Annotated in this window: 55 protein-coding genes and 1 tRNA gene (1 of these 56 running past the window's edge); 39 read left to right on the forward strand and 17 right to left on the reverse strand. The window is 67.2% G+C overall.

Translation table 11 applies throughout. The features are described from left to right. The 12 genes from tuf to CVM50_RS04340 form a co-directional block, all read left to right on the forward strand. Positions 1-1,176: elongation factor Tu (gene tuf / locus CVM50_RS04285; RefSeq protein ID WP_100148433.1), on the forward strand; the 1,176-nt coding region annotated here is incomplete at its 5' end. A gap of 148 nt (positions 1,177-1,324) precedes the next feature. Continuing rightward, complete coding sequence (locus tag CVM50_RS04290) at positions 1,325-2,296, forward strand: zinc transporter ZntB (RefSeq protein WP_085887985.1); 972 nt, start codon at positions 1,325-1,327, stop codon at positions 2,294-2,296. Positions 2,297-2,450: 154 nt separating this feature from the next. After that, positions 2,451-3,545 carry a GSCFA domain-containing protein gene (locus CVM50_RS04295; RefSeq protein WP_085887895.1) on the forward strand — a complete coding sequence of 365 codons (1,095 nt, stop codon included), beginning with the start codon at positions 2,451-2,453 and terminating at the stop codon, positions 3,543-3,545. Then, complete coding sequence (locus CVM50_RS04300) at positions 3,529-4,299, forward strand: hypothetical protein (RefSeq protein WP_085887893.1); 771 nt, start codon at positions 3,529-3,531, stop codon at positions 4,297-4,299. The genes CVM50_RS04295 and CVM50_RS04300 overlap by 17 nt, the downstream gene beginning before the upstream one ends. A gap of 205 nt (positions 4,300-4,504) precedes the next feature. Then, positions 4,505-4,580: transfer RNA gene (locus tag CVM50_RS04305), tRNA-Trp, on the forward strand. Between the two features lie 194 nt (positions 4,581-4,774). Beyond that, positions 4,775-4,966 (forward strand): preprotein translocase subunit SecE, encoded by a 192-nt coding sequence (gene secE / locus CVM50_RS04310; protein ID WP_085887891.1) that lies wholly within the window; start codon positions 4,775-4,777, stop codon positions 4,964-4,966. A 261-nt stretch (positions 4,967-5,227) separates the two neighbouring features. Next, positions 5,228-5,761: a transcription termination/antitermination protein NusG gene (nusG, locus tag CVM50_RS04315; protein WP_085887890.1), complete on the forward strand. Its 534-nt coding sequence runs from the start codon at positions 5,228-5,230 to the stop codon at positions 5,759-5,761. A gap of 181 nt (positions 5,762-5,942) precedes the next feature. Then, entirely contained in the window at positions 5,943-6,368 is a 426-nt protein-coding gene (gene rplK / locus CVM50_RS04320) for a 50S ribosomal protein L11 (RefSeq protein ID WP_085887888.1), read from the forward strand. Next, entirely contained in the window at positions 6,368-7,069 is a 702-nt protein-coding gene (gene rplA / locus CVM50_RS04325) for a 50S ribosomal protein L1 (protein ID WP_085887886.1), read from the forward strand. Before rplK ends, rplA begins: the two co-directional genes overlap by 1 nt. Positions 7,070-7,280: 211 nt before the next feature. Further along, a complete protein-coding gene (gene hisC / locus CVM50_RS04330; RefSeq protein ID WP_085887885.1) occupies positions 7,281-8,372 on the forward strand; it encodes a histidinol-phosphate transaminase in 1,092 nt (363 codons plus the stop codon). Continuing rightward, positions 8,369-9,283: a prephenate/arogenate dehydrogenase family protein gene (locus CVM50_RS04335; RefSeq protein ID WP_085887883.1), complete on the forward strand. Its 915-nt coding sequence runs from the start codon at positions 8,369-8,371 to the stop codon at positions 9,281-9,283. Before hisC ends, CVM50_RS04335 begins: the two co-directional genes overlap by 4 nt. Then, positions 9,280-10,152 carry an extensin-like domain-containing protein gene (locus CVM50_RS04340; protein WP_085887882.1) on the forward strand — a complete coding sequence of 291 codons (873 nt, stop codon included), beginning with the start codon at positions 9,280-9,282 and terminating at the stop codon, positions 10,150-10,152. The genes CVM50_RS04335 and CVM50_RS04340 overlap by 4 nt, the downstream gene beginning before the upstream one ends. Positions 10,153-10,236: 84 nt before the next feature. Here CVM50_RS04340 and CVM50_RS04345 read toward each other — a convergent pair whose 3' ends face one another. Continuing rightward, on the reverse strand, positions 10,237-11,229 hold the full coding sequence (locus CVM50_RS04345) for a DUF2125 domain-containing protein (RefSeq protein ID WP_085887881.1): 993 nt from the start codon (positions 11,227-11,229) through the stop codon (positions 10,237-10,239). A 62-nt stretch (positions 11,230-11,291) separates the two neighbouring features. Here CVM50_RS04345 and CVM50_RS04350 point away from each other — a divergent pair, with 62 nt between their 5' ends. The 3 genes from CVM50_RS04350 (at position 11,292) to CVM50_RS04360 (ending at position 15,034) form a co-directional block, all read left to right on the forward strand. Next, positions 11,292-11,822, forward strand: a complete 531-nt coding sequence (locus tag CVM50_RS04350) for a gamma-glutamylcyclotransferase (protein ID WP_085887879.1) — start codon at positions 11,292-11,294, stop codon at positions 11,820-11,822. A 68-nt stretch (positions 11,823-11,890) separates the two neighbouring features. Continuing rightward, positions 11,891-13,090: a biopolymer transporter ExbB gene (locus tag CVM50_RS04355; protein ID WP_085887877.1), complete on the forward strand. Its 1,200-nt coding sequence runs from the start codon at positions 11,891-11,893 to the stop codon at positions 13,088-13,090. Positions 13,091-13,093: 3 nt separating this feature from the next. Continuing rightward, a complete protein-coding gene (locus tag CVM50_RS04360) occupies positions 13,094-15,034 on the forward strand; it encodes a peptidoglycan -binding protein (protein WP_085887875.1) in 1,941 nt (646 codons plus the stop codon). A gap of 164 nt (positions 15,035-15,198) precedes the next feature. Here CVM50_RS04360 and CVM50_RS21930 read toward each other — a convergent pair whose 3' ends face one another. The 3 genes from CVM50_RS21930 to gloB form a co-directional block, all read right to left on the reverse strand. Continuing rightward, complete coding sequence (locus CVM50_RS21930) at positions 15,199-15,942, reverse strand: M23 family metallopeptidase (protein WP_232618153.1); 744 nt, start codon at positions 15,940-15,942, stop codon at positions 15,199-15,201. Positions 15,943-16,381: 439 nt separating this feature from the next. After that, positions 16,382-18,715 (reverse strand): ATP-dependent Clp protease ATP-binding subunit ClpA, encoded by a 2,334-nt coding sequence (gene clpA / locus CVM50_RS04370; RefSeq protein ID WP_085887873.1) that lies wholly within the window; start codon positions 18,713-18,715, stop codon positions 16,382-16,384. A 167-nt stretch (positions 18,716-18,882) separates the two neighbouring features. Beyond that, the gene (gene gloB / locus CVM50_RS04375) at positions 18,883-19,653 is read right to left on the reverse strand and encodes a hydroxyacylglutathione hydrolase (protein ID WP_085887983.1); all 771 of its coding nucleotides are present in this window, start codon (positions 19,651-19,653) and stop codon (positions 18,883-18,885) included. Between the two features lie 60 nt (positions 19,654-19,713). On the opposite strand from gloB, the gene CVM50_RS04380 reads away from it, so the two are divergent. After that, the gene (locus CVM50_RS04380) at positions 19,714-20,520 is read left to right on the forward strand and encodes a class I SAM-dependent methyltransferase (protein WP_085887871.1); all 807 of its coding nucleotides are present in this window, start codon (positions 19,714-19,716) and stop codon (positions 20,518-20,520) included. Between the two features lie 34 nt (positions 20,521-20,554). Here CVM50_RS04380 and CVM50_RS04385 read toward each other — a convergent pair whose 3' ends face one another. Next, positions 20,555-22,129: a hypothetical protein gene (locus CVM50_RS04385; protein WP_085887869.1), complete on the reverse strand. Its 1,575-nt coding sequence runs from the start codon at positions 22,127-22,129 to the stop codon at positions 20,555-20,557. A 645-nt stretch (positions 22,130-22,774) separates the two neighbouring features. On the opposite strand from CVM50_RS04385, the gene CVM50_RS04390 reads away from it, so the two are divergent. The 6 genes from CVM50_RS04390 (at position 22,775) to CVM50_RS04415 (ending at position 28,286) form a co-directional block, all read left to right on the forward strand. Beyond that, complete coding sequence (locus CVM50_RS04390; RefSeq protein ID WP_198431852.1) at positions 22,775-23,335, forward strand: F0F1 ATP synthase subunit delta; 561 nt, start codon at positions 22,775-22,777, stop codon at positions 23,333-23,335. After that, positions 23,336-24,874, forward strand: coding sequence for a F0F1 ATP synthase subunit alpha (gene atpA, locus CVM50_RS04395; protein ID WP_085887865.1), 1,539 nt, complete (start codon positions 23,336-23,338; stop codon positions 24,872-24,874). Between the two features lie 17 nt (positions 24,875-24,891). Then, the gene (locus CVM50_RS04400; RefSeq protein ID WP_085887863.1) at positions 24,892-25,761 is read left to right on the forward strand and encodes a F0F1 ATP synthase subunit gamma; all 870 of its coding nucleotides are present in this window, start codon (positions 24,892-24,894) and stop codon (positions 25,759-25,761) included. Between the two features lie 18 nt (positions 25,762-25,779). Next, positions 25,780-27,201, forward strand: coding sequence for a F0F1 ATP synthase subunit beta (atpD, locus tag CVM50_RS04405; protein WP_085887861.1), 1,422 nt, complete (start codon positions 25,780-25,782; stop codon positions 27,199-27,201). Positions 27,202-27,213: 12 nt separating this feature from the next. Continuing rightward, positions 27,214-27,642 carry a F0F1 ATP synthase subunit epsilon gene (locus CVM50_RS04410; RefSeq protein WP_085887860.1) on the forward strand — a complete coding sequence of 143 codons (429 nt, stop codon included), beginning with the start codon at positions 27,214-27,216 and terminating at the stop codon, positions 27,640-27,642. Between the two features lie 296 nt (positions 27,643-27,938). Continuing rightward, on the forward strand, positions 27,939-28,286 hold the full coding sequence (locus tag CVM50_RS04415) for an H-type lectin domain-containing protein (RefSeq protein ID WP_085887859.1): 348 nt from the start codon (positions 27,939-27,941) through the stop codon (positions 28,284-28,286). A 182-nt stretch (positions 28,287-28,468) separates the two neighbouring features. Here the strand turns inward: CVM50_RS04415 and CVM50_RS04420 are convergent, their stop codons facing one another. Beyond that, entirely contained in the window at positions 28,469-29,164 is a 696-nt protein-coding gene (locus CVM50_RS04420) for a metal-dependent hydrolase (protein WP_085887857.1), read from the reverse strand. Between the two features lie 95 nt (positions 29,165-29,259). Here CVM50_RS04420 and CVM50_RS04425 point away from each other — a divergent pair, with 95 nt between their 5' ends. The 7 genes from CVM50_RS04425 (at position 29,260) to CVM50_RS04455 (ending at position 36,450) form a co-directional block, all read left to right on the forward strand. After that, positions 29,260-29,904, forward strand: coding sequence for a ceramidase domain-containing protein (locus CVM50_RS04425; protein WP_085887855.1), 645 nt, complete (start codon positions 29,260-29,262; stop codon positions 29,902-29,904). A gap of 97 nt (positions 29,905-30,001) precedes the next feature. Then, entirely contained in the window at positions 30,002-30,289 is a 288-nt protein-coding gene (gatC, locus tag CVM50_RS04430; RefSeq protein WP_085887981.1) for an Asp-tRNA(Asn)/Glu-tRNA(Gln) amidotransferase subunit GatC, read from the forward strand. Positions 30,290-30,327: 38 nt separating this feature from the next. After that, a complete protein-coding gene (gatA, locus tag CVM50_RS04435) occupies positions 30,328-31,815 on the forward strand; it encodes an Asp-tRNA(Asn)/Glu-tRNA(Gln) amidotransferase subunit GatA (RefSeq protein ID WP_085887853.1) in 1,488 nt (495 codons plus the stop codon). 90 nt (positions 31,816-31,905) lie between these two features. After that, the gene (locus CVM50_RS04440; protein ID WP_085887851.1) at positions 31,906-32,703 is read left to right on the forward strand and encodes a hypothetical protein; all 798 of its coding nucleotides are present in this window, start codon (positions 31,906-31,908) and stop codon (positions 32,701-32,703) included. Between the two features lie 4 nt (positions 32,704-32,707). Then, positions 32,708-33,412, forward strand: coding sequence for an N-acetylmuramoyl-L-alanine amidase (locus CVM50_RS04445; RefSeq protein WP_100148434.1), 705 nt, complete (start codon positions 32,708-32,710; stop codon positions 33,410-33,412). Between the two features lie 288 nt (positions 33,413-33,700). Next, complete coding sequence (locus CVM50_RS04450; RefSeq protein ID WP_085887847.1) at positions 33,701-34,531, forward strand: TIGR00282 family metallophosphoesterase; 831 nt, start codon at positions 33,701-33,703, stop codon at positions 34,529-34,531. 134 nt (positions 34,532-34,665) lie between these two features. Then, positions 34,666-36,450: an SLC13 family permease gene (locus CVM50_RS04455; RefSeq protein WP_085887845.1), complete on the forward strand. Its 1,785-nt coding sequence runs from the start codon at positions 34,666-34,668 to the stop codon at positions 36,448-36,450. 141 nt (positions 36,451-36,591) lie between these two features. On the opposite strand, the gene CVM50_RS04460 is transcribed toward CVM50_RS04455, so the two are convergent. After that, on the reverse strand, positions 36,592-37,299 hold the full coding sequence (locus CVM50_RS04460) for a M48 family metallopeptidase (RefSeq protein ID WP_085887843.1): 708 nt from the start codon (positions 37,297-37,299) through the stop codon (positions 36,592-36,594). Positions 37,300-37,501: 202 nt separating this feature from the next. Here CVM50_RS04460 and CVM50_RS04465 point away from each other — a divergent pair, with 202 nt between their 5' ends. Further along, positions 37,502-37,753: a hypothetical protein gene (locus CVM50_RS04465; protein WP_085887841.1), complete on the forward strand. Its 252-nt coding sequence runs from the start codon at positions 37,502-37,504 to the stop codon at positions 37,751-37,753. A gap of 33 nt (positions 37,754-37,786) precedes the next feature. On the opposite strand, the gene CVM50_RS04470 is transcribed toward CVM50_RS04465, so the two are convergent. Then, positions 37,787-38,053, reverse strand: a complete 267-nt coding sequence (locus CVM50_RS04470) for a DUF167 domain-containing protein (RefSeq protein ID WP_085887840.1) — start codon at positions 38,051-38,053, stop codon at positions 37,787-37,789. Positions 38,054-38,182: 129 nt separating this feature from the next. Here CVM50_RS04470 and CVM50_RS04475 point away from each other — a divergent pair, with 129 nt between their 5' ends. The 3 genes from CVM50_RS04475 (at position 38,183) to CVM50_RS04485 (ending at position 40,670) form a co-directional block, all read left to right on the forward strand. After that, positions 38,183-39,304, forward strand: a complete 1,122-nt coding sequence (locus tag CVM50_RS04475; RefSeq protein WP_085887838.1) for a class II histone deacetylase — start codon at positions 38,183-38,185, stop codon at positions 39,302-39,304. 95 nt (positions 39,305-39,399) lie between these two features. Further along, positions 39,400-39,978, forward strand: a complete 579-nt coding sequence (locus CVM50_RS04480) for a nitroreductase family protein (RefSeq protein ID WP_085887836.1) — start codon at positions 39,400-39,402, stop codon at positions 39,976-39,978. After that, positions 39,963-40,670, forward strand: a complete 708-nt coding sequence (locus tag CVM50_RS04485; RefSeq protein ID WP_198431853.1) for an EI24 domain-containing protein — start codon at positions 39,963-39,965, stop codon at positions 40,668-40,670. The genes CVM50_RS04480 and CVM50_RS04485 overlap by 16 nt, the downstream gene beginning before the upstream one ends. A gap of 160 nt (positions 40,671-40,830) precedes the next feature. Here CVM50_RS04485 and CVM50_RS04490 read toward each other — a convergent pair whose 3' ends face one another. Together CVM50_RS04490 and mce are read right to left on the reverse strand one after the other, a co-directional pair. Then, positions 40,831-41,115 (reverse strand): DUF1467 family protein, encoded by a 285-nt coding sequence (locus CVM50_RS04490; protein ID WP_085887834.1) that lies wholly within the window; start codon positions 41,113-41,115, stop codon positions 40,831-40,833. Beyond that, on the reverse strand, positions 41,115-41,519 hold the full coding sequence (gene mce / locus CVM50_RS04495) for a methylmalonyl-CoA epimerase (RefSeq protein ID WP_085887832.1): 405 nt from the start codon (positions 41,517-41,519) through the stop codon (positions 41,115-41,117). The genes CVM50_RS04490 and mce overlap by 1 nt, the downstream gene beginning before the upstream one ends. Before the next feature lie 203 nt (positions 41,520-41,722). On the opposite strand from mce, the gene CVM50_RS04500 reads away from it, so the two are divergent. Continuing rightward, positions 41,723-42,430 (forward strand): response regulator, encoded by a 708-nt coding sequence (locus CVM50_RS04500; protein WP_085887830.1) that lies wholly within the window; start codon positions 41,723-41,725, stop codon positions 42,428-42,430. 398 nt (positions 42,431-42,828) lie between these two features. Here the strand turns inward: CVM50_RS04500 and wrbA are convergent, their stop codons facing one another. The 4 genes from wrbA to CVM50_RS04520 form a co-directional block, all read right to left on the reverse strand. After that, positions 42,829-43,440, reverse strand: coding sequence for an NAD(P)H:quinone oxidoreductase type IV (wrbA, locus tag CVM50_RS04505; protein ID WP_085887828.1), 612 nt, complete (start codon positions 43,438-43,440; stop codon positions 42,829-42,831). A 242-nt stretch (positions 43,441-43,682) separates the two neighbouring features. Continuing rightward, positions 43,683-44,234 carry a 2OG-Fe(II) oxygenase gene (locus CVM50_RS04510; RefSeq protein WP_085887826.1) on the reverse strand — a complete coding sequence of 184 codons (552 nt, stop codon included), beginning with the start codon at positions 44,232-44,234 and terminating at the stop codon, positions 43,683-43,685. 110 nt (positions 44,235-44,344) lie between these two features. Then, complete coding sequence (locus CVM50_RS04515) at positions 44,345-44,701, reverse strand: hypothetical protein (protein WP_143515603.1); 357 nt, start codon at positions 44,699-44,701, stop codon at positions 44,345-44,347. A gap of 141 nt (positions 44,702-44,842) precedes the next feature. Further along, positions 44,843-46,501, reverse strand: coding sequence for an NAD+ synthase (locus CVM50_RS04520; protein WP_085887822.1), 1,659 nt, complete (start codon positions 46,499-46,501; stop codon positions 44,843-44,845). A gap of 229 nt (positions 46,502-46,730) precedes the next feature. Between CVM50_RS04520 and CVM50_RS04525 the strand changes: the two genes are divergently transcribed. After that, a complete protein-coding gene (locus tag CVM50_RS04525) occupies positions 46,731-48,227 on the forward strand; it encodes an MORN repeat-containing protein (RefSeq protein WP_085887820.1) in 1,497 nt (498 codons plus the stop codon). 86 nt (positions 48,228-48,313) lie between these two features. Here the strand turns inward: CVM50_RS04525 and CVM50_RS04530 are convergent, their stop codons facing one another. Then, positions 48,314-48,571: a hypothetical protein gene (locus CVM50_RS04530; RefSeq protein WP_085887818.1), complete on the reverse strand. Its 258-nt coding sequence runs from the start codon at positions 48,569-48,571 to the stop codon at positions 48,314-48,316. 196 nt (positions 48,572-48,767) lie between these two features. After that, positions 48,768-49,508 (reverse strand): YebC/PmpR family DNA-binding transcriptional regulator, encoded by a 741-nt coding sequence (locus CVM50_RS04535; RefSeq protein WP_085887816.1) that lies wholly within the window; start codon positions 49,506-49,508, stop codon positions 48,768-48,770. A 290-nt stretch (positions 49,509-49,798) separates the two neighbouring features. Between CVM50_RS04535 and CVM50_RS04540 the strand changes: the two genes are divergently transcribed. The 4 genes from CVM50_RS04540 (at position 49,799) to CVM50_RS04555 (ending at position 54,121) form a co-directional block, all read left to right on the forward strand. Beyond that, positions 49,799-51,571: an SLC13 family permease gene (locus CVM50_RS04540; RefSeq protein ID WP_085887814.1), complete on the forward strand. Its 1,773-nt coding sequence runs from the start codon at positions 49,799-49,801 to the stop codon at positions 51,569-51,571. Positions 51,572-51,752: 181 nt separating this feature from the next. Further along, entirely contained in the window at positions 51,753-52,010 is a 258-nt protein-coding gene (locus CVM50_RS04545) for a DUF6455 family protein (RefSeq protein WP_085887812.1), read from the forward strand. 60 nt (positions 52,011-52,070) lie between these two features. Further along, complete coding sequence (locus tag CVM50_RS04550; protein WP_085887810.1) at positions 52,071-52,322, forward strand: DUF6455 family protein; 252 nt, start codon at positions 52,071-52,073, stop codon at positions 52,320-52,322. A gap of 248 nt (positions 52,323-52,570) precedes the next feature. Further along, positions 52,571-54,121 carry a cryptochrome/photolyase family protein gene (locus CVM50_RS04555; protein WP_085887808.1) on the forward strand — a complete coding sequence of 517 codons (1,551 nt, stop codon included), beginning with the start codon at positions 52,571-52,573 and terminating at the stop codon, positions 54,119-54,121. Positions 54,122-54,215: 94 nt separating this feature from the next. Here CVM50_RS04555 and rimO read toward each other — a convergent pair whose 3' ends face one another. Then, positions 54,216-55,337, reverse strand: the 3' portion of a protein-coding gene (rimO, locus tag CVM50_RS04560; protein WP_085887806.1) for a 30S ribosomal protein S12 methylthiotransferase RimO. It continues 273 nt past the right edge of the window; only the last 1,122 of its 1,395 coding nucleotides appear in the window; the start codon falls outside the window, past its right edge; it ends in the stop codon at positions 54,216-54,218.

A 55,337-nucleotide genomic window follows, 5' to 3' on the forward strand; every position in this document is an offset into this window, starting at 1 on the left:
ATGGCAAAGGAAAAGTTTGAGCGCGGCAAACCGCACTGCAACATCGGCACGATCGGTCACGTTGACCACGGCAAGACGACGCTGACGGCGGCGATCACGAAGTACTTCGGTGACTTCCGCGCCTACGACCAGATCGACGGCGCGCCGGAAGAGAAGGCCCGCGGGATCACCATTTCCACCGCGCACGTGGAATACGAGACCGAGAACCGTCACTACGCGCACGTCGACTGCCCCGGCCACGCCGACTACGTGAAGAACATGATCACCGGTGCCGCGCAGATGGACGGCGCGATCCTGGTGGTGAACGCGGCCGACGGCCCGATGCCCCAGACCCGCGAGCACATCCTGCTGGGCCGCCAGGTGGGTATCCCCGCCATGGTCGTGTTCCTGAACAAGGTCGACCAGGTCGACGACGAGGAGCTGCTGGAACTCGTCGAGATGGAAGTCCGCGAACTGCTGTCCGAGTACGACTTCCCGGGCGACGATATCCCGATCATCGCAGGCTCCGCCCTGGCCGCCATGGAAGGCCGTGACCCGGAAATCGGCGAGAACAAGATCCGCGAACTGATGGCCGCCGTGGACGAGTACATCCCGCAGCCCGAGCGCGCTGTCGACCAGCCGTTCCTGATGCCGATCGAAGACGTCTTCTCGATCTCCGGCCGTGGTACCGTTGTGACCGGCCGTGTGGAACGCGGTGTGGTGAACGTTGGCGACGAACTGGAAATCGTCGGCATCAAGGACACCAAGAAGACCACCTGCACCGGTGTCGAGATGTTCCGCAAGCTGCTGGACCGCGGTGAAGCCGGCGACAACATCGGCGCCCTGCTGCGCGGCATCGACCGTGAAGGCGTGGAACGTGGCCAGGTTCTCTGCAAGCCGGGTTCCGTGAAGCCGCACACCAAGTTCGAAGCCGAGGTCTACATTCTGACCAAGGACGAAGGCGGCCGTCACACTCCGTTCTTCGCGAACTACCGTCCGCAGTTCTACTTCCGTACGACGGACGTGACCGGCACCGTGACCCTGCCCGAGGGCACCGAGATGGTCATGCCCGGCGACAACCTGAAGTTCGGTGTCGAGCTGATCGCCCCGATCGCCATGGAAGACGGCCTGCGCTTCGCCATCCGCGAAGGCGGCCGCACCGTCGGCTCCGGCGTCGTCTCCAAGATCATCGAGTGATGATCGTACGGGGCGGGGTCTGCCGCCCTGTCGGACAGAACATCGAAACGGCGGTCCTTCGGGGCCGCCGTTTTGCGTTGGCGGGCACCGGGGCCGATGCGGCGCCTTGGCGCTGGACCTTTGGTCCGACCCGGCTATCTTCGCTTTCATGACAGCCCCCGTGACCTTCGCCTATGCCCTGACGGGCCCCCTGCGCGGCCAGAGCCTTGAGGGCGAGGCCGTCCCCGATACCCTGCGCGCCGAGACCCTCGGCTGGGCGCATCTGGACGCCGCCCACGCGGGCACCCGCGACTGGGTGGCGAAGCGTCTGGCCTATCTTGACGACACGGTGATCGAGGCGCTGACCCAGCCGGAGACCCGCCCGCGCGCCACCCGGGTCGGCAATGGCCTGCTGCTGAATTTCCGCGCTTTGAACATGAACCCGAACCGCGACCCGGAGGACATGGTGGCGGTGCGCATCTGGGCCGACGACCAGCGCATCATCACCCTGTCGCGGCAGCGCGTCCGCGCGCTGGAGGAGATCGCGCAGGAGGTCGAGAACGGCGAGGGGCCGGAGAGCGCCGGTGCCTTCCTCGCCGATCTGGCGGACCGGCTGACCGACCGCGTCGAACCTTTCGTGGCCGAGCTGGATGCCGAGGTGGACGGGCTGGAGCCCAAGGTGATCGCCGAGCCGGACCAGGACCTGCGCCGCCGTGTCGCCGCCCTGCGCCTGTCGGTCGTCGAGCTGCGCCGCCACCTGCCGCCGCAGCGCGATGCCCTGGCGCGGCTGGCCCGCAGCGAAAGCCCGCTCCTGGCTGAACATGACCTGCGCGAGGTGCAGGAGGCCGTCGACCGGCTGACCCGGATGACCGAGAACCTGGACGAGTTGCGCGACAACCTGGGCGTCCTGCGCGACGAGTTGTCTGGCGCCCTGTCGGAGCGGCTGAACCGGCACATGTACACCTTGTCGATCCTTTCGGCCGTCTTCCTGCCGCTGACCTTCTTCACCGGCCTTTTCGGCATCAACGTGGGCGGCATCCCCGGCGACGGGGCTCCCTATGCCTTCTGGGTGTTTTCGGGGATCATGGCGCTGATCTTCCTGGTGCAGGGAGTGATGCTACGCCGCATGCACTGGATGTAGACGCCGCGCATCGGCGGGCCGCGCGGCCGGTCGAGACTGGGCGTTTTTCGGAACATTTCCCCGGAAATGTCTGCTATTGGCCATGATCGGGGCGCTCACTGGTCACACCACCCCGGGGGCCACCGGCCCCTGACGCATCGCGAAAGGAGGGGCCATGGCGCACCCCTACGAAAACCTGCCCGCAACCGCCTACTGGAAAACGGGCGTGGCCGAGAAGAACCCCCTGCAGCTCTCGGGCCTGTGGACGCCGAAATACCAGGTGCCGATGGATGCGCCGATCGTCACCGCGGGCTCCTGTTTCGCGCAGCATATCGGCCGGGCCCTGGGCGCCCGCGGCTATCAGTGGTTCGATGCCGAACCCGCGCCCGCCTGGCTAGCGCCGGAGGATGCACAGGCCTACAACTACGGCATCTTCTCCTTCCGCACCGGCAATATCTACACGGCCCGCACCCTGTTGCAGTGGCTGCGCCTGGCCTTCGACGAGATGCAGGACCCGGGCGAGTGGTGGCACCACAAGGGCCGGGTCTACGACCCGCTGCGCCCGGCGATCGAACCCGAGGGATTCGAAAGCGAGGCGGAGGCACGGGCCTCGCGCGAGGCCACCTTGGCGGCGATCCGGCGCGCGGTCGAGCGCGCGGGCATCTTCGTCTTCACCCTCGGGCTGACCGAAAGCTGGCGCAATGCCGAGAGCGGGCTGGAATATGCCATGTGCCCCGGCACGCTGGCCGGCACCTTCGACCCGGAGGTCCACGTCTTCCACAATCACCGCCATTCTGACGTGTTGGCGGACATGGAAACCACCCTGGCCCTGCTGAAGGTGAAGGCGCCGGAACTGAAGGTGCTGCTGACCGTCAGCCCGGTGCCGTTGACGGCCACCGCCAGCGGCGACCATGTGCTGACCGCCACCAGCTATTCCAAGTCCGTCCTGCGCGGCGTGGCCGGCGAGCTGACGCAGGTGCATGACCACGTCGACTACTTCCCCAGCTACGAGATCATCACCCACCCGGTCTTCCGCGGCATGTTCTACGCCCCGAACCAGCGCAGCGTGGTGCCCGAGGGGGTGGAGGTTGTCATGTCGAAATTTTTCGCCGACCAGGAGGCGGCTTTCGGCCCGGCCAAGGGGCGGCGTGGCAAGGGCGCCAAGGGCGGCGGCAAGGCGGCGCGCAAGCTGCGCACCGCCTGGAAGGAGGCGAGGGGAGACGAAGACGTGAAATGCGAAGAGGAGATGCTGAATGCCTTCGCCCGCTGAGCGTGCCGCGCCCCTGCAGGGTGCGCCCGTGCCGCTGCCCTCGCTCTGCATTTTCGGGGACAGCCACATCGCCTCGGTCAAACACGCGCTGGATCGCGGATTGCTGCCTCATGTCACCGATCACCTGGAGTTCTGGGGCGCCTACGGGCCGGCCTTTCGCGCGCTGGAGTTCCGCGACAACACCATCCTGCCGGGTGACGCCGCCGCGCGCGAGATGGTGGCCCGGATCAATGGTGCGGGGCGCGAGGCCCTCGGGGGCGGCGATTTCGCCGGCTATCTCTTCTACGGGGCGCGGCTGCGCATGGCCGACTTCATGCCGCCGCTGCTGGAAACCCTCTGTACCGGCGGGCACCTCTCGGCCGCTGTCCAGCAGAAGGTCGCGCGGCGCTTCCTGCGTGGCACCAAGGCCTACCGGATCGCCTGTGCCTTCGCCCGTGCGACCCCCGGCCTGACCATCGCCTTTGCCCCGGCGCCCCTGCTGACCCGGGGCGTGGGCAGCCCCGGACGGCTCTACCCCGGAGCCGAGGGCGCCACCGCGGATCAGCGCGATGCGATTCGCGGCTGGCTGGACAGGGAAGCGGCCGAGGACGGGATTCGCCTGCTGCACCAGCCGGAGGAGACGATCACGGCCGGCTACTGGACCGACCCCGCCTGGGCCTCGGACGAGGCGGGGCAGGAGGACGACCCGGTCCACAAGAACGCCGCTTTCGCCGCCCGTATGGTGGAGGTGTTCCGCGACAGCCTGGCGGGCTGACGGGGCAGGGGCGCTCTGCGCGGGATCCGGCGCCCCGGCCATGTTCATACGATGGCTGGAAATACTCTCGGGGGGAGCGGCCTCCGGGCCGCGAGGGGGCCGACAGCCCCCGCCATCCCGCGGGTCGGGGCACCATTTTTCCCCGACTTCCCCGAGATCGCCCCTTGCACTCCGCGCCCGCCTGCCTTAATCGACGGCACGGATTAGGGGTATAGCTCAGCTGGTAGAGCGACGGTCTCCAAAACCGTAGGTCGCGGGTTCGAACCCTGCTGCCCCTGCCAATCCGACCCAGCCACCAGCCGCCGCGATCGACACGCCCCCGACGGGGCGGAACAGCGCGTGCTGCGGTCATGGGGCGCCCGGCGCGTCCAGCCCGCTTTGCACCTTGAAACACACCCCGCTTTTGCCCTATCTGGGCCAGATGACGCGCGGGGCCGGTCCCTGCGCCCGCACAGTTGATCCGAGGACACCGCCCATGGCGAACCCGCTGCAATTCATCCAGCAGACCCGCACTGAGATCGGCAAGGTCGCCTGGCCGACCCGCCGCGAAGTGCTGCTGACCACGGTCATGGTCTTCGTCATGGCCGCCATCACCGCGATCTTCTTCGCGCTGGTGGACCTGCTGATCCGCTCCGGCCTCACCGGCCTGCTCAGCCTCTTCGGCTGATCCCGGACGGCGCCTCCGGCGGGGGCGCTCCGGATGGACGGGGGCACGGCCGGGACGGGCCAAGCCTATCCCCTTCGCGGGCTTGCACTTTGGCCCGCTTCGCTGTAACTCACCGTCCACTCCCCCACGTGGCGCGCGGCGATTCGAGCCTCGCGCCGATTTTCTGTTGGGGACACAGTATGGTCAATTCGGCCCGCCGCGCCGGATCCTCCGGGATCTTCGGTGCAACTTCGGGGCCGACGATGGAAGGGTCGTTGCGACATGGCAAAGCGGTGGTACTCGGTCTCGGTCCTCTCGAACTTCGAGAAGAAGATCGCCGAGCAGATCCGGCAGAGCGTCGAGGAAAAAGGGCTTGAGGACCAGATCGACGAGGTCCTCGTCCCGACCGAAGAGGTCATCGAGGTGCGCCGCGGCAAGAAGGTCTCCACCGAGCGCCGCTTCATGCCCGGCTATGTGCTGGTTCACATGGAGATGTCCGACGAAGGCTATCACCTGATCAACTCGATCAACCGCGTCACCGGCTTCCTCGGTCCGCAAGGCCGCCCGATGCCGATGCGCGACGCAGAGGTCCAGGGCATCCTGGGCCGCGTCGAGGAAGGCCAGGAGGCCCCGCGCACCCTGATCAACTTCGAGATCGGCGAGAAGGTGAAGGTCAACGATGGCCCCTTCGAGGACTTCGACGGCATGATCGAAGAGGTCGACGAGGACAACCAGCGCCTCAAGGTGTCGGTCTCGATCTTCGGCCGGGAAACCCCGGTGGAACTGGAATTCACGCAGGTCTCCAAGCAAGGGTGATCCGCGCGAGGCGGGCCCGCGGGCCCGCAGCGGGGCGCAAGTCCCGTTCATACGTGGGAGGCGAGGCGGTCGCGACCGTCGGACCTGACCACGCGCAATCGTCCCCGAAGGCGCGCCGGAAGGGACAGGTGCAGGGCGGGAGTACTCCCGTCATCTGCGCGATGAACAAAGGAGAAGGCCAATGGCCAAGAAACTCGTCGGCAGCATGAAGCTGCAGGTGCCTGCCGGTCAGGCAAACCCGTCCCCGCCGGTTGGTCCGGCTCTGGGTCAGCGCGGCATCAACATCATGGAATTCTGCAAGGCGTTCAACGCCAAGACGCAGGACATGGAGCCCGGCGCACCGTGCCCCACCGTGATCACCTACTATCAGGACAAGTCCTTCACCATGGACATCAAGACGCCGCCTGCGTCTTACTACCTGAAGAAGGCCGCGAAGCTGAAGTCGGGCGCCACTGACCCGGGCAAGCAGACCGTGGGCACCGTCACCGTCGCTCAGGTGAAAGAGATCGCCGAAGCGAAGATGAAGGACCTGAACGCAAACGACATCGAAGCCGCGATGAAGATCATCCTCGGCTCGGCGTCCTCCATGGGCATCGAGGTGAAGTAATGGCTAAGCTCGGTAAACGCACCCGCGCCGCACGCGAAGCATTCGCTGGCAAGGAAGACCTGACCGTCGAGGAAGCCGTTGCGCTGATCAAGGGCAACGCTGGCGTCAAGTTCGACGAAACCGTCGAGATCGCCATGAACCTGGGCGTCGACCCCCGTCACGCGGACCAGATGGTCCGTGGCGTGGTCGGCCTGCCGAACGGCACCGGCAAGGACGTCCGCGTGGCCGTCTTCGCCCGTGGCCCGAAGGCCGAGGAAGCCCAGGCCGCCGGTGCCGACATCGTCGGCGCAGAGGACCTGATGGAAACCATCCAGGGCGGCACGATCGAGTTCGATCGCTGCATCGCGACCCCGGACATGATGCCGATCGTCGGTCGTCTGGGTAAGATCCTGGGCCCGCGCAACCTGATGCCGAACCCCAAGGTCGGCACCGTGACCATGGACGTGAAAGCGGCCGTGGAAGCAGCCAAGGGCGGCGAAGTGCAGTTCAAGGCCGAAAAGGCCGGTGTGGTGCACGCAGGCGTCGGCAAGGTCTCTTTCGACGAAGCCAAGCTGGTCGAGAACATCCGCGCCTTCGTGGACGCGGTGTCCAAGGCCAAGCCGGCCGGCGCCAAGGGCGCCTACATGAAGAAGGTCTCGCTGAGCTCCACCATGGGCCCGGGCGTCTCCGTCTCCATCGAAAGCGCCACCGGCAACGCGTAAGCGATCCCGGAACGGAATTGAAAAGGGCGGTCCTGCGGGGCCGCCCTTTTTCGCTTCCGCAGGCCTGTCGCGGGGGCAGGGGCGCGCTGCGCCCGTCCGCAGACGCGGTCATTCTGCCACGGATCACGCCCGGCGTCCGCCTGCGTAAAAACTTCACCTTTCCTTGCTTTGGCACGGCGGCTAGAAGCGGGATTGGTGCAGAGGTGAGACAATGACACAGAAGATTCAGCCGCAGCCCGGGATCATGGAGATCGCGCTCTATGTCGGTGGCGCCTCCAAGGTCGAGGGCGTGAGCGATGCGGTGAAGCTTTCGTCGAATGAAAATCCCTACGGGGCGGGCGATCCGGCGAAGGAGGCATTCCTGCGGGCCGTGCATGATCTGCACCGCTACCCGTCGACCGATCACGCCGACCTGCGTCAGGCGATTGCCTCGCATCACGGGCTGGATCCGGCGCGGGTGATCTGCGGGGTGGGTTCCGACGAGGTGCTGCAGTGGATCTGCCAGGCCTATGCCGGGCCGGGCGACGAGGTGCTGTTCACCGAACACGGTTTCGGCATGTACCGCATCTGCGCCCATGCCGCCGGCGCCACCCCGGTCGAGGTCGAGGAGACCGAGCGTACGACGGACGTGGACAAGCTGATCGCGGGTCTGAGCGAACGCACCAAGATCGTCTTCATCGCCAACCCCAACAACCCGACCGGCACGATGATCGGCGGCGCCCAGGTGGCGCGGCTGGCCGACGCCCTGCCCGAGGGCGCGCTGCTGGTGCTGGACGGTGCCTATGCCGAATACGTCCAGGGCTTCGACGGCGGCGCCGGGCTGGTCGATGCCCGCTCGAACGTGGTGATGACGCGCACCTTCTCCAAGATCTACGGTCTGGGGGGGCTGCGGATCGGCTGGGGCTACGGCCCGCAGGAAATCGTGGATGTGCTGAACCGCATCCGCCAGCCGTTCAACCTGTCCAACGCCCAGCTGGCTGCGGCCACGGCGGCGATGAACGACCAGGCCCATGTGATCAAGTCGCGGACCGATAATGCGCGGCTGCGCGACTGGCTGGCCAAGGCGCTGGCCGATCACGGCGTGCCGTCGGACCCGAGCCATGCGAATTTCATCCTCGCCCGGTTCGACAGCCGGGAGGAGGCGCAGGACTGTGACGCCTACCTGAAGTCGCGCGGCCTGATCGTGCGCCAGGTGGCAGGCTACAACCTGCCCAACTGCCTGCGGATCACCGTGGGCGACGAATCCGCCTGCCGCCGGGTTGCCCATGCCATCGGCCAGTTCAAGGCCGGAGAGCGGGCATGATCTACGGCACGGTGACCCTGGTGGGTCTGGGGCTGATCGCCTCCTCCATCATTCATGCGGCAAAACGCGGTGGCCTGGCCGGAGAGATCCGGGGCTATGACCTGTCGGACGAGGCCCGCGCCACGGCGCGCGAGATCGGGCTGGGCGACGTGATCTGTGACAGCCTGGCCGAGGCCGTCAGCGGTGCCGACCTGGTGATCCTGGCGGTGCCCGTGGGCGCCATGGGCCAGGTGGCCGAAGAAATCGCGCCCCACCTGAAACCGGGTGCGGTGCTGTCCGACACCGGCTCGGTCAAGGGCGCCGTGGTCAGGGCCGTGGAACCGCACCTGCCCGAGGGCGTGCATTTCATCCCCGCGCACCCGCTGGCGGGCACCGAACATTCCGGCCCCCGCGCCGGTTTCGCCGAGCTGTTCGACAACCGCTGGTGTCTTCTGGTGCCCGCGGGCGAGACCGACCCCCAGGCCCTTGCGGGCCTGCGCGCCTTCTGGGAAGGCATGGGCGCCCATGTGGAGGAAATGGACCCCGAGCACCACGACCTGGTGCTGGCGGTGACCAGCCACACGCCCCACCTCATTGCCTACACGATGGTGGGCGTCGCCGATGACCTGCGTCGGGTGACCGACAGCGAGGTCATCAAGTATTCCGCCGCCGGTTTCCGCGACTTTACCCGGATCGCGGCCAGTGATCCGACCATGTGGCGCGATGTCTTCCTGTCCAACAAGGAAGCGACCCTGACGATCCTGCAGCGCTTCACCGAAGAGCTGTTCCGGCTGCAACGCGCGATCCGCCGCGATGACGGCGACCTGCTGTTCGACTACTTCACCCGCACCCGGGCGATCCGGCGCGGGATCATCGAGGCCGGCCAGGACACCGACGCCCCGGACTTCGGCCGCGGGACCACCCGGAAATGATCCGCCGCGCCGCCCGCATCGCCGCCGCCTGCCTCGCCGGCACGCTGCTGGCGGGCGGGCCCGGCGCGGCAGAGCTGGCCCCCGATGCCTCGCTGCGCCCCGTCGCGCGGGGCCAGGTGGTGCGCGGCATGGTGCTGCCCGCCGAGATCTTCGTGCAACGCGACATTGCCCACCAGGTGGCGCTGCAGGCGCTGTCGGCGGCGCGGGACCCCGAACGGGCGGAGACGCTTGGCGTGACGCGACGACTGCCGGATCCCGACACCGCGCCGCGCGTCGCCCTGCGCCCGCATCTGCGGCCCGCCACGGTGGTGCAGCAGGGCCGCCGCGTGGCGGCGCTGCGCCAGCAGGGGGCGGTCTGCGGCGATCTTGCGCTGCAGGGGGTGGCCATCGGGCGCGTCCCCTCGGACACCTCGGGCTGTGGTGTCGATCAGGCGGTGCGGCTGCAATCGGTTTCGGGCGTGGCGCTGTCGACCCATGCGGTGATGGACTGCGGCACGGCGCAGGCGCTGAAATCCTGGGTCGAACGCGGGCTGCGCCCGGCGGTGAAACGCTATGGCGGCGGCGTGCGCGAGTTGCGCGTGGTGGCCCACTACGCTTGCCGACCGCGCAACAACCGCAAGGGCGCGCGGATCTCCGAACACGGCAAGGGCCGCGCCGTGGACATCGCCGCGATCGAGCTCAACGACGGCAAGGAGCTGGTGGTGCTGGACGACTGGTCGAACGGGCGCGAAGGACGCATCCTGAAGGCGGCCCACGCCAGCGCCTGCGGCCCCTTCGGCACGGTCCTGGGACCAGAGGCCAATGCGCTGCATCGCGACCATTTCCACTTCGACACGGCGCGCTACCGCAGCGGCTCCTACTGCCGCTGATCCGGGGGGCGCGGCCACCGCAAGAGGCGCTGCGCGCCCGTCTTCTCTTTGACCCATATATCCCCGCCGGAGGCGGAATAACCCTCAGCGCAGGTGCAACACCGGCGCGGGCCCCAGCGGGATCAGCCCCGCCCAGATCCGCCCCTCGCGCAGGGTCAGCGTCAGGTCCAGTGCGTTCGGGTTGCCACTGGCCCCGGCCATCATCGACAGGCCCTGTTCGATGCTGCCGGCCATCTCCTCCGGCACGGCGCCGGCGGCCACGGCCATCTGCAGCATCTGCTGCCACTGGCGGGCCTGCACATGGGCCTCGCCCGACACAAGCCCGCGCGCATCCACGTCGAGGTCGGCTGTGACCTGCAACAGCAGTTCCCCCCAGGCGGCGCGGGCCAGGTGCAGTTCGACCCGGGTGGGCTGCGGCCGCGCCTCTTCCAGGGCGCGCAGGTCCCAGGGGCGGGTGAAGGTCACGTCGGCATCCAGCCGCAGCTCGCGCATCGCCTGCGGCAGCCCGTCGGCCTGCAGCCAGTCGGCCACGGAGGAGGGCAGGGTCAGGCCTTCGGCGGCCAGGCCCAGGCGATAGCGGCTGTCGTCCTCGTCGTCCTGCGCCATGGCGAGGCTGAGGCTGTCCATCGCGGCCTCGGTGGCCCCCGACAGCACCAGGGTCCGGCCCGTCAACTGGGCGCGCTGCATTTCCAGCAGCGGCCCCGGGGTGACGCGCAGCGAGGCGCGCAGGTCGTCGTTCGACAGCGAGAACCGCTCCTCGGGGCTGCGGAAGTCGAACCGGTCCGGCCAGACGGCAATCAGGTGGCCGGGTTTCCACGACAGGGCATAGAGGCCGAAGCGGGGCATCTCCACCGCCAGCCCGGTGCCGGGATCGGCCAGGGCCAGGTTCTCCCACAGGGCGTCGAACCGGTTGGGATAACCGCGAAGGGAGAACTCGGCGTAGTCCGCCTGCCAGCCTTCGGCGCGGCGCGCCTCCATCCAGCTTTCCAGGCCCCGCTTGGCCCCGATGGCGCCCAGCACCCAGTAGCCCGACAACAGCAGGGCAGCGACGACAACGACGATCAGCAGGCGCTTCATGGCCCCCCCTTCAACTCTGGCTCCGGCTCGTGTTTATAAGTGGTGCGAGGAAAGGAAAAGTCATGTCGATGTGGGTGTTCGGGTATGGGTCGCTGCTGTGGAAACCGGGGTTCGACCCGGTGGAGCGGGTGGTGGCCTATCTGCCCGACTACCGGCGCAGCTTCTGCATGACCTCGATCCACCATCGCGGCTCGGAGGCGGAGCCGGGGCTGGTGTTGGCGCTCGACCCGGAGGAGGGTGCGGGCTGCACCGGGCTGGCCCTGCGCGTGGCCGAAGACGAGGAAGAGGCGGTGCTGGCCTACCTGCGTGAACGCGAGCTGGTCTCCTCGGCCTATGTTGAGAAACACTTGGACGTCGAGCTGGTGGACGGCCGCGCGGTGGAGGCGCTGGTCTACGTCATGGACCCGACCCATGTGCAGTATTGCGGCGGCCTTCCGCTGGAAATCCAGGCCCAGGTGATCGCCCATGCCCATGGCGGAATGGGGCCCAATGCCGAATATCTCTACAACACTGCCGCTCATCTCGAAGAGCTGGGACTGGCTGATGACGAATTGACCTGGCTGGCCGCCCGGGTCCGCAATTTGCGCGGATAAGTCCTTTTCCCGCAAGGCGATTGCACCTATGGTCGGGCCAATCGAAACCCAGATCGCGGACCGTCCTGATGGCTCATGGTGAGGGCGAGAACGCCCCGCAGTTTTCCCAACCCATCCGCCAGATCCTGCTGATGCTCGTCGTGCTGGGATTGTGCGCCGCAGGCAGCGTTCTCGTGGCGCCGAAGCTTCTGCCGGTGTTCGAGGCCAACCCCTATCTGAACGGGTTCATCGCCTTCGTCTTCGTCCTGGGCGTACTGGCCTGCTTCTGGCAGGTGGCACAGCTGATCTCCTCGGTGCGCTGGATCGAACGGTTTGCCGGCGGCAACCCCGAAGAGGCGGGGCGCGCGCCGCGCCTGCTGACCCCGCTGGCCACCCTGCTGGGCCAGCACGACCGGCGATTGCAGATCTCCTCCAGCTCGGCCACGTCGATCCTGGAAAGCGTCGCGACCCGGATCGACGAGGCGCGGGAGATTACCCGCTACATCACCTCGCTGCTGATCTTCCTCGGCCTCTTGGGCACCTTCTACGGCCTGGCAACGACCGTTCCGGCGGTGGTGGACACGATCCGCTCTCTCGCGCCCGGCGCGGACGAGGGCGCGACCTCGGTCTTCGATCGGCTGATGACAGGGCTGGAGGCGCAACTGGGTGGCATGGGCGTGGCCTTTGCCTCCTCGCTGATCGGTCTTGCGGGGTCGCTGATCGTGGGCCTTCTGGAACTGTTCGCCGGCCACGGCCAGAACCGGTTCTACCGCGAGCTGGAAGAGTGGATGTCGACGATCACCCGCGTCGGCCTGTCGGACGGCGACGGTGGGGCGGACCAGTCGATGCTGGTGTCGGTGCTGGACAACATGGGTGAACAGATGGCCCGCATGCAGGAGATGTTCGCCCGCTCCGACGCCGCCCGGGCCGAGGTCGATGCGAAGCTGTCGACCCTGGCCGACACGATCGAACGGCTGACCGACAGAATGGCGGCGCAGAACAGCTCCGGCGGGCAGATGGCCGATGCCATGACCCGCGTGGCCGACAGCCAGGACGCGCTGCTGGAAAAACTGGTGGAACAGGGCATGGCCGAAGGGCTGGACGCCGAAAGCCGGATGCGTCTGCGGTCCATGGACGTGCAGCTGCTGCGCATCCTGGAAGAGATCAGCGCCGGCCGGCATGAGACCATGGCCGAGCTGCGCACCGACATCGCCTCGCTCTCGCGCCTGATCGCCCAGGGGCAGCGCGCCCAGGTCAGCCATCATCACAGCGATGATCGGGACGAGTGACCCATGGCGCTGACCCGCAGATCCGGCGCCCGGCTGCAGGCCAATATCTGGCCCGGCTTCGTCGATGCGATGACCGGCCTGCTGATGGTGCTGATGTTCGTACTGACGATCTTCATGATCGTGCAGTTCACCCTGCAGGAAACCATCACCGGCCAGGAAAGCGAGCTGGACGAGCTGACCTCGGACCTGGCCGCCCTGAGCCAGGCCCTGGGGCTGGAACGCGACCGGAGCGAGCGGTTGACCGAGGAGGTCGGCACGCTGACCGCCACGCTGGATGATCGCGACGCGCGGCTGGACCAGCAGGCGGCGCTGATCGCCTCGCTGACCCAGGAACGCGACAGCGCCGAGGCCTCGCTGGAGGCGGCGGAGGGCCGCATCACCGCGTTCGAGGCGCAGGTGGCGGGCCTTTTGGCACAGCAGACCGAGGCGCGTGGCCAGATCGCTGACCTGCAGGCCGAACAGGAGCGTCTGATCGGCGAGCAGGAAAGCCTGCAGCTGGCCCTGGCCCAGGCGCGGGACGAAATCGACGCAGGCGAGGAGGCGGCCCGCCTGGCTGCCGCCCGGCGCGAGGCGCTGGAGGCTCTGGTCGAGAGCCTGCGCAGCGAACGGGATGATGCCCGGACCCTGGTCGGCAGCCTGTCGGACGAGCTGGACGAGGCCCAGGCCCAGCTGTCGGATGAAGAGGCCGCACGTCTGGCGGAGGCCGAGGCGGCCCGTGCCCTGCGCGAGCGGCTGGAAAACGCCCAGGATGAGCTGACGGCAATGACCCTGGCGCTGGAGGAACAGCGCCGCCAGGCCGAGGAAACGCTGACCCTGCTGGCCGCCGCCGAAGCGGCTCAGGAGGATCTGGACCTGCGGCTGGCCGCTGCCCTGCTGGCCCGGGACGAGGCCCAGGCCCAGGCGGGCGCCGCCGAGGGTGCGCTGACGGCGCTGCGCGATGAGCTGGAGACGACCCGCAGCGCGCTGGAGGCAGAGCGCGGGGACAGTGACGAGGCGGCCCTGCGCGCGCGGCTCGCGGCGGCGTTGGCCGCCCAGGAGGAGGCCGAGACCGAGGTTGCCGCCGCAGAGTCCGACCGCGAGGCGCTGCGCGATCAACTGGCCGCGGCGCTGGCCCGGCAGCTGGCAGCGGAACAGCAGGCCGAAGAGCAATTGAGCGAGGCCGAACAGCGCGCGGCGCTGCTGGCCGAGTCCAACGCGGCCTTGGAGGCGGAAGAGGCGAAGTCGGCCGAAAGCCAGCGCCGGGCCGCCGTTCTGAACCAGCAGGTCGCGGCGCTGCGCACGCAGCTCGGCTCGCTGCAGGCGCTCCTGGACGACTACAAGGCCCGCGAGGCCGCCAGCCAGGTGCAGTTGGAAAGCCTGGGCCAGGACCTGAATGCGGCGCTGGCGCGGGCGACCGCGCTGGAACGGCGCGAACGCCAGCGCGCCGAGGCCGAGGCCGAGCGCCTGGCCGAGGAGGCGCGGCGCCTGGCGGAAGAGGCGGAGGACCTCGAACAGTACCGGTCCGATTTCTTTGGCCGGATGCGGCAGATCCTTGCGGGGCGCGACGGCGTGCGCATCGTTGGCGACCGCTTCGTCTTCTCCTCCGAGGTGCTGTTTGCCCCGGCTCGGGCGCAGCTGTCGGACGCCGGGCGGGCCCAGATCGCCGAGATCGCGGATATCCTGCGGCAGGTATCTGATGAGATCCCGGCGGGGATCAACTGGATCATCCGCGTGGACGGGCACACCGACAAGGTGCCGCTGCGGGGCAGTCGCGAGTTCGCCGACAACTGGGAGCTGAGCCAGGCGCGTGCCCTGTCGGTCGTGCGCTACATGATCGAACTGGGCATTGCGCCGGAGCACCTGTCGGCCAACGGGTTCGGGGAATACCAGCCCATTGCCGAGGGCGACAGCCCCGAGGCGCTGGCTGCGAACCGGCGGATCGAGCTGAAGCTGACCGAGCGCTGACGGGACCGCATGCCATGGGGCGTGACGGCGGGGCGCCCTCCGCCGCAGGCGGCACGTAGACGGGGGAGGAGGTCCTGTCCCCGTCTCAGCGGGCTGAGGCACCCTTGGATATTTCCGGCAGAGAGAAGATCGGGCGTGGTGCATCGTCCCGCCATAGGCGCGGGTCAGGTCAGCGGGTGATCTGAACCTGCGAGGTGGTCTGTGACAGGACTTTCCCGTCGCGGATCAGAGTGGCCCGCCCCGTGTAGAGACCTGGCGCGAGGGGCGCGCGCAGGCGCTTGCCATGGGCGCGGAAAAAGCTGCGCCTGGGGGCGGTCAAGGGTGATGTCCTGCCGGGAGAAGGTGCCGTCGGGAGCGTGAACCACAAGTGTAAGCCTGTCGCCGGCCCGGACGCCGAAGAGATGGGCCCAGAGCACCAGCGCGGGGCTGTCCGCAGGCAGTGCAGGGCGCGCGGCCGTGCCGGCCTTGATGTCAGAGTAGCCGGGTAGGGCGTCGAGGAAGCCGGTGCTGATGATGCCGCCGGGCTGGTAGGGTAGCGGATCCACCCAGAGTTGGGCCGCAGGTTCCGTGCCGCAGGTCGCGGGGGTATCGGGGGCAAAGGGGTCGACCACCTGGCCATCGTGGCGCAGGGACAGATGCAGGTGCGGGAACTGGCTGCGCCCCGACATGCCGACGCGACCCAGGGGGGCGCCGGTGTCGACCTGCTGCCCCTTGCGCACCATGAGCGAGCCGCGGGCCATGTGGCAGTACTGGGTTTCCCAACCATGGCCGTGGTCGATCACCAGACCGTTGCCGCAGTCCTTGCCGCCGAGGTTTGTTTCAGGCGTCCAGGGGGTGTCTGCCATGCCGTCGCGCAGGCCGGTGACACGACCCGGTGCGGCGGCGCGCACTGTGACACGGGCGCGCATGAGCGCCAGGTCGGGCAGGGCGAAATCGGTGCCCTTGTGACCATCGTAGGTCAGCGGGCCGCAGGTGAAATCCCGGGCACCGGACCCGGGATCCGCATCGACGTAGTTCTGGATATGGCAGGTGCGGCCGGGGATGCAATCTAGCGGCAGGGCAAGGCGCGGCGCCTCCTGAGCGAAGGCTGGCCAGGCGGCAAGGAGCAGGGAGAGGAGCCCGCCGCGCCGGGGCGAAAGCAGGGCGAGACAGCGACGGCCTGGCCGTGGGGGCAGCGGCTCTTCGCAAGCGTGTCGCGCCCCATGCCTTCGTAGAGCGACCGCCCCTTGGATCCGGCCTGGCGCGGAGGCTGCGAGCGCGCGCTGGCCCTGTCGCGCCCATACCAAAAGGGCGGGGAAAATCCCCGCCCTTTCGCGATTGTTCAGGCCATTGCGCATGCGGTGCCGATCACTCGGCGGTCAGCAACGGCGGCTTGTTGCCCGAGAGACGCAGCTTGTCCGGCCCCTTGATCTGCAGGTCGAGCTCGTCGCCCTTCAGCGCCACCTTGACCACACCACCCTTGGACAGCTTGCCGAAGAGCAACTCTTCCGCCAGAGGCTTCTTGATGTGTTCCTGGATCACGCGGCCCAGGGGACGGGCGCCCATCTTGTCGTCGTAGCCCTTCTCGGCCAGCCATTCGGCGGCGGGCTTGGTCAGTTCGATGGTCACGCCGCGGTCCATCAGCTGGGCCTCGAGTTGCAGCACGAACTTCTCGACCACTTGCAGGATGGTGTCCTTCGGCAGCGGCTGGAAGCTGATGACGGCATCCAGGCGGTTGCGGAACTCGGGCGTGAAGGTCCGCTCGATCGCGGCGGTATCCTCGCCCTCGCGCCGGTCGCGGCCGAAACCGATGGCCGACTTCGCCTGTTCCGCAGCCCCCGCGTTGGAGGTCATGATCAGCACCACGTTGCGGAAGTTCACCGTGCGGCCGTTGTGGTCGGTCAGCTGGCCGTGGTCCATCACTTGCAGCAGGATGTTGTAGACATCCGGGTGCGCCTTCTCGATCTCGTCGAGCAGCAGCACGCAATGCGGGTGCTGGTCCACGCCATCGGTCAGCAGGCCACCCTGGTCGAAGCCGACGTAGCCCGGAGGCGCGCCGATCAGGCGCGAGACCGCGTGTTTCTCCATGTACTCGGACATGTCGAAGCGCAGCAGTTCCACGCCGAGCGTATCCGCCAGCTGTTTTGCCACCTCGGTCTTGCCGACGCCCGTGGGGCCGGCAAAGAGGTAGTTGCCGATGGGCTTCTCGGGTTCGCGCAGACCGGCCCGCGACAGCTTGATCGCCGAGCTGAGCGCGTCGATCGCCGCGTCCTGGCCGAAGACCACGCGTTTCAGGCTGCCTTCCAGGTCCTTGAGGACCTCGGCATCGTCCTTCGTGACGTTCTTCGGCGGGATACGGGCGATCTTGGCCACCACGGCCTCGATTTCCTTCACGCCGATGGTCTTCCGACGCTTCGATTCAGCCACCAGGTGCTGCGCAGCGCCAGCCTCGTCGATCACGTCGATGGCCTTGTCGGGCAACTTGCGGTCGTTGATGTAGCGCGCCGAGAGTTCGACCGCCGTCTTCACCGCGTCATTGGTGTACTTGATGCCGTGGTGTTCCTCGAAGTAGGGCTTCAGGCCCTTCAGGATCTTCACCGCATCCTCGACCGACGGCTCGTTCACGTCGATCTTCTGGAACCGGCGGGACAGGGCGCGGTCCTTCTCGAAGTGCTGGCGGAACTCCTTATAGGTGGTGGAGCCCATGCAGCGCAGCTTGCCTCCCGCCAGAGCGGGTTTCAGCAGGTTGGAGGCATCCATCGCCCCGCCGGAGGTGGCGCCGGCGCCGATCACCGTGTGGATCTCGTCGATGAAGAGGACGGCATCGGGATGCGCCTCCAGCTCGGAGACGACTGCCTTCAGCCGTTCCTCGAAATCGCCGCGATAGCGGGTGCCGGCCAGCAGCGCGCCCATGTCGAGCGAGAAGATGGTGGTGTTGGCCAGGATGTCGGGGGTTTCGCCCTGGACGATCTTGCGCGCCAGACCCTCGGCGATGGCGGTCTTGCCGACGCCGGGATCACCGACCAGAAGCGGGTTGTTCTTGCGCCGGCGGCAGAGGACCTGGATGCAGCGTTCGACCTCGGAGCCACGGCCGATCAGCGGGTCGACATCGCCCTCGTCCGCCTTGGCGTTGAGGTTCACGCAATACTTGTCGAGCGCGGATTCCTTGCCCTCGCCCTCGGGCTGGGCGGCGGAGGGGCCGCTGGCCCGTTTCTGCTCTTCCTCGGCGCCGGACACCGGTCGGCTTTCGCCATAGGCCGGATCCTTGGCCACGCCATGGGCGATGAAGTTGACCGCATCGTAGCGCGTCATGTCCTGCTCCTGCAGGAAATAGGCGGCATTCGATTCGCGTTCGGCGAAGATGGCGACCAGCACGTTGGCGCCGGTGACCTCGGTCCGGCCGGAGCTTTGAACGTGAATGGCCGCGCGCTGGATGACGCGCTGGAATGCGGCCGTCGGCACGGCCTCGGAGCCGTCGATGTCCGTCACCAGGTTGGCCAATTCCTCATCCACGAATTCGACGAGGGTCTGGCGCAGCTCCTCGGTGTCGACGGAACAGGCTTTCATCACCCGAGCGGCGTCGGGTTCGTCGATCAGCGCCAGCAGAAGGTGTTCAAGCGTCGCGAACTCATGGTGCCGGGCATTGGCCAGCGCCAGGGCCGCGTGGATCGCCTGTTCCAGGGTGGTCGAGAATGAAGGCACTGTGGTGCTCCTTTTCGATCTGTGTCGGAGCGGGGACGGGCCCCAGATCCAACCATGGCCTCTTAGTCTTAAAGTTTGGTCGATCCTGACCGCTCTTCAAGGGTTTTCTGCGACCGTGCGATCACATTTCCGGGCCCGGCCTGTCGGAAACGCTGCCAAACGGTCATTCAGAAGGCGTCCTTGCGGCGCCGGATCTCGGCAAAGACCTGCGCCGGATCGGCGCCGGCAAGGCCGAGGGTCTCCGCGACGGACGGCTGACCGGCGCGCAGGAACGGGTTGGTTGCAAGTTCTTCGGAAAGCAGGGACGGCACGGTCGGCCGGCCCTCGGCGCGGGCGGCCTTCACGGCCTCGACCCTCGATATAAGGTCGGAATTGTCCGGTTCAATCGTCAGGGCGAATTTCCCGTTGGCCAGCGTGTACTCATGTCCCGAGCAGATCGTGGTGCGCGGCGGCAGCGCCGCCAGCTTCTGCAGAGAGTGGTACATCTGCTCGAATGTGCCCTCGAACACACGCCCGCAACCAAGCGCCATAAGGCTGTCGGCGGTGAAGGCGATCTCGCTACCGGGGAAGTGGAAGGCCAGGTGCCCGACGGTATGGCCCGAGACATCCAGCACGGCGCCATGTTCCCCGCCGAGGCCCAGCTGGTCGCCTTCCTTCAGGGACACGTCTAGCTTCGGCAGGCGGTGCGCATCGGCTTCGGCGCCGAAGACGCGGGCGCCTGGGTGGTCGGCCAGCAGAGCGTCGAGGCCCTGAACGTGGTCCGGATGGTGGTGGGTCAGCCAGACCTGGCTGCAACTCCAGCCGCGCTCGGCCAGGGCGGCGAGAATCGGCGCGGCCTCGGGCACGTCGATGACGGCGGTTTCGCCGGAGGCCTCATCATGCAGCAGATAGGCGTAGTTGTCGCTGAGACAGGGGATCGTGACGAGGGCAAGAGCCATGGTCATTTCCTTTGCACTTGGTATTGTCGGTAAGTGAAACCCATAGCGGAGCGCCATGCAATGCACCTGGACGTGCAGGATCTGCGCAATTTCTACTATCGCTCCACCCTGGGCCGGGCGGCCCAGGCCTCGATCCGTGGGCGGTTGCTGGATTTCTGGCCCGAGGCGAAGGGGCAGACGGTGCTGGGCTACGGCTTCGCCGCCCCGCTGTTGCGGCCCTATCTGCCGGAGGCGCGTCGCGTCATGGCCTTGATGCCGGCGCCGCAGGGGGTGATGCCCTGGCCCGCCGCCATGCCCAATGTCTCCGTGCTGTGCGAGGAAACGCTCTGGCCGATCGAAACCGGGCTGGCGGACAAGCTGGTGCTGATGCACGGGCTGGAAACGTCGGACAGCCCGACCGAACTGCTGGAAGAGTGCTTCCGCGTGCTGGGGCCGGGGGGCAAGGCGATGTTCATCGTGCCGCACCGCTCGGGCCTTTGGTCCCGCTCCGACCGGACGCCCTTCGGCTATGGCCGGCCCTACAGCCAGGGCCAGCTGGAGGCGCAGCTGAAACGCCATGCCTTCCTGCCCGAACGGCATCAGCACACGCTGTACCAGCCGCCCTCGTCGAAACGGTTCTGGCGCAAGACGGCGAACTTCTGGGAGAAACTGGGCGGCCAGCTCTCTTTCGTGCTCTCGGGCGGGGTGCTGATGGTCGAGGCGACCAAGCGTGTCCAGGCGCCTTCGGGGCCCGGCGAGAGGGTACGAGCCAAGTCCGGCCTGCGGGTGCTGGAAGGGCTGGCGGCGCCCAAGCCGGACACGGCCCGGGCACGCCACCTGGAACCGCCCAAGCCGGACACGGCCCGGGCACGCCACCTGGAACGGTAAGGGGCAGAGGGGGAGGGCGCGCGCCCGCCCAGCCTCAGGCGGCGGCGCTGCCCGCCAGGGCCGAGGCCGGGGTGAAGGCGCCGTCGCGGTCGCGGATCCAGACATCGTCCATCGACAGCGGAGCCGTATCGTCCAGCGCCACCGTGATGGTCCGGCTGAACGCGTCCCCGTCCGGCGCTTCCAGGTCGATCACCACATCCACATAGCCGCTGGTCGCGGCAGGAGCGATCCCGACCCGGGTCACCTGCGAGCCATCCATGCCCTGGCTGTCGATCTCGAGCCGGTCGCTGCCGCCTTCGAACTCCTCCACCACGCCCAGATCCTCGGTAAAAAGCCAGTCGGGGAATTCGGCGTATTCAGAGGCGTCCATCAGCGATCCGGTGTCGACCCGATAGCTGTCGCTGCCCGCGCCACCATAGGCCTGGGCATCGCCCAGAACCGTCAGCGTGTCGTCGCCGCTGCCACCATAGATCTGGGCGCTGTCGTACCCGATCAGCCGATCGGCCCCGGCGCCGCCCTGGGCGGTGGCGCTGTCTTCGACACGGATACTGTCCGCGCCCTCGCCGCCGTATACCTGTGCCTCATCCGAGCCGGTCAGCGTGTCATCGCCCGACTCGCCGAACCCCGCGGCCCGGTCGCTGACGTCGATGTCATCGCGCCAGGCGCCGCCATGGGCCGTGGCGTCCTCATTGGCGTAGAGGTGATCGGCGCCCCGGTCGCCATAGATCTGCGCCCCGCCGCTGCCGGTCAGCGAATCCTGGCCCAACCCTCCGTGGGCCTCGGCGGTGTCGAAGGCGGCCAGCACATCCTCCCCGCTGTCGCCATGGGCCAGGGCGTCGTCATAGGCCATCAGCGTATCGGCTCCGGCGCCGCCATAGCCCTGAGTGCTGTCATTCAGGCCGATCATGTCCTGACCGTAGCCGCCGTGCAGGGTGGCCTCTTCGAAACCGATGAGCGTGTCGTCATCCAACCCGCCATAAAGCTGGGCGTGATCGTTGGCAAAACCCAGGTCGTTGCCCGGCCCGCCATAGAGGCGCGCCTCGCCCGCGGGCTGATAGCCCTCGATGTCGGGGCCGCTGTTGGCGCCGCCGATCAGCGTGTCGTCGCCCGACCCCGCGCGCGCCAGGCCCTGGTCATAGGCTTCGACATCGTCGTCGCCCGAGCCGCCCCAGGCCTTCGCCTGACCGGCGGCGCCGACCGCGTCGTGGCCTGCGCCGCCATAAACCTGCGCTTGGTCAAGCCCGAACAGCGTGTCCTCGCCCGAGCCGCCGTAGACCTCCAGTTGACCCTCGGCAAAGGCGATGTCGTTGCCCGGACCGGCAAAGACGGTGCCGCCGCCCGAAATCCGGCCTTCCTGGGCCTGGGGGCCGTCGTAGTAGCGAACATCGCCCTCGGGCACCTCGGCGCCCTCGTCATAGAGATCGTGGATCAGCTGGCGGGTCAGCGCCTGCACCGGCGCATCCTCCTCATCGTCATCCTCGCCGGGGAAGGACGGGTTCGGATCTTCCAGCGTGTCGTCTCCGCTTTCCTCGGCGGGATCGTCATCGTCGCTGCCGTCGAAAAGCGGCGCGGCGAGCAGGGGCAGAAGCAGCAGAAAGAGGATTTCCATGAGCAAGACCTAAATGGATAATGGCGTACGCGACGACGGGCCCGCCCCGAACAGGCGTTGTAGAGCTCGGTGAGTCGCGCTCGATTTGAAGTGAAATTATCGCTTTAATTCCGGCAGTACGGTTGGAAACAGAGTGTTCGCGCCCCATTTTCGCCGCATTTCACCCGGGCTGATGCTATTGCGCAACGCCTGCTGTCCGGTCCGGATCATGACCCCCGGGCCGAGACGGTGACCGATGCGTCTCTCCGCAGACGCTAAGGGCCGGGAAACGGGCATGTCTAATCTCCGAAACGGGTCGAACCGGGGGCGATCGGGGAGGGCCGTGAAATTGCGCGAGGGCCCCCTGCGGAGGCGAATCTTTGACTATGCATGAGAACCCGGCTGGCGCGAATCCCAAAAAGGTGAACAAATACTTGTGCTTTGCCCCGACCCCGGTCCCGCGGCCCCGTGCGAATTGCGCACGGACCCCCCGAAGGCACTGAAAAACAAGGGCGATGAGGTTGGCGTTAACGGCTGCAAGCGGGTTGATGGGGGGGGAGGCCTCTGCTACACCCCCGCTGATTTTGATGCTCTGCTATGCTAGGGCTGCAAACCCCCTGCGCCGACATGACGGTCGGAACGGGGCCGAAAATCGGAAGGGTGGACGTGTCCGAACCAGCTTCGATCTCCTACGGCATCGCCTCGCGCTATGCTCAGGCCGTCTTCGACATCGCGCGCGAGAACGGCAAGCTGAAAGAGCTTGAAACCAACATCAAGGATCTGGCCGAAGCCCTGGCTTCCAGCGACGACCTGCGCGACATGATCCTGTCGCCGATCTACACGCGCGCAGAGCAGGAAAAGGCCATCCTGGCAGTCGCCGACAAGCTGGCGCTGAAGCCGGTGACCCGCAACGCCCTGGGCCTGATGGCGCAGAAGCGCCGCCTGTTCGCCCTGCCGCAGTTCTGCCAGCGCCTGAACGAGCTGCTGGCCGAGGAGAAGGGCGAAGTGACCGCAGATGTCACCTCCGCCACGCCTCTCAGCCAGGAACAGCAGGACAAGATTACCGCCATGCTCGCCGAGACCGTCGGCAAGCAGGTGGCCCTGAATACCGCCGTCGATGAACAACTCATCGGCGGTCTCGTCATCAAGGTTGGTTCGAAGATGATCGATACCTCGATCCGTTCGAAGCTCAACGCTCTCCAGAATGTCATGAAAGAGGTCGGATAAATGGGAGTCCAAGCAGCCGAAATTTCTGCTATCCTCAAGGAGCAGATCAAGAACTTTGGCCAGGAGGCCGAAGTGGCCGAGGTTGGCCGGGTGCTGTCCGTCGGTGACGGTATCGCTCGTGTCTACGGCCTCGACAACGTCCAGGCGGGCGAGATGGTCGAATTCCCCGGTGGTATCCAAGGCATGGCGCTGAACCTCGAAGCCGACAACGTCGGCGTCGTGATCTTCGGCTCCGACCGGGACATCAAGGAAGGCGACACCGTCAAGCGCACCAACTCCATCGTGGACGTGGCTGCAGGCGACGCCCTGCTGGGCCGCGTTGTCGACGGTCTGGGCAACCCGCTGGACGGCAAGGGTCCGATCGAAGGCACCGAGCGTCGCGTCGCCGACGTCAAGGCGCCGGGCATCATCCCGCGTAAATCCGTGCACGAGCCGATGGCCACCGGCCTGAAGTCCGTGGACGCCATGATCCCGATCGGCCGTGGCCAGCGGGAACTGATCATCGGCGACCGTCAGACCGGTAAAACGGCTGTGGCCCTCGACGCGATCCTGAACCAGAAGACCTACAACGACGCCGCAGGCGACGACGACAGCAAGAAGCTGTACTGCGTCTACGTGGCTGTCGGTCAGAAGCGTTCCACCGTGGCGCAGCTGGTGAAGAAGCTGGAAGAGACCGGCGCGATCGAATACTCCGTCGTCGTCGCCGCCACCGCATCCGACCCCGCGCCGATGCAGTACCTGGCCCCCTACACCGCGACCGCGATGGCCGAGTACTTCCGCGACAACGGCAAGCACGCCCTGATCATCTACGATGACCTGTCGAAGCAGGCCGTGGCTTATCGCCAGATGTCCCTGCTGCTGCGCCGTCCGCCGGGCCGCGAAGCCTACCCGGGCGACGTCTTCTACCTCCACTCCCGCCTGCTGGAACGTTCGGCCAAGCTGAACGAAGACTTCGGCTCCGGTTCGCTGACGGCCCTGCCGATCATCGAAACCCAGGGCGGCGACGTTTCCGCGTTCATCCCGACCAACGTGATCTCGATCACCGACGGTCAGATCTTCCTGGAAACCGACCTGTTCTACCAGGGTATCCGCCCGGCCGTGAACACCGGTCTGTCGGTTTCGCGTGTGGGGTCCTCGGCACAGACCAAGGCCATGTCATCGGTTGCCGGCCCGGTGAAACTGTCGCTCGCCCAGTACCGCGAGATGGCCGCCTTCGCCCAGTTCGGGTCCGACCTGGACGCCGCCACCCAGCGTCTGCTGGCCCGTGGTGCCCGTCTGACGGAGCTGATGAAGCAGCCGCAGTACCAGCCGCTGACCAACGCGGAAATCGTCTGCGTCATCTTCGCCGGCACCAACGGCTACCTGGACAACGTCCCGGTTTCCGAAGTGGGCCGCTACGAAGCCGAGCTTCTGAAGTTCCTGCGCAACAGCAAACCCGAAATCCTGCAGTGGATCACGGACGAGGATCCCAAGATCAAGGGTGAGCCCGCGGACAAGCTGAAGGCAGTGCTGGACGAGTTCGCAGCCGATTTCGCCTGAGCCTAGGGAGGTAACACATGCCTTCTCTGAAGGACCTCAAGAACAGGATCGAGTCGGTCAAGTCGACCCGCAAGATCACCAAGGCCATGCAGATGGTTGCCGCGGCGAAACTTCGCCGCGCGCAGGAGGCCGCCGAGATGTCCCGCCCCTACGCGGAACGTTTCAACGCGGTCCTCAGCCAGCTTGCATCCTCGGTGGGCGGGTCGGACACCGCACCGCTCCTGCTGAAGGGCACCGGCAAGGACGATGTTCACATGCTGGTCGTCATGACCGCCGAGCGCGGTCTGTGTGGCGGCTTCAACGCGAATATCGTCAAGCTGGCCCGGACCCGCATCGCGGAGCTGCAAGCCGCCGGCAAGACGGTCAAGATCCTGACCGTCGGCAAGAAGGGCCGTGAGCAGCTCAAGCGTCAGTATGGCGACCTCTTCGTCGGTCACGTCGACCTGACCGAGGTGAAGAACGTCGGCTACGCCAACGCGCAGGAGCTGGCAGCGACGCTGCTGACCTCCTTCGAGGAAGGCGAGTTCGACGTGGCCACGATCTTCTTCGGCAAGTTCGAGAATGTCGTCAGCCAGGTGCCGACCGCGCAGCAGGTGATCCCGGCCGAGTTCGAGGAAACGGACGCGCCCGCGATCGACTACGACTACGAGCCCGGCGAGGCCGAGATCCTGGAAAGCCTGCTGCCTCGCGGCGTGGCCACCCAGATCTTCGCGGCCCTGCTGGAAAACGCTGCCTCGGAGCAGGGTGCCCGGATGTCCGCCATGGACAACGCGACCCGCAACGCTGGCGAGATGATCGACAAGCTGTCCATCGAGTACAACCGTACCCGTCAGGCGGTCATCACCAACGAGCTGATCGAAATCATTTCGGGCGCCGAGGCGCTCTAAGGAACCGGAGAAAACGACATGGCAATGAAAGGCAAAGTGACCCAGGTCATCGGCGCCGTCGTGGACGTGCAGTTCGAAGACGGCCTGCCGGCCATTCTGAACGCGCTGACCACCGACAACAACGGTAACCGTCTGGTCATGGAAGTCGCGCAGCACCTGGGCGAGAACACCGTCCGGGCCATCGCAATGGACGCCACCGAAGGTCTGGTGCGCGGTCAGGCAGTGGAAGACACCGGCGCGCCGATCTCGGTTCCCGTCGGCACCGCCACCTTGGGCCGCATCCTGAACGTCGTCGGTGAACCCGTCGACGAAAAGGGCCCGGTCGAGGCCGACGAGTACCGCCCGATTCACGCCCCGGCACCGGACTTCTCCGAGCAGGCGACCGAAGCGGAAATCCTGGTCACCGGCATCAAGGTCATCGACCTGCTGGCCCCCTATTCCAAGGGCGGCAAGATCGGCCTGTTCGGCGGCGCCGGCGTGGGCAAGACGGTTCTGATCCAGGAACTGATCAACAACATCGCAAAGGTGCACTCGGGCCTGTCCGTGTTCGCTGGTGTTGGTGAACGGACCCGTGAAGGGAACGACCTCTACCACGAGATGATCGAATCGGGCGTTCTGAACCCCGACAACCTGACCGAGTCGAAGATCGCGCTGTGCTACGGCCAGATGAACGAACCGCCGGGTGCCCGTGCCCGTATCGCGCTGACCGGCCTGACCCTGGCCGAACAGTTCCGCGACGCGACCGGGACCGACGTTCTGTTCTTCGTCGACAACATCTTCCGCTTCACCCAGGCCGGTTCGGAAATGTCCGCACTGCTGGGCCGTATCCCCTCCGCCGTGGGTTACCAGCCGACGCTGGCCACCGACATGGGGGCGATGCAGGAACGGATCACCTCGACCAAGAACGGTTCGATCACCTCGATCCAGGCCGTCTACGTTCCCGCGGACGACCTTACCGACCCCGCACCGGCAACGACCTTTGCCCACCTCGATGCAACCACGGTTCTCAACCGTGCGATCTCCGAACTCGGCATCTACCCGGCTGTGGACCCGCTCGACTCCACCTCGCGTCTGATGGACCCGCTGGTGATCGGCGAGGAACACTACCAGGTGGCGCGTGACGTTCAGGGTATCCTCCAGCGTTACAAGTCGCTGCAGGACATCATCGCCATCCTCGGCATGGACGAACTGTCGGAAGAGGACAAGCTGACCGTGGCCCGCGCCCGGAAGATCCAGCGTTTCCTCTCCCAGCCGTTCGACGTGGCAAAGGTCTTCACCGGCTCCGATGGCGTCCAGGTTCCCCTGGAAGACACCGTCAAGTCGTTCAAGGCCGTTGTCGCCGGCGAATACGATCACCTGCCCGAGGGCGCCTTCTACATGGTTGGCGGCATCGACGAAGTGATCGCCAAGGCCGAGAAGATGGCCGCGGAAGCCGCGTAAGGTAGAGATCTGATGGCAAACACGATGGACTTCTCCCTTGTCTCGCCGGAACGGAGCCTGGTCTCCGGCCCGGTGAGCGAGGCGCAGATTCCGGGTGAGGAAGGGGATCTGACAGCCATGCCCGGGCATGCGCCGATGATCACCACCCTCCGCCCCGGTGTCCTGCACCTCAAGGGACCGGACGGAGAGGACGATTACGTCGTCTCCGGCGGTTTCGCCGAGATCTCGGCCGAGGGCGTCACCGTCCTGGCCGAACGTGCCCTGCACACTAAGGAAATGACCCAGGACGTTCTGAACGACTGGGTCCAGGAAGCGCACAAGGCCTGGAAGGACGCGACCGACGATAATGGCGTCGCGCGTGCCGGCAAGCTGCTGGCCGACATGGTGGCCATGGGCACCCATATCGGCCTGGACCCCGATCACGCCAACTACGTTGATTGATCGCCGGTCCGGCGACCTGAACTAACCTTCATCAAGGCCCCGGCATCGTCCGGGGCCTTGATGCATTTAGGAGCTTGTTGCTTTCGGGGCAGGGCGCCCATGTGTCACGTCTTGATCCGGCGCCAAGCAGGCGGCGGAAGCACTTTTTCAATCCCTCTCGGGCTATTGCGGACCCGAACGGCCCGCGCCTCTGGCCTCCTCAGCGTTGCCGGCGGGGCAGTCCCCCCTAAGTTAGGGGGTGCACAAACGATTGAAAACGCGACAGGATGCAGGCCTGTACGGGACAACGGACGACTATGAAGAAGTTGACGACCAACTGTATCGGGATCGACCAAGGGGATATGGTCATGTTCTCGGACTTCCAGGATGGCGGCGAGATGTGGACGGGCACCGGCCCGCGAGAACGCCGCCGCCGCGTGACCTTTGATGAACCCTTCCGCGAGGTGCCGAGCGTGCATTGCGCCCTGTCAATGTGGGACATGGACAACGGATCGAACCTGCGCGGGGATCTGGAGACGGAAAATATAGGTCGTGACGGCTTCGACGCCGTGTTCAAGACTTGGGGCGATACCCGCATCGCCCGCGCGCGCATCCGCTGGATGGCCGTGGGTCCGGTGCGCGGCGAGGGCGACTGGGACGTCTGAGGGGGGCTCCGGGGGGAGGCCCGTGCCCGGGCCTTGCCTCCGGCGGGAGTATTTTCAGCTTTCGGATAAGGGAAGGCGGGATCGCCCAGGCGCGCTGCCCCGCCCTTATCCGGCAGCCAGAAATACTCTGGGGGGAGGCTCCGGGACGGAGCCGGGGGGCAAAGCCCCCGGCCCTCTGGGCCTTACAGCTCGATCGCTTCCAGCACCTGCGGTTCGATCACGTCGACGCCGGGCAGTTCCGCCTTCAGCAGGTCGGCGTTCTGTTCCAGCAGCGGGAAGGTGCGATAATGCATCGGCACCAATGTCTTGAAGTCGAAGAAGGTCTTAGCGGCATAGGCGGCGCGGCGCATGTCCATGGTGAAATGACCGCCGGCGCATAGGATGCCGATGTCGGGCTTGTGCAGATCGTTGAAGACCTTCATGTCGGCCATCACGTCGGTATCGCCGGAGAAGTAGATCGTGCGGCCTTCGCCCTCGATCATGAAACCCGATTCGGAGCCGAGGTAGACCGGCACGCCATCCGCCGTCTCGGTGGCCGAGGAATGGGTGGCGTGGACCATGGTGACCGTGACGCCGCCGATGTCCACGGTGCCGCCCTTGTTGAACCCGGTGGTCTCGACGCCGTGCTGGTCGGCCACCCATTTCATCAGTTCGACCATGCCGAAGACCGGGATGCCCAGCTCCTTGGCGACCGGACCGACGTCGTTCAGGTGGTCGCCGTGGCCGTGGGTCACGAAGATATGGGTGGCGCCTGCGATGGCCTCTGCGCGACGGTCTTCGGGGAACATCGGGTTGCCGGTCAGGAAGGGATCGAGCAGGATCACCTTGTCGGCGATCTCCAGGCGGAAGGAGCCGTGGCCGAGCCAGATCAGTTTCATGGTGTACCTCATATCATTTGGTCCGGGACGGAACGGATCCCGTCCGGGGATGCAATGCAGGTAACCTATCGCCCGACGATGACAAGGAAAGCGCATTGGACTGGAGTGAGAGCATTGACGCCTATTGTGAGCGCCTCGGGCCCGAGGTCTGGGCGGAGCCGGTTAATGCGCTGACAAACCTCGCCTTTATCCTTGCCGCCCTCTGGGCCTGGTCGCGGGTTCGGGGCATGGCGACCGGGCAAGTCCTGGCGGGAATCCTCTTCGTGATCGGCGTCGGGTCCGGCCTGTTCCACACCCTCGCCACGGCCTGGGCGTCGATGGCCGATACGCTGCCGATCGTGGCTTTCATCCTGGTCTATATCTACGCCGCCACCCGCGACTTCCTGCACCGCCCCCGCTGGCAGGCGGGACTGGTCACGCTGGCCTTCCCCTTTGCCGCGGGGGCCATGGCGCCGATGATGTCGGGGGTGCCGCTGTACGGCGCCAGCGCCGGCTACCTGCCGGTGCCGCTGATGATCGCCGCCTATGCCCTGATCCTGGCGCGGCGTGCGCCCGCCACCGCGCGCGGGCTGGCGATCGGGGCGGGCATTCTGGTGCTGTCGCTGACCTTCCGTTCGCTCGACATGCCGCTTTGCGGGGCGACGGGTGGGCTGGGCACGCATTTCCTGTGGCACATCCTCAACGCCGTCATGCTGGCCTGGATGATCGAGGTCTGGCGCCGCCATCAGCTGCGCGCCTAGCCCTGCCACATGGGGCCGGGCAGTGGCTTGCGGCCCGTGCCTGCGGGCGCTAAACCCGTCTGCGATCCGAAACCAGGAACATCCCCGGGAGATGCCCATGTCGATCGACACCGAAACCGCGGCCAAGGTCGCGAAACTGGCCCGCATCAAGGTGGAAGACGACGCGCTGCCCGCCCTGGCGGAAGAATTCAACACGATCCTCGGCTTCATCGAACAGCTGAACGAAGTGGACGTGGAGGGCGTGGAGCCCATGACCTCGGTCACGCCCATGCGCCTGAAACGCCGCGAGGACGTGGTGACCGAGGGCGACCAGCAGGACAAGATCCTGGCCAATGCGCCCGACGCCCGCGAAGGCTTCTTCGCCGTGCCCAAGGTGGTCGAGTAAGACCGAAGATCCACGCCCGACCGGAGAGGCGAGACGAGATGACCGAGCTGAACACCCTGACCATTGCCGAGGCCCGCGACGCCCTGAAGAAGGGCGAGGTGACCTCCGCCGCGCTGACCGAGGCCTGCCTGGGCGCCATCGAAGGCGCCGGCGCGCTGAACGCCTTCGTGCACAAGACGCCCGAGATCGCCATGCAGCAGGCCGAGGCCGCCGATGCCCGGTTGAAGGGCGGCGAGGCGCCTGCGCTCTGCGGCATCCCGCTGGGGATCAAGGACCTTTTCTGCACCAAGGGCGTGGCCAGCCAGGCCGCGTCGAACATCCTCGGCGGCTTCAAGCCCGAGTATGAATCCACCGTCACCGGCAACCTCTTTGCCGATGGCGCGGTGATGCTGGGCAAGCTGAACATGGACGAATTCGCCATGGGCAGCTCGAACGAAACTTCTGCCTACGGCAATGCCGTGAACCCCTGGCGCCGCGAGGGTGACGAGACCCCGCTGACCCCCGGCGGCTCTTCGGGGGGGTCTGCCTCGGCCGTGGCTGCGGACCTCTGCCTGGGCGCCACCGGCACCGACACCGGCGGCTCGATCCGCCAGCCCTGCGCCTTCACCGGCACCGTGGGGATCAAGCCGACCTACGGGCGGTGCTCTCGCTGGGGGATCGTGGCCTTCGCCAGCTCCCTGGATCAGGCCGGCCCGATGACCAAGACGGTGCGCGACAGCGCCATCATGCTGCAGTCCATGTGCAGCCATGATCCCAAGGATTCGACCTCGGTCGATTTCCCGGTGCCCGATTTCGAGGCGGCCCTGACCGGCGACATTCGCGGCAAGACTATCGGTATCCCCAGGGAATACCACATGGAGGGTATCCCCGCGGAGATCGAACAGCTGTGGACCCGTGGCAAGGAAATGCTGGCCGATGCCGGCGCCAAGGTCGTGGACATCTCGCTGCCCCATACCAAGTACGCGCTGCCCGCCTACTACGTGATCGCGCCCGCCGAAGCCTCGTCGAACCTGGCGCGCTATGATGGCGTGCGCTACGGCCACCGCGCCACCCTGGCGGCGGGCGACGGCATCACCGAGATGTACGAGAAGACCCGCGCCGAGGGCTTCGGCTCCGAGGTGCAGCGCCGGATCATGGTGGGCACCTACGTGCTGTCCGCCGGTTTCTACGACGCCTACTACAACCGTGCCCGCAAGGTCCGCGCACTGATCAAGCGCGACTTCGACGAAGTGTTTGCCAGCGGTGTCGACGCGATCCTGACCCCGGCCACGCCCTCCGCCGCCTTCGGCCTGGGCGAGATGAAGAGCGCGGATCCGGTGCAGATGTACCTCAACGACGTGTTTACCGTGACGGTGAACCTCGCCGGTCTGCCCGGCGTCTCGGTGCCCGCCGGCGTCGACAAGCAGGGCCTGCCCCTGGGTCTGCAGCTGATAGGCCGCCCCTGGGAAGAGGGCGATCTGCTGAACACCGCCTATGCGCTGGAGCAGGCGGCGGGGTTTGTTTCCAAGCCCGCGAAATGGTGGTAACCCGGCTTCCTAGGCCCTGAAGGGGCCGCGCCGGGTGGCGCGGCGCCCGATCCACCCCGGGGCCGTTCGGGCGGTACGAGAGAGTTTCAGATGCGCGAGATTACCCTGGCCGTGGCCCTTCTGGCCCTTGCTTCCTGCACCCCCGGCGTGCCCGACAGTGCCGCCGGCGTCGGCTTCGGCGACTACCAGAGCTACCAGCAGCAACGCGATGCGGAGCTGCAGTCCTCGACCATCGCTCCGCCGCCCAACGTCTCCTCCGAGACGCTGCCGGGGCAGCAGGACGCCGCGGGCGAGCGCCCGCTTTCGGCGATGAACACCCTGCCTGCCGGGGCCGAGACCACGCCCGCCGGCGCCGGCAACCAGGGCGCCGATAGCGCCGAGGCCATTGCCGCCGACGCCCAGGCGGCGCTGAACGCGGCCACCGCCAATTCCGGCGAAGCGCCGCTGGAGGCCAGCCCCGCGAACCCCGCCCCCGAGGCTGTGAACCCGCTGGGCATCTCCGAGGAGAACGATTTCGGCGCCGTCGATCAGCAACGCTCGATCGAGGAAGACGCGGAGTTCATCCAGGAAAACCGCGCCCGCTACGAACAGATCCAGCCCGAGGCCCTGCCCGAGCGGGCGGATACCGGTCCGAACCTGGCCGCCTATGCCCTGGGAACCACCCATTCCGTGGGCACACCGCTTTACACCCGGATCGGCATTAACGCCGAGGCGCGCTATACCCGCAACTGCGCCAAGTACGCCTCGCCCGATCTGGCCCAGGCCGACTTCCTGTCTAAGGGCGGCCCGCAGCGCGACCGCATGGGGCTCGACCCCGATGGCGATGGTTTCGCCTGCACCTGGGATCCCGCGCCCTTCCGCAAGGCCGCGCAGGGCGCGTCGGAGTGATCGGATGAGCCACTGGCAGGAGGGGGCGGAACCCTACGCCTCCCCCAACCAGAACGACCGCCGCGACGGGCTGAGGCCCTATCTCGTGGTGCTGCATCACACCGCCATGGAGACCGCCGAGGCCGCGCTGGAGCGGTTGGCGGACCCGAGGGCCGAACCGACCCCCGTTTCCGTTCACTATGTCATCTCCGAAGATGGCCGTCTCTGGCAGATGGTGCCGGAGGACCGCCGGGCCTGGCATGCCGGGCTGGGAAGCTGGGGCGGGCTGGATGACGTCAATTCCCGCTCCATCGGGATCGAGCTGGCCAACCCGGCGCCCAACCCCTTCGCCGAACGCCAGATGGCGCGGCTGGAATGGCTGCTGCCGCAGATCCTGCACCGCTGGTCCATTCCGCCCGAAGGGGTGATCGGGCATTCCGACATGGCGCCGACGCGCAAGGCTGATCCGGGGCCGAAGTTCGACTGGCGTCGGTTGGCGCTGCAGGGGCTGTCGATCTGGCCGGACCCGGCGGCTGGCGACGACGCGCCCCTGGCCGAGAGCCTGCCACGGATCGGCTATCCGATGGAGGACCCCGCCGCCGCCTTCGCCGCCTTCCGCATGCGGTTCCGGCCCTGGGCGCGGGGCCCGGAAGATGCTGCGGATCGCAGGGCAGCCGCCAACCTGGCACGCCGCTTTCCCGCCCGGCGGGGACCTGCGGCCTCCTGCTGAGCGGATCGGCCTGACGGCCGATGCCTCCGGCGGGAGTATTTCCGACAAGGTGAAGGGCTGGGACAGCACCCGGTCTGTGTCCCTCCCTCTGTCTGGGACGGGTGCGGACGCAGGAGCCCTCGCGGCGGATGCCTCGCTGGCGCGGTCCCGCCTCTTGACCTTGTCGGAAATACTCCGGGGGGAGGCTCCGGCACGGAGACGGGGGGCAGCGCCCCCTCCCGCCCGTCCGCGTGGAGCGGCGCGCCGAAACACTTGCCTCCTGCCGCCGGGGGGCATAGGGCTTGGCCCATGCGGATGATGTTTCTCGGAGATGTGATGGGGCGCGCCGGGCGTGCCGCCATCACGGAGTGGCTGCCCAAGTTGCGGCAAGCCTGGCGGTTGGACTTCGTCGTGGTCAATGGCGAGAACGCCAGCCACGGCGCGGGGCTGACCGGCGCCCATGCCAAGCTGATCCTGGATGCCGGCGCCGACGTGGTGACCCTGGGCGATCATGCCTTCGACCAGAAGGACATGTTGCAGGCGATCGAGGCGGACAAGCGTATCATCCGGCCCCTGAATTTCGCCAAGGAATGCCCCGGCGTCGGCGCGCGCGTGTTCGACGCGACGAACGGGCGCAAGGTCCTGGTCGCCCAGGTGCTGGGCCAGGTCTTCATGAAACGCCCCTTCGAGGACCCCTTCAGCCAGGTCGATGCCGTGCTGCGCAAGTACCCGATGGGCGGGCTGGTGCAGGCTGCGCTTATCGACGTGCACTGCGAGGCGACCTCGGAGAAGATGGCCATGGGTCACTTCTGCGACGGGCGCGCCTCGATGGTGGTGGGCACCCATACCCATGTGCCCACGGCGGACGCGCAGATCCTGCCCAGGGGCACTGCCTTCCAGTCCGATGCGGGCATGACCGGCGATTACGATTCGGTCATCGGCATGGACAAGGGCGAGCCGATGCGTCGCTTCGTCACCGGCATGTCCAAGGGCCGCTTCACCCCTGCCGAGGGGGCGGCCACCGTCAGCGGTCTCTACGCCGAGACCGATGATCGCACCGGTCGCGCCACCCGGGTCGAGATGGTGCGCCAGGGCGGGCGGCTTTCGGCCTCCGGCCCCGGACCGGTCGAGGCGGGCTGATCCTCATGATGCCTGGTCAAAGGGCAACCGGGCGCCGGACGCCCCGGTGCCGCACGCGCGGCGCTTGCATGCCGCCGGCTGCTGCGCCTAGATCGGCGTCGGGCGAATGCCATCGCTGAGGGAGTGCAGCTAGGATGCTGGCTATCGACATTTCGCAGACCGGCGAAGCGCTGCTGACCCTTGGGGTCGTCGTGGCGATGTTCGTGCTGTTCGTGCGCGAGACCTATCCGACCGAGGTGGTGGCCATCGCCGGCATCTCGCTGATGCTGCTCCTGGGCCTGCTGCCCTATGACCTGGCTCTGCCGGTATTGTCTAATCCGGCGCCCTGGACCATCGCCGCGATGTTCATCGTGATGGGGGCGCTGGTGCGGACCGGCGCGCTGGAGGCCTTCACCCAGACAGCCACGTCCCAGGCCAGCCGCCGGCCGATCCTGGCCCTGGCGATTCTCTTTGCCTTCGTGGCCCTGTCCTCGGCCATCGTGTCCAATACGCCGGTGGTCGTTGTGATGATCCCGGTCTTCGTGCAGATGGCGAAGACGCTCGACATCATGCCTTCCAAGCTCCTGATCCCGCTTAGCTATACCGCCATCATGGGGGGCACGCTGACCCTGATCGGCACCTCGACCAACCTGCTGGTCGATGGCGTGGCGCGCACCCAGGGGCTGGAGCCTTTCGGGATCTTCGAGGTCACACCGATTGGCCTGGTGGTCGTCGGCTGGGGCTGTTTCTACCTGCTGGTGGTCGGGCGCTTCCTGTTGCCGGGGCGCGATTCCATGGCCTCGATGCTGTCGGATCGCTCGAAGATGAAGTTCTTCACCGAGGCGGTGATTCCCCCCGACAGCAACCTCGTCGGGCGCGAGGTGACCGGTGTGCAGCTGTTCAAGCGCGAGGGTGTGCGCCTGATCGACGTGCTGCGCGGCGACGAAAGCCTGCGTCGCAACCTGAAGGGGGTGGAACTGCAGGTCGGTGACCGGGTGGTGCTGCGCAGCCATATCTCCGAACTGCTCAGCCTGCAGCGCGACAAGAGCCTGAAGCGCGTGGATCAGGTCAGCGCGGTGGAGACGACCACCGTCGAGGTGCTGATCACCCCGGGCTGCAAGATGGTGGGCCGGTCTCTGGGCTCGATGCGGCTGCGGCGGCGCTACGGCGTCTATCCTCTGGCGGTGCACCGGCGGAACCAGAACATCGGCCGGCAGCTGCAGCTGGATGAGTTGGTGGTGCGCGTGGGCGATACGCTGCTGCTGGAGGGCGCGCCCGAGGACATCCGCCGCCTGGCGCGCGAGATGGACATGGTCGATGTGGCTACGCCCAGCGAACGCGCCTATCGCCGGTCCCAGGCGCCGATCGCCATCCTGGCGATCCTCGGTATCGTGGGCCTTGCGGGCCTCGGCGTGGCGCCGATCCTGATGCTGTCGGTGATGGCGGTGGCGCTGGTGCTGGTGACCCGCTGCATCGACGCGGACGAGGCCTTCGGCTTCGTCGACGGGCGCCTGCTGGCGCTGATCTTCTCCATGCTGGCCATCGGCGCGGCGCTGGAACACACCGGCGCGGTGGAGTTGATCGTGCGGGCCATCGCGCCGGCGATGTCCGTGCTGCCGCCGGTACTGGTGGTCTGGGCGGTCTACCTGCTGACCTCCGTTCTGACGGAGCTGGTCTCGAATAACGCCGTGGCCGTGGTGATGACGCCGATTGCCGTGGGGCTGGCGCAGGCCATGGGGGTCGACGCCCGGCCGCTGGTCATCGCGGTGATGATCGCCGCCTCGGCCAGTTTCGCCACGCCGATCGGCTACCAGACCAACATGCTGGTCTACGGCCCCGGCGGCTACAAGTTCACCGACTTCATGAAGGTGGGCATCCCGCTGAACCTGTCGATGGGCATCGTGGTCAGCCTGGTCATCCCGTTGCTCTGGCCGCTCTGAGCCGCGAACCATGGGTAACACCGCCGCCGATGGCCCGCGGGGCCCGTGGTATTCTCTTTGCTGGAAATACCGCGGGGGGAGGCTCCGGGACAGAGGCGGGGGAGAGCCCTTCTCGCGTCGGCTTGCCTGTGCGCGCGCGGATCAGCGCGCGGCCAGTGCCCGCCGCACGGTGGCCATGCGTTCGGCATTGGGGGGGTGGCTGCCTAGGAACTTGTCACCCGGATCGGGCAGCCGGTCGAAATAGAGCGCGCCGCGCAGCGGGTCGTACCCCGCCGCGCGGGCGATCTGCGTGCCGAGGTAGTCCGCGTCCAGCTCGAACTGCCGCGAGTAGGAGCGGGCCCCATAGGCTGCGCCCATCTCCGAAGCACGGCGGACCGCCGCCTTGGAGGCCCCGGCCCGCAGGGCGGCATCGGCATAGACCTGAGCCCCCTGGGCGGCGTAGTCGCGCTGGCGTTTCAGGTGATCGAGGATGTGGTGGCTGGCTTCGTGGCTCATCACGAAGGCCAGCTCATCAGGGTTCTGCATGTCCGCGATCAGCGCCAGGGTGAAGATCAGGACCGGCTGGCCATCGGTGTCCAGCGTCTGAAAGGCGTTGGCGGGCATCCGGCCGCGGCTGTCGATGGCGATGCGGAAGGCGCAGCGGTCATCCTCGCGCCGTTCGCGGCACATGCGTTCGGCCACCGGCTCCACCGTTTCAACCACCTCCGCGAACTGGCGCGCCGCCCGGTCGGCCTTCTGGCGCAGCTCGGCGGATTCCTCGGGCGACAGCCGGTTGGCCCCCGTCGGCAGGGCGCAGGCGCCGAGACCGAGCAGCATAAGGACAGCGAGGAAGGAGCGCAGGGCAGTCATGTCAGGGCGGGATCCGGTTCTGGTCTTGTAAGAGTGATAGGGGGGTGGGTTGGTCGCAGGCCGGCCCGGCGGCGGGCATGCTGCGACGGGGCGGCGCGAAACCCATCATATAGACGATGCGCGGGATGAATACAGTCCCGAGAAGGCGGTCTTGCCGGAATCACCCATTTGCGGTTGGCCTGACCGGGGGTAAGGTAAATGCATGTTTACGATTGAGCACGAATTCGACTGCACCGTTGTCACGCTTGTCGACGATGGGCCGGCCCCGCTGCAAGAGGACGTGGCGGTCAACGCCTTTGCCGAGTGCATCACGGTCGAGCAATACGACCCGCGCACGGACGAAGTGGTCCGCGTGACCCTGTCGATGGCACAGTTGCGCGACCTCGGTGCCGCGCTGAACCTGCCCGAGGGCAGCTATACCCTCGCCACGCGGGCGACGCCGGCCGTCGGCTGACGTCCGCCACGGCTCCGGGCGCCGCGTCGCCGGCTAGTCGTCGATGCGGAAAACCTTCTCGCGCGATGTCTGGCCCCGGATCAGCACCAGCCGTGTCTTGGCCAGCCCCAGCGATTTCGCCAAAATCTTGCGCACCGCCTCGTTTGCCTTGCCGTCCTCCGGCACGGCGGTGACATGCACACGCAGCGTGCCGTCCTCGCCTTCCGCGATCCGGTCGCGCGAGGCCTTCGGCGTGACCCGCGTGGCGATCTCCCGGCCCGGGTGGGCGAGGTGCGTCAGATCGGGAAGCTTCGCGGCCATGGGCCTTCCTTTCGGACAGGGGCGGCGGCGCCGGGCCGGCGGGCGGTGCGCCGGGGGACGGCCGGCCCTTGCAACCCGGGCCGCCCCGGATCAGTCTGCGTCCGACGAAAGACACCAGGAGGCGCAAGCATGTCAACCGACCCGACGAACCGGACAGGATTCTACTGGGACGAACGGTGCTTCTGGCATTCGGGGGGAAACTACGCGCTGACCCTGCCCGTGGGCGGCTACGTGCAGCCGCTGGCCGCCGGCGGACTGCCCGAAAGCCCGGAGACCAAGCGCCGGCTGAAGAACCTGCTGGACGTGTCGGGCCTGACCTCGGAGCTGCATGTCTCCTCCGCCCCCGAGGCCAGCCGCGAAGATCTGCTGCGGGTCCATCCCGCAAGCTACCTCGATGAGTTCAAGGCGATGTCGGACGCGGGCGGCGGAGAGCTGGGCCTGCGCACGCCCTTCGGTCGGGGCGGATATGAGATCGCGGCACTGTCGGCCGGGCTGGCGACGACGGCGCTTGCGGACATCATGGCGGGCCGGGTCGACAACGCCTATGCCCTGTCGCGCCCCCCGGGGCACCATTGCCTGCCCGACTGGCCCAACGGGTTCTGTCTGATGGCCAATATCGCCATCGCCGTGGAGGCCGCCAAGGCCCGGGGTGAGGCGCCGCGCGTGGCCGTGCTGGACTGGGACGTGCACCATGGCAACGGCACCGAGCATATCTTCTACGATCGCGACGACGTGCTGACGATCTCGATCCACCAGGAAAACAACTATCCCCTCGACACCGGCGCCCTGGCCGATCGGGGCCGCGACGCGGGCGAGGGGTACAACATCAACATCCCCCTGCCGCCCGGCGTGGGCCATGTCGGCTACCTGGAGGTGCTGGACCGGATCGTCGCGCCGGCGCTGGAGGACTACAAGCCCGACGTCATCATCGTCGCCTGCGGCTTCGACGCCGGGATCTATGATCCCATCGCACGCATGTGCTGCACGATGGAGACCTACGGCGAGATGACCGCCCGGATGAAGTCCCTGGCCGAGCGCCTCTGCGAGGGGCGCCTGCTGATGGTGCACGAGGGCGGCTATTCCGAGGTCTACGTGCCCTTCTGTGGCCACCGCGTGATCGAGGTACTGTCGGGCACGCAGATCCGGGTGGAGGATCCGATGGCCGAAACCGTGCGCATCCGCCAGCCCAACGACGGCTTCAACGCCTATATCTCGGGCGTGATCGGCGAGATCGCGGCGGCGCTCGTTTAGACCCGCATCCGGCCCCGGGCCTTTCGGGTTGAAACCCCTGGGCCCAGGGCCGACATAGCCCCTGACCCGGAACCTTCCATCCGAAGAGAGACCCCATGCCCGAGAGAAACCAGGCGGCGCTGGACTTCCTGCTGACCCGCCGTTCCCGCCCGGCCAAGACCCTGGCGGCCCCCGGCCCCTCGCGCGCGGAGCTGGAGGTCATCCTGACCGCCGCCGCCCGCACCCCCGACCATGGCAAGCTGGAACCCTGGCGGTTCGTCGTGCTGGAAGGCGCGGCCTTCTCGCGGCTGGCCGACCTGGTCCGCACCCGTGGCGCCGCGCTGGAGAAATCCGAGGCCGACATCGCGAAAAGCGTGAAGCAGTTCGACGATGCCGTCGTCTGCCTGGCCGTCGTCTCCAGCCCGAAACCCTCGCCCAAGGTGCCGCAGATCGAACAGGTTTACTCCGCCGGGGCCGTCTGCCTGGCGGCGCTGAACGCAGGTCTCGCCTCGGGCTGGGGCGCCAGCTGGCTGACCGGCTGGCATTGCTTCGACCGTGGCTTCGTCGAGGAGGGCCTGGGGCTCTCGCCCGAGGAAAGCATCGCCGGGCTGATCTTCTACGGCACCGAACAGGTGACGCCGCCCGAGCGTCCGCGCCCTGAGCTGAAGGAGATCACCACATGGATCTCGGACTGATCCTTTCGGGCTTCACCCGGGCGCTCGGCCAGACCGGGGATCCGCGGTTTCGCCGGGTGCTGTTCATCGGCGTCGGGCTGACCATCGTGCTGCTGGCGGGGGCGGCCTGGATCACCTGGTTCGGGATAGGCTGGGCCATCGGGGATGACGCCAGCCTGCCCTGGATCGGCACGGTGCCCTGGCTGAACGACCTGGCCGCTGCCGGTGGGTTGCTGGCGATGATGGTGGTCTCGGTCTTCCTGATGGTGCCGGTGGCCTCGGCCATCACCTCTATGTATCTCGACCAGGTGGCCGAGGCGGTGGAGGACCGGCACTACCCCGAATTGCCGCCGGTGCCCGGCACCAGCTTCGCCGAGGACCTGCGCGACACGCTGGGCTTCCTGGGCGTCATCATCCTGGCGAACCTGGTGGCGCTGGTCTTCTACCTGCTGCTGGCGCCGCTGGCGCCCTTCATCTTCTGGGGGCTGAACGGCTACCTGCTGGGCCGCGAATACTTCACCCTGGCCGCCATGCGACGCCTGGGCCGCGCGGGGGCAGAGGAACTGCGCCGCCGCAACATGGGCACGATCTGGCTGGGGGGGATCCTGATGGCGGTGCCGCTGACCGTGCCGATCCTGAACCTGGTGGTGCCGATCCTGGGGGCCGCGACCTTCACCCATATCTTCCACGGGCTGGCCGCCAAGCGCCGCTAGTTTCATCCGACAGCCCAAAATACTCCCGCCGGAGGCAAGGCGTGCCCGCAGGGCGCGCCTTTTTCATCTGTCGCGCGCTGGTTGGCCCGTGCCGGGCCATGCCTTCGGCGAGAGTATTTCCAGCTGTCGGATGAGCAGGGTCGGGCGCCCGGCGGGGCGCTCAGCCCGCCGTGACCGGGGGCGACATACGGTTGAACCAGTCAAGATCCTCGACGGTGATCCAGCCTGACAGGATGATGCCCGCGATGATGACGAAAAGCACCGTGGCCGCGCCGGTGGTGATCCACAGCTTCGGCTTCAGGTGGTGCACCTCCAGCGAGCCCGACTGGGTGCCGCGCAGCACGCGGCCCATGTCCTGCTGCGTCTTCAGCTTCAGCGGCGCGACGACCAGCAGGGTCATCCACCAGATCACCGCGTAGAGGACGATGCCAGAGGTGATGCCCATCAGACCTGCTCCAGCTCGATCAGGGTGCCGTTGAAATCCTTCGGGTGAAGGAACAGAACCGGTTTGCCATGGGCGCCGATCTTCGGCTCTCCGCCGCCCAGGACGCGGGCGCCCTGGTCCAGCAGCCGGTCGCGGGCCGCCAGGATGTCGTCCACCTCATAGCAGATGTGGTGAATGCCGCCCGCCGGGTTCTTGTCGAGGAAACCCTGGATCGGGCTGCTTTCGCCCAGTGGATAGAGCAGCTCGATCTTGGTGTTGGGCAGGGTGATGAAGACCACGGTGACGCCGTGATCGGGTTCGTCCTGCGGCGCGCCGACCTCGGCGCCCAGGGTCGAGCGGTACTGCTCTGCCGCGGCCTCCAGGTCAGGGACAGCAATGGCGACATGGTTCAGGCGGCCGATCATGGGGGGTCTCCTCTTCCTCACCTGCGCCCTTATCGCCTGTCCGGGGGGCGGCACGCAAGCACGCCAGACAGGTCGCGGCGTCACACCGCAGCGACGCGCGGTGCCGTGGCGACGGCGCGGCGCGTCCCCGTGCGCTTAACTTGGCGTTCACCTTCTCCCGCCTAGCCTGAGGTCAGGCCCTGCCGGCCGCAGGAGGACATCCGATGGACCCGCTTGAGACAATCGCCGCCCCGACCGCCACCCGCCCGATGCTGGGGCTGACCGTGCTGGTGGTCGAGGACAGCCTTTATGCCTCGGAGGCGCTGCGGCTGCTGTGCTTGCGATCCGGTGCCCGGATCCGTCGCGCCGATTGCCTGCGCTCCGCCCGCCGTCACCTGCAGGTCTATCGCCCCTCTGTCGCGGTGGTCGATCTGGGCCTGCCCGACGGCTCGGGGGCCGAGCTGATCGGGGATCTGACCCGTGGCGCCGCACGTCTGGGCGTCGTGGCGGCCATGTCGGGCGATCCGGGGGTGGAGGCAGCGGCGCGTGAGGCCGGCGCGCAGATCTTCTTCGAGAAACCAATGACCAGCCTCGCGGCGTTCCAGCAGGCGATTCTGGCGCAGTTGCCCGAGGAATACCGGAGGTCGGGCCCGCGCCCCCTTTCGGGGGAGCCGATCGAGCCGGACCCGGTCGCCTACAAGGACGATATGGCCCATGCGGCTGAGCTGCTGCAGGAGAATACCGACACGGCGACGCTGGCCTATCTCGGGCAGTTCCTACACGGCGTGGCGCGCTGTGCGGGGGACGAAGAGCTGGAGGCGGCAGCAGATCACCTGTCAGCACGGCTGGCGGAGGACCAACCGCTAGGCTCGGACCTTGGACAGCTGGCGGGGCTTCTGCAGGCTCGGGTCGGGCAACGCATGGCCATCTGACGCCACGTCCATCCGCTGACTTTTCAGCACAGGCCCCGCATGCGGCACGAAGGGCGCAGGCTGACGTGTTGTGACCAGAGACAGTGAGGGAATGTCGGAACGACCGTTTCGGTGACGCCCAGCCGTTGCGCGCGTCTGGCTGAGGGCGGGGGAGCCCGCGGGGCTCCCCCAGCCGATGCCGCCGGGAGGGTAGGCCGCCCTCAGGGAGAGGGGCGACCCCGGAAACATCGGATCGAGGGGCGGACCCCCGTCTGGGGTGCGCCCGGCTTTCATTGGCCATCGTGGCATGGCCGAGCCTTGTGTCCGTGGTCGGGGGCGATGCGGCCTCCCACGGTGGAGGCCGGCGGGCCCTGCCTGACCCGGAGGGCGTGATCGGCGCCCGTTCAGCCTCAGGCGCCTCAGGCGGGTTCCGCCACCTTGTCGACCAGCTTGGCGGTCACTTCGACCAGGCGGGTGGCCTGGTGCGCGACCGCAGCTTTGCCCTTGTCATCGAAGGCGCCGGCCTTGCCGGAATAGCCGTAGGGGTTGCCGCCGGCTTCGACGATGCTGTCGGAGGTGAAGCCCGGCGCCACGATGATGGCGCCCCAGTGCATCACGGTCGGGTAGAAGCTAAGGATCGTGTTCTCCATGCCGCCGTGGTTGTTGCCGGTGGAGGTGGAGGCCGTCACGGTCTTGTTGGCCAGGCCGCCCTGTGCCCAGACACCGCCCAGGGTGTCGATGAAGGCGCGGATCTGCGAGGGCGCGCCGCCGAAGCGGGTCGGGAAGGAGAAGAAATAGCCATCGGCCCATTCCATGTCGGCCGGGGTGGCGACGGGGATGTCCTTGGTGGCTTCGAGGTGCGCCTTCCAGGGCTCCTGCGTGTCGATCACCTCCTGCGGGGCCGTTTCGGCCACGCGCAGCAGGCGGACCTCGGCGCCGGCCTCACGGGCAGCGCGGGCGGCCTCTTCGGCGACGGCGTGGTTGGTGCCATAGGTGGAGTAGTAGATGACGGCGATCTTGGGGGCGCTCATGTCGGGGCTCCTGTTGTTGTCTGTGATGTCTGACCCGTGGTCGGGACAGAGGTGTCTCTTTTGCGACCCAGATAGGGCCGGAACGCCGGGGACAGAATTGCCGCAGGTGCAAAGCCATTGTGCATGGGTGCACGGAGTGAAGCGAGGATTTGCCTGCAAAAGCATCACCGAACGCCGGGATGCGCTGATCCGGGCACCTCGGAAAGGCACCCTGCAGGAATTATAGTCTCTACATCAGTGCGTTACCGGAAGGGTGCGCCGTGGGCCCAGACGGTGAAGGAGAACCGTTCCCCCTCGGTCACCGGGGTCACCCGATGCAGCGCGAAGGAGGGGAACAGCACCGCGGTGCCCGGTTCCAGCGGCGCGGTGGCGAGGTTGGAATTCATCCAGACCTCCAGCGTGCCGCCCTGGTAGGCGCCGGGGTCTGACAGCTGGGTGACCAGCGTCAGCTTACGCCGCGCCGCCAGACGACCCTCACCGATGTCGGAATGCCAGGTGAAATGCCCTTCGCGTTCGGCGCCGTAGCGGGCGATCTGCGGCGATTCGGCGAAATCGGTCAGGTCGAAGTCGAAGACCTCGCGATTGGCGCGGGCGACGAGGGCAATCAGTCGCTCCATCACCCAGTCGGTGTCGGGCAGGTCGTCGAGCCAGACCAGGTCGGCGCGGCGCAGGTTGTGTTCGGTCGTGGCCCGGACGAGACCTGCATCGGCGGCGGGCGCGGCGCGGGCCACCTCGATCAAGTGGCTGCATTCGGCGGGAGAGAAGGCGTCGGGGACGGTATGGAAGGTGATCATCGGCGTCGCGATTGGAAAGGGTGCGCCATCCTGCCCGCAAAGCTGGGATCAGGCTGCGACGTTTCCGACCGATGATATGTCGTTTTCAGGCCGCGAGGATGGCGCCGCGCCTAGCGTTCCGGACCGGCGTCGGCCAGTATCTTGCCGCTGACCGGCGTCCGGACGCGCTGGATCCGGAAGCCGCAGCGTGCCAGGGCGCGTTCGACGCGCTCGACCTTCGCCGGGGTGCTTTCCATCCGGGCGATCCCGGCGCAAAGCTGGGCCGCCAGATAGCCCGTGGCCTTGGCCGGATAACGGCGCCCCTGGTTCTGGATGTAGCGGGTTGCGGTGCGGCGGCGGCCCGTCACCTCATGCAGCCAGTCTTCGCCGTAGTGATCGATGAGGGCCATGGCATCGAGGACATCCTGCCGCGTGAAACGGTCGAGCCCTCGCAGGAAACGAGGCTTGGCGCCGGGGAGTTCTTTCATGCCCACAAACTAGCGGCTGCCGCAGCGGAAGGGTACATGCAATTCACGAATTTCTGTCATGACTGAACATACGTCAACCGACGGAAATGCCGCGGCGCCCAGGGGCCGCATGCCTGCCGGAGCGGTGCCTGTCGCGGGACCTCAGCTCGGGTCGCGCCAGCGGTTCACGATGGGATAGCGCCGGTCCAGCCAAAAGGCCCGGTTGGTCAGCCGCGCCCCGGGTGCGGCCTGGAACCGCTTGTATTCCGACAGGTAGATCAGCCGCTCGACTTTCTTCACGTCATCGCGGTCATATCCGGCGGCCAGACAGTCGGCGACCGAGCGCTCGTCGTCCACCAACATGGTCAGGATCCCGTCCAGCACCGGGTAGTCGGGCAGCGAATCGCTGTCCTTCTGGTCCTCGCGCAGCTCGGCCGAGGGCGGCTTGGTGATGATCCGCTCGGGGATCACCTCGCCTTCGTTGCCCATCATCCAGTCGCGGTGGTTGGCGTTGCGCCAGCGGCAGGTCTCGAAGACGCGCGTCTTGTAGAGATCCTTGATCGGATTGTAGCCGCCGGCCATGTCGCCATAGATCGTGGCATAGCCCACGGCGACCTCGGACTTGTTGCCGGTGGTCAGCAGCATGGCCCCGAACTTGTTCGACAGCGCCATCAGCAGCAGCCCCCGCAGGCGGGACTGGATGTTCTCTTCCGTGAGGTCGGGCTGGGTGCCCTCGAAGAGCGGCGCCAGCGCTTCCGTCACCGCGTCGCGGGGGCCGGAGATCGGCAGGTAGTCGTAGCGGCAGCCAAGCGCCTTGGCGCAGGCCTCGGCGTCCTCCAACGAATGCGCGGAGGTGTATTCGGAGGGCAGCATGACGCAGCGCACGTTGTCGGGGCCCAGGGCATCGGCGGCGATTGTGGCGACCAGGGCCGAATCGATGCCGCCCGAAAGCCCCAGCAGAACCTTCCTGAACCCGGTTTTGCGGCAGTAGTCGCGCAGGGATTCGACCATGACGCGGTAATCCTGCTCCCACTCGTCGGGCATATGGGCCTTTTCGGCCTCGACGATGCGCCAGCCCTCGGTGCCACGCTCCAGCTCGACCATCTGCTGGGCCTCGTCGAAGACCGGCATCTGGAAGACCAGCCCGCCGTGCGGGTTCAACCCGAAGCTGCCGCCGTCGAAGACCTGGTCGTCCTGGCCGCCCACCAGGTTGAGGTAGATCAGCGGCAGGCCGGTTTCGACCACGCGGCCGACCATGTGGTTGTAGCGGGTGTCCATCTTGTGCCGGGCATAGGGGGAGCCATTGGGCACGATCAGGAACTCGGCGCCGGTTTCCTCCAGCGTTTCCGAGACTTCGGGGTGCCAGGCATCCTCGCAGATGGGGAAGCCGACGCGGGCGTTGCCTACGGCCAGCGGGCCGCCCAGGGGGCCGCTGTCGTAGAGGCGCACCTCGTCGAAGACGGTGTCGTTGGGCAGGTTGTGCTTCAGCGCGCTGGAGACGACGCGACCGCCCTTCAGCATGTGGTAGGCGTTGAAAAGCTCGGCCCCTTCGACGTGCGGGCCGCCGATCATCAGCGGCGGGCCATCGGCGCAGCGCTCGGCCAGGGCTGCGACGGCGGCGATGGCGTCGAGGTAGAAGGCCGGCTTCATGATCAGGTCCTGGGTCTGGTAGCCGGTGATGAACATCTCCGGCAGGCAGACCAGGTCGGCGCCGGCATCGCGGCCCCGTTCCCAGGCGGCAAAGGCCAGATCGGCGTTGCCGGAAAGATCGCCCACGGTGGCGTTGAGCTGTGCCAGCCAGATGCGGAACCTGTCTGCCATGTGACCTCCTTGCGGCCGGGGACCGGCGCTGTTCGTCCTGTCTACGTAGTCCGCGGCGATGGCGTGCGCGCGGGTCGGGGCCTGCTTAGCGGCCAGACCCGCCGAGGGGAAGGCGATTTGGCGAAAGGCGTTGCCCCCCATTTCCCTGTCGCATAGGTTTTCGCCAGACCAGCAAGGCCGCCGCACCGACGGAACGGGCCCAGCGAAACGGCGGGTTCAGGGAGAAACCATGACGCAGGTTCTGAAAAGCTTTCTGGTGGCCGGCACGCTCGGCCTGGCGCTGGTGGCGGGCACCGTGGCCGCGCAGGACGACACCGTGCAGACCAAGCAATACGAGGATGGCGGGGTCTACGAAGGCACCTTCCGGGACGGGCTTCAGGACGGCTACGGCACCTACCGGCTGCCCAATGGCTATGAATACACCGGCGAATGGGTGGCGGGCGAGATCCGCGGCCAGGGGCGGGCAGCCTTCCCCAACGGGTCCGTCTACGAGGGCGAGTTCGCCAAGGGCAAGCCGGAGGGATTCGGCAAGATCACCTTCTCCGATGGTGGCACCTATGAAGGCGAATGGGTCGACGGCAAGATCACCGGCGAGGGCATCGCCAACTATGCCAACGGCGTGCGCTACGAGGGCAGTTTCCGCAACGCCATGCACGACGGGCGCGGCCGGATGGAGAACCCCGACGGGTACATCTACGACGGCGACTGGGTCAACGGCGTGAAGGAGGGGATCGGCAAGATCACCTATCCTGACGGCACCACCTACGAAGGCGAGATTCACAACGGCCAGCGCCAGGGCACGGGCACGCTGATCATGGCGGATGGCCTGACCTATGAGGGCGACTGGGAAGACGGCCAGATCCAGGGCACCGGCAAGCTGACCCAGCCCAATGGCGACATCTACGAAGGCACCCTGGTCGCGGGCAAGCGCGAGGGTGAGGGCCGCGTGACCTATGCCAATGGCGATGTTTACGAGGGCAGCTTCGTCGCCGACCAGCGGCAGGGGCAGGGCAGTTTCGTCGGCGCCGACGGCTACCGCTACGAGGGCCAGTGGGAGGCCGGCAAGATCGCCGGCGAAGGGCGCGTGACCTATCCCGACGGGTCCGTCTACGAGGGTCAGTTCAGCGATGATCTGGCTGACGGGCAAGGCAAGATCACCTATCCCGACGGCGCCACCTACGAGGGCGACTGGGTCGGTGGCGTGATCGAGGGCGAGGGCGTGGCGACCTTCCCGTCCGGCCTGACCTATGAGGGCGGCTTCAAGGGCGCGCAGAACCACGGCTATGGCGTGATGCGCGATGCCGACGGCTACGTTTACGAAGGCGAGTGGGCCGAGGGCCAGCGCGAGGGGCAGGGCAAGGCCACCTATCCCGACGGCATGGTCTACGAGGGCGGCTTCCAGGCCGGCCTGCGTCACGGCGAGGGCCGGATCACGATGCCCGACGGCTTCAGCTATGAAGGCGACTGGGTCGAGGGCGAGATGACCGGCGAGGGCGTGGCCACCTACAAGAACGGCGATACCTACCGCGGTTCCTTCGTCGAAGGGCGCCGCCAGGGCGACGGTACCCTGACCTATGCCACCGGCGAGGTCCTGTCGGGGCAATGGGTGAACGGCGTCCTGGAAGAGGGCAGCGCCCAGAGCGCCACGGGCGAGGAAACCGCGATCGAAGATGGTGACACGGCTGAAGAGAGCGCCGACGGTGAGGCTGCCACGACCGACGAGTGACCGGAAGGCGGCCCCGGTCGCTTTACTATCCCTGACGTAGCGCCGGAGCTTGGGACGTCCCACGCCGGGGGCCGACCGCGAGGCGATCACATCTGCTGCGCGGTCGGACGGAACAGGATTTTGTTCACAACGACATTCTCAGGCTGGGAAATCGCCAAGGCCAGCATCTGCGTGCTGTCGGCGGGAATGCCCGGCTGGTCGACCAAATCCTGGCGCGCATCGCGCATCTCGTCCCCGGGGATCGAGTTGGCCCGTTTGGACGTCACGGTGCCGGGCGACAGGACGCCGACGCGAATGTTGTGGCCCGGCAGTTCATGGCGCAGCCTTTCGGAGATCGCCTTCACCGCATGTTTCGTGTGCCTCGACCGCATGGCCCTGCGCGGGTGCAGGAGGCCGGGGTGAGAACCGGGGCGATCCTTGCGCGTTGGTGCGCCCTGCGGCATTGGCAGGCCGGAAAGGAAACGCCCCGGCGCGGGGATCGCGGCCGGGGCGTTTCAGGTCGTTTGGTGGATGCCGCGCGCGCCGCGGCGCGCGATCGGATCAGAGCTGTTCCATGACCTCGTCGGAGGCCTCGAAGTTGGCCGTCACGCGCTGGACGTCGTCGTCGTCTTCCAGCGCATCAATCAGCTTCATCAGCTTCTGCATGTTTTCCAGATCCATCTCGGTCGTGGTCGTCGGCTTCCAGATCAGCTTGGTCGATTCGCTTTCGCCCAGCTGTTTCTCCAGCGCGGTGGCCACGTCGTTCAGGTCGGTGTCGGCGCAGTAGATCACGTGGCCGTCTTCCGAGCTTTCCACGTCCTCGGCGCCGGCCTCGATGGCGGCCATCATCACGGTGTCGGCGTCACCCACGGAGGCGGGGTAGACCACCTCGCCCTTGCGGTCGAACATGAAGCCGACGGAGCCCGTCTCGCCCAGGTTGCCACCGTTCTTGGAGAAGGTGGAACGCACGTTCGAAGCGGTCCGGTTGCGGTTGTCGGTCATCGCCTCGACGATGATCGCAACGCCGTTGGGGCCATAGCCCTCGTAGCGGATCTCTTCGTAGTCGTCGCCGTCCCCCGCCTGGGACTTCTTGATGGCGCGGTCGATCACGTCCTTGGGGACGGAGCTCGACTTCGCTTCCTTCACCGCCAGGCGCAGGCGCGGGTTCTTGTCGGGATCGGGGTCGCCCATCTTGGCGGCCACGGTGATCTCTTTCGAGAGTTTCGAGAAAAGCTTCGAACGGGCGGCGTCCTGCCGGCCCTTGCGATGCTGAATGTTCGCCCATTTTGAATGGCCGGCCATCGGTGCCTCCAGTCGCGTCTGAATTCGGTCGCGTCTCTATACGCGAGAGGGGGGCGGCGCTGCAAGGTGGTGGCCGCACTGCGCTCCGAAGGCGCCTGTATGCGTCGGCGCTGGGGGCGATCCTGCCGGAGAGCCCCCACGGCGAGGGCTGCAGCTTCCCCCGGTCCCGGTCGGATGAACCCCTGTTCCCCGACCTGCGCTGTGACCGACGGGGCGGGCCGCGGTACGGACGGCGGCAAGGACCCGCGCAATTCGCGTGACCTTCCTCTCGCGCGCGCTATTGTCGCGTCATGACGACCGACCAGATGATCCTCTTCGCCCTTTTCCTTGCCGTCTTCGCCCTGCTGCTGTGGGGACGGTTCCGCTATGATGTCATTGCCTTCTCGGCGCTGATGGTGGGGGCCGCGACCGGCGTGGTGCCCTATGAGGAGGTCTTCTCGGGCTTCGGTCACGAGGCGACGCTGATCGTGGCGCTGGTGCTGGTGGTGTCGGCCGGGCTGGTGCGCTCGGGCGCGGTGCACCTGATCACCCGCACGCTGGTGGACAGCTCGCGCAACCTGGGGGGCCATATCACCCTGATGGGCGGGATCGGTGGGGTGCTCTCGGCCTTTATGAACAACGTGGCGGCGCTGGCCCTGCTGATGCCGGTCGACATACAGACCGCGCGCAAGGCGGGGCGGGGTCCGGGCCTGACGCTGATGCCCCTGAGCTTCGCCACTATCCTCGGCGGCATGGCCACGCTGATCGGCACGCCACCCAACATCATCATCGCGGGCATCCGCTCGGACAGCCTGGGTGAAAGCTTCTCCATGTTCGACTTCGCCCCGGTGGGCGGGCTGACGGCGCTTGCGGGGCTGGCCTTCGTGGCCCTGGTCGGCTGGCGCCTGATCCCCAAGCCCGAAGACGGGCCGATGACCGAAAAGGAACTGGCGCAATATGTGGCCGAGCTGACCGTGCCAGCGGACAGCAAGTGGATCGGCCGCCGCGTGTCGGAGACCTATGACGATGCGGAAAAGGCAGACGTGGCGGTGCTGGGCCTGATCCGGGGCGGCCAGCGCCTTTACGGGCGGTCGCGCAACGTCATTCTGGAGGCCGGTGATGCGCTGGTCCTCGAAGGGCTGCCCGAGGCGCTGGACGAGTTCCGCACCGCGCTGAACCTGGCCATTGCGGACGGCCAGCGCGAGGAACTGCTGAAGGCCAGCGGCGACGGCCTGGACGTGCTGGAGGTCGTGGTGCCGCGCGATGCGGCCATTGCCGGCAAGACCGCCATGGCCGTGGGCCTGTCCTGGCGGCACCGGGCGGTGCTGATGGGCATTTCGCGCCAGGGGCGGCAGATCACCCGACAGGTGCGCCGCACGCAGATCCAGCCGGGCGACCAACTGCTGCTGCTGGTGCCCAAGGATACCGGTGGCCAGGTGGCCGATGCCATCGGCGCGCTGACCCTCGCCGACCGGGGCCTGGCGGTGACAGAGAACACCAAGACCTGGGCCGCCATCGGCCTCTTTGCCGGGGCCGTGGCCGCGGCCAGCTTCGGGCTGGTGCACCTGCCCATTGCGCTTGGCTTCGTTGTCATCGGCTACCTGCTGATGCGGATCGTGCCGCTGCAGGAGCTTTACGATCATATCGAATGGCCCGTCGTGGTCCTGCTGGGTTCGATGATCCCGCTGGGGGCGGCGCTGGAAAGCTCCGGCGGGACGGAACTGATCGCCAACGGCCTTGTCGATCTGACCCAGGGCTGGCCCGCCTGGGCGGTGCTGACGGCGCTGATGGTGGTGACGATGACCCTGTCGGACGTGCTGAACAACACGGCCACGGCCATCGTCGCGGCGCCTATCGGGATCTCCATGGCGCAGACCTATGGCGTCTCGCCCGATCCCTTCCTGATGGCGGTGGCCGTCGCCGCCTCCTCGGCCTTCCTGACCCCCATCGGGCACAAGAACAACACGCTGATCCTCGGCCCCGGCGGCTATCGCTTCGGCGACTACTGGCGCATGGGCCTGCCGCTGGAGATCCTGGTGGTCGCCGTGTCGATCCCGCTGATCTTGGTCTTCTGGCCGCTCTGATCCCGCACCCTGTCCGGACCCCTGGTCGTCCCGTTGAGGGCGGCTTTCGGCCTATGCGCCTTGGCGTCATTTGATTGCCATTGTCAACTTGATCGAGATCAAGGAGCCGCGCCCCGGGTGAGTCTAGAACCTTCTGGAGCCCGGGGCACACCGGGACGGACAAGGACCGGAGATCGGCGCGATGAAACCCATGGGATCCCTGACGGAGCATTACTGGCTTGTCCAGCGAATGGCCAAGGCCCTAGGCTGTGACACCGCGCAGGCAGTGGAAGAGGGGCGTCTGGACCCACAGGAGTGGGCCGAGATGGTGACCCGCTGCCGCGGCTGCCAGGTGACCTGCGCCTGCCGCGACTGGCTGGCGCGCGCCGAACTGGAAGAGGCCCCCCGGGCCGAGGCCATCGGCGGTTGCGAGAATGCCCTGGTCTTTGCCGAACTTTGACGACGCGAACGGAACAGGACTGGACAGGCCGCAGCGGCCAGGATCCGAAGGAGACGCAAGATGGGTTTTTTCAGCAAGCTTGACAAGCACGCCGACCTGATGGGCGGCATGGCCGACCGCGTCGGCCTGGATATGGCCGAGAAGATGGTCGACGAGTCCGTCGCCAACGGCTACCGCGCCGCGATCATCCGCTGCGCCACCTGCCGCGAAGCGGGCGCCTGCGCCCAGTGGCAGGCCGAACATGCGACGGCCGAGCACACCCCGGCCTACTGCCGCAATGCCGGCTGGTTCGAGGCGCTGGTCACGAAGTGAGTTTTCCCGGGCGCGCGATCGTGCCCGGACCAGGATCCCGATTGCATGGTTCTTTGGGGAAGGAGCCATCGGGGATCGCCGCAGCGGGTTCGGTCCGCTGTCACGGCCGCAGGAGGGCGCGGCTTTGACAGGGTCATGGCGACCGGACACCCGCGGCGCAGGCGCCGGCGCGAGGGCCTCCTCTCGCGCCGGCGTTTTCTTTTTGTTGTCCGGCTGAACCAGCCGCCCGCGCGGCGCGTAGTCCCTGCATGACCGACGACACCTCCCCCCGCCTGATCCTGGTTCTGGGCGACCAGCTGACACCCGATCTGTCGGCCCTGCGAGGCGCGGACCCCTCCCGCGACCGCGTGGTCATGGCCGAGGTCTCTGACGAGACAGGCTATGTCCCCCATCACCCCAAGAAGATCGCCCTGGTGCTGTCGGCCATGCGCCACTTCGCCGAAGAACTGCGCGGGCAGGGTTGGGATGTGGCCTATACCCGGCTGGACGACCCCGAAAACGCCGGCAGCATCGGGGGCGAGCTGCTGCGCCGGGCGGAGGAGATGGGCACGTCACATGTCATCGCCACCGAGCCCGGCGAATGGCGCCTGATCGAGGCGCTGCGCGAGCTGCCGCTGGACCTGGAACTGCGCGAGGATGACCGTTTCCTCGCCAGCCATGCCCGTTTCGACGCCTGGGCCGAGGGGCGCAAGTCCCTGCGGATGGAGTATTTCTATCGCGAGATGCGGCGTGAGACCGGCTACCTGATGGAGGGCGACCAGCCCGCGGGCGGGCAGTGGAACTTCGACGGTGACAACCGCCAGCCCCCGCCCCGGGAGGGCGCGGACCTCTTCCGCTCCGACCCGATGTCCTTCACCCCCGACGAGATCACCGAGGAGGTGCTGGCCCTGGTCGCGGACCGCTTCGGTGATAATTTCGGCGACCTGCACCCCTTCGATCTGCCGGTGACCCGCGCCCAGGCGCGCCGCGCGCTGACCCATTTCATCCAGACCCGCCTGGCCGATTTCGGTCCCTATCAGGATGCCATGCTGCTTGACGATCCCTACCTGAACCACGCCCTGATCTCGCCCGCGCTGAACATCGGGCTGCTGGACCCGCGAGAGGTCTGCGACGCGGTGCAGACGGCATGGGAGGCGGGCGAGGTGCCTATCAGCTCGGCCGAGGGCTTCATCCGCCAGGTGATCGGCTGGCGCGAATACGTGCGCGGGATCTACTTCCGCGAAGGCCCCGGTTATCCGCGCCGTAACGCCCTGAACCACCAGCGCGCGCTGCCGCCGCTCTACTGGGGCGCGCAGACGAAGATGGCCTGCCTCGGCGCGGCGGTGGATCAGACGAAACGGCTGGGCTACGCGCATCACATCCAGCGGCTGATGGTCACCGGCAACTTCGCCCTGCTGGCCGGGATCGACCCGGCGGAGGTGCACGAATGGTATTTGTCGGTCTACGTCGACGCCTTCGAATGGGTCGAGGCGCCCAACACGCTTGGCATGAGCCAGTTCGCCGATGGCGGCGTCATCGCCTCGAAACCCTATGTCTCCTCAGCCAACTACATCGCGAAGATGTCGGACTACTGCAGCGGCTGCGCCTATTCGGCGACGGTGAAGCAGGGGGAGGGCGCCTGTCCCTTCAACCTGCTCTACTGGCATTTCCTGACGCGCCACCGCGCGCGGTTCGAGGGCAATCACCGTATGGGGCGGATCTACAGCACTTGGGACCGGATGGATGACAAGAAGCGCGAGGCGATCCTGAGCGAGGCCGAGGATTTCCTGTCACGGCTGTCGGGAGGCGAGGAAGTCTGACGGGGATGTGCCCCGTCGCCGTATGGCGACACGTGGAGGGCAGCGGGCGCTGGCCGCCGCTGTTGGACCGCGGCGGCCAGCAAGCCGACGGGGCTCAGCTGCGCAGGCGCTTGCCCCAGAGGTCGTATTCGCTGGCCTCGTCCACCTCGACCGTGACCAGGTCGCCCGGTTTCAGATCCTCGAAATCCTCGTCGATGAAGAGGTTGCCGTCGATCTCCGGCGCATCGGCCCAGGACCGGCAGGTGGCGCCATCCTCGTCGATCTCGTCCACGATGACCTGGCAGGTGCGGCCGACCTTGGCCTGCAGCTTTGCCTCTGAAATCGCCTGAGCCTTTTCCATGAAGCGGTCCCAGCGGTCCTGCTTTACCTCGTCCGGCACATGGTCGGGCAGGTCGTTCGACCGCGCCCCCTCGACGTTCTCGTACTGGAAGCAGCCGACGCGGTCGAGTTGCGCCTCGTCCATCCAGTCCAGCAGGTACTGGAATTCTTCCTCTGTCTCGCCGGGGTAGCCCACGATGAACGTCGAGCGGATGGTGATGTCGGGGCACATGGCACGCCAGGCCGCGATCTCGTCGAGCGTCTTCGCGCTGGCCGCGGGCCGGGCCATGCGTTTCAGAACGTCCGGGTGGGCATGCTGGAAGGGAATGTCGAGGTAGGGCAGGATGCCGCTGTCGGGATCGGCCATCAGCGGGATCAGTTCGCGCACCGCCGGATAGGGGTAGACGTAGTGCAGCCGCACCCAGGCGCCGAGCTTGCCCAGCTCGCGCGCCAGGTCGGTGATGTGGCTGCGCACCTCGCCGTCCTTCCAGGGATGCGCTGAATACTTGCGGTCCACCCCATAGGCGGAGGTGTCCTGGCTGATCACCAGCAGTTCCTTCACGCCTGCCTCGACCAGCTTCTCGGCTTCGCGCAGCACCGCATGGGCGGGCCGCGAGGCCAGGCGACCGCGCATGTCGGGGATGATGCAGAACTTGCACTTGTGGTTACAGCCCTCGGAGATCTTCAGATAGCTGTAGTGGCGCGGCGTCAGCGAAACGCCCGAGGCTGGCAGCAGATCGACGAAGGGATCGGGGCTGGGCGGCACGGCCTGGTGCACGGCGTCCAGCACCTGCTCGTACTGGTGCGGGCCGGTGACGGCCAGGACCTTGGGGTGGGTGCCGGTGATATACTCGGGCTCCGCGCCCAGGCAGCCGGTCACGATGACCCGGCCATTTTC

The organism is Pseudooceanicola marinus (assembly GCF_002786295.1).
Classification (GTDB): domain Bacteria; phylum Pseudomonadota; class Alphaproteobacteria; order Rhodobacterales; family Rhodobacteraceae; genus Pseudooceanicola; species Pseudooceanicola marinus.

Excerpts from the sequence above, each read along its gene's own strand:
- gatA (WP_085887853.1), top strand. The coding sequence starts at position 30,328 with ATGACCGAGCTGAACACCCTGACCATTGCCGAGGCCCGCGACGCCCTG.
- CVM50_RS04335 (WP_085887883.1), top strand. The coding sequence starts at position 8,369 with ATGATCTACGGCACGGTGACCCTGGTGGGTCTGGGGCTGATCGCCTCC.
- hisC (WP_085887885.1), top strand. The coding sequence starts at position 7,281 with ATGACACAGAAGATTCAGCCGCAGCCCGGGATCATGGAGATCGCGCTC.
- CVM50_RS04550 (WP_085887810.1), top strand. The coding sequence starts at position 52,071 with ATGGGTTTTTTCAGCAAGCTTGACAAGCACGCCGACCTGATGGGCGGC.
- CVM50_RS04525 (WP_085887820.1), top strand. The coding sequence starts at position 46,731 with ATGACGCAGGTTCTGAAAAGCTTTCTGGTGGCCGGCACGCTCGGCCTG.
- CVM50_RS04420 (WP_085887857.1), bottom strand. The coding sequence starts at position 29,164 with ATGAAACTGATCTGGCTCGGCCACGGCTCCTTCCGCCTGGAGATCGCC.
- CVM50_RS04410 (WP_085887860.1), top strand. The coding sequence starts at position 27,214 with ATGGCAAACACGATGGACTTCTCCCTTGTCTCGCCGGAACGGAGCCTG.
- CVM50_RS04475 (WP_085887838.1), top strand. The coding sequence starts at position 38,183 with ATGTCAACCGACCCGACGAACCGGACAGGATTCTACTGGGACGAACGG.
- CVM50_RS04500 (WP_085887830.1), top strand. The coding sequence starts at position 41,723 with ATGGACCCGCTTGAGACAATCGCCGCCCCGACCGCCACCCGCCCGATG.
- CVM50_RS04485 (WP_198431853.1), top strand. The coding sequence starts at position 39,963 with ATGGATCTCGGACTGATCCTTTCGGGCTTCACCCGGGCGCTCGGCCAG.
- CVM50_RS04300 (WP_085887893.1), top strand. The coding sequence starts at position 3,529 with ATGCCTTCGCCCGCTGAGCGTGCCGCGCCCCTGCAGGGTGCGCCCGTG.
- gloB (WP_085887983.1), bottom strand. The coding sequence starts at position 19,653 with ATGGCTCTTGCCCTCGTCACGATCCCCTGTCTCAGCGACAACTACGCC.
- CVM50_RS04360 (WP_085887875.1), top strand. The coding sequence starts at position 13,094 with ATGGCGCTGACCCGCAGATCCGGCGCCCGGCTGCAGGCCAATATCTGG.
- CVM50_RS04415 (WP_085887859.1), top strand. The coding sequence starts at position 27,939 with ATGAAGAAGTTGACGACCAACTGTATCGGGATCGACCAAGGGGATATG.
- CVM50_RS04445 (WP_100148434.1), top strand. The coding sequence starts at position 32,708 with ATGAGCCACTGGCAGGAGGGGGCGGAACCCTACGCCTCCCCCAACCAG.
- rplK (WP_085887888.1), top strand. The coding sequence starts at position 5,943 with ATGGCCAAGAAACTCGTCGGCAGCATGAAGCTGCAGGTGCCTGCCGGT.
- CVM50_RS04380 (WP_085887871.1), top strand. The coding sequence starts at position 19,714 with ATGCACCTGGACGTGCAGGATCTGCGCAATTTCTACTATCGCTCCACC.
- CVM50_RS04460 (WP_085887843.1), bottom strand. The coding sequence starts at position 37,299 with ATGACTGCCCTGCGCTCCTTCCTCGCTGTCCTTATGCTGCTCGGTCTC.
- CVM50_RS04385 (WP_085887869.1), bottom strand. The coding sequence starts at position 22,129 with ATGGAAATCCTCTTTCTGCTGCTTCTGCCCCTGCTCGCCGCGCCGCTT.
- CVM50_RS04470 (WP_085887840.1), bottom strand. The coding sequence starts at position 38,053 with ATGGCCGCGAAGCTTCCCGATCTGACGCACCTCGCCCACCCGGGCCGG.
- CVM50_RS04290 (WP_085887985.1), top strand. The coding sequence starts at position 1,325 with ATGACAGCCCCCGTGACCTTCGCCTATGCCCTGACGGGCCCCCTGCGC.
- rplA (WP_085887886.1), top strand. The coding sequence starts at position 6,368 with ATGGCTAAGCTCGGTAAACGCACCCGCGCCGCACGCGAAGCATTCGCT.
- CVM50_RS04400 (WP_085887863.1), top strand. The coding sequence starts at position 24,892 with ATGCCTTCTCTGAAGGACCTCAAGAACAGGATCGAGTCGGTCAAGTCG.
- secE (WP_085887891.1), top strand. The coding sequence starts at position 4,775 with ATGGCGAACCCGCTGCAATTCATCCAGCAGACCCGCACTGAGATCGGC.
- CVM50_RS04545 (WP_085887812.1), top strand. The coding sequence starts at position 51,753 with ATGAAACCCATGGGATCCCTGACGGAGCATTACTGGCTTGTCCAGCGA.
- CVM50_RS04540 (WP_085887814.1), top strand. The coding sequence starts at position 49,799 with ATGACGACCGACCAGATGATCCTCTTCGCCCTTTTCCTTGCCGTCTTC.
- CVM50_RS04340 (WP_085887882.1), top strand. The coding sequence starts at position 9,280 with ATGATCCGCCGCGCCGCCCGCATCGCCGCCGCCTGCCTCGCCGGCACG.
- atpD (WP_085887861.1), top strand. The coding sequence starts at position 25,780 with ATGGCAATGAAAGGCAAAGTGACCCAGGTCATCGGCGCCGTCGTGGAC.
- CVM50_RS04450 (WP_085887847.1), top strand. The coding sequence starts at position 33,701 with ATGCGGATGATGTTTCTCGGAGATGTGATGGGGCGCGCCGGGCGTGCC.
- atpA (WP_085887865.1), top strand. The coding sequence starts at position 23,336 with ATGGGAGTCCAAGCAGCCGAAATTTCTGCTATCCTCAAGGAGCAGATC.
- CVM50_RS04515 (WP_143515603.1), bottom strand. The coding sequence starts at position 44,701 with ATGAAAGAACTCCCCGGCGCCAAGCCTCGTTTCCTGCGAGGGCTCGAC.
- CVM50_RS04345 (WP_085887881.1), bottom strand. The coding sequence starts at position 11,229 with ATGAAGCGCCTGCTGATCGTCGTTGTCGTCGCTGCCCTGCTGTTGTCG.
- CVM50_RS04480 (WP_085887836.1), top strand. The coding sequence starts at position 39,400 with ATGCCCGAGAGAAACCAGGCGGCGCTGGACTTCCTGCTGACCCGCCGT.
- CVM50_RS04465 (WP_085887841.1), top strand. The coding sequence starts at position 37,502 with ATGTTTACGATTGAGCACGAATTCGACTGCACCGTTGTCACGCTTGTC.
- CVM50_RS04520 (WP_085887822.1), bottom strand. The coding sequence starts at position 46,501 with ATGGCAGACAGGTTCCGCATCTGGCTGGCACAGCTCAACGCCACCGTG.
- mce (WP_085887832.1), bottom strand. The coding sequence starts at position 41,519 with ATGATCGGCCGCCTGAACCATGTCGCCATTGCTGTCCCTGACCTGGAG.
- CVM50_RS04350 (WP_085887879.1), top strand. The coding sequence starts at position 11,292 with ATGTCGATGTGGGTGTTCGGGTATGGGTCGCTGCTGTGGAAACCGGGG.
- CVM50_RS04440 (WP_085887851.1), top strand. The coding sequence starts at position 31,906 with ATGCGCGAGATTACCCTGGCCGTGGCCCTTCTGGCCCTTGCTTCCTGC.
- CVM50_RS04555 (WP_085887808.1), top strand. The coding sequence starts at position 52,571 with ATGACCGACGACACCTCCCCCCGCCTGATCCTGGTTCTGGGCGACCAG.
- CVM50_RS04295 (WP_085887895.1), top strand. The coding sequence starts at position 2,451 with ATGGCGCACCCCTACGAAAACCTGCCCGCAACCGCCTACTGGAAAACG.
- CVM50_RS04490 (WP_085887834.1), bottom strand. The coding sequence starts at position 41,115 with ATGGGCATCACCTCTGGCATCGTCCTCTACGCGGTGATCTGGTGGATG.
- CVM50_RS04455 (WP_085887845.1), top strand. The coding sequence starts at position 34,666 with ATGCTGGCTATCGACATTTCGCAGACCGGCGAAGCGCTGCTGACCCTT.
- gatC (WP_085887981.1), top strand. The coding sequence starts at position 30,002 with ATGTCGATCGACACCGAAACCGCGGCCAAGGTCGCGAAACTGGCCCGC.
- CVM50_RS21930 (WP_232618153.1), bottom strand. The coding sequence starts at position 15,942 with ATGCGCGCCCGTGTCACAGTGCGCGCCGCCGCACCGGGTCGTGTCACC.
- nusG (WP_085887890.1), top strand. The coding sequence starts at position 5,228 with ATGGCAAAGCGGTGGTACTCGGTCTCGGTCCTCTCGAACTTCGAGAAG.
- CVM50_RS04535 (WP_085887816.1), bottom strand. The coding sequence starts at position 49,508 with ATGGCCGGCCATTCAAAATGGGCGAACATTCAGCATCGCAAGGGCCGG.
- wrbA (WP_085887828.1), bottom strand. The coding sequence starts at position 43,440 with ATGAGCGCCCCCAAGATCGCCGTCATCTACTACTCCACCTATGGCACC.
- CVM50_RS04510 (WP_085887826.1), bottom strand. The coding sequence starts at position 44,234 with ATGATCACCTTCCATACCGTCCCCGACGCCTTCTCTCCCGCCGAATGC.
- CVM50_RS04355 (WP_085887877.1), top strand. The coding sequence starts at position 11,891 with ATGGCTCATGGTGAGGGCGAGAACGCCCCGCAGTTTTCCCAACCCATC.